This window comes from Bombilactobacillus bombi (assembly GCF_003522965.1).
Lineage (GTDB): Bacteria > Bacillota > Bacilli > Lactobacillales > Lactobacillaceae > Bombilactobacillus > Bombilactobacillus bombi.
In genome coordinates, this window is record NZ_CP031513.1 from 519,043 (window position 1) to 576,713 (window position 57,671).

Sequence of the window (57,671 nt, forward strand, 5' to 3'; positions counted from 1 at the left end):
CGGAAGAAAAATTATCGGCAATCGTCCTGAATCAGGTACTAAAATTATTCAAGAACTCGGTGAGCAGCAAATGAAAACAGGAGATTTAATTATTTATACCTCAGGTGATTCTGTTTTGCAAATTGCAGCTCATGAAGATGTAATTTCAGTACAAGAGTTATATAAAATCTGTGAATATACGCGTAGTTTAGTTAATGGTCCACAATATACAATTGGACGTGTTATTGCTCGGCCTTATATAGGTTCTGACAAAGATCATTTTACTCGAACAGCTAATCGGCACGACTTTTCTTTGGAGCCAATAGGAAAAACAGTACTTGATTATCTTGCAGACAGTAATATTCATACTGTTGGTATTGGAAAAATTAATGATATTTTTTCTGGAAATGGAATTATCGAAGGTTATCATAACGAAAGTAATATGGATGGTATGGATCATTTGGATCATGTTTTGCATGAAAGTTTTACAGGATTTTGTTTTATGAACTTGGTAGATTTTGATGCTATGTATGGCCATCGTCGTAATCCTATGGGCTTTGGTCAAGCGTTAATGGATTTTGATGAACGTTTAGGCAGTGTTTTAGATCAATTAAAAAATGATGATTTATTGATGATTACTGCAGATCATGGAAATGATCCAGGATTTCGCGGCACGGACCATACTCGTGAATATGTACCTTTACTTGTTTATTCACCAAGTATGAAACATCACGGATCTTTAGGAACTCGGCAGACATTTGCAGATATGGGAGCTATTATTTTAGATAATTTTAATGTTACAGGTAATTCTGTTGGGAAGAGCTTTTTAGCTGATTTGAATTAGCAAGAAAGGAGAAAAAGTTATGAAAATGATTAATATAATTGATGAAAAAAGAAATGGAACTGAATTAAATGATGACGAAATTCAGTTTTTTGTTGATGGTGTTGTAAACGATACCATCCCAGATTATCAAATTAGTGCATTACTAATGGCTATTTACTTTCAAGGTATGACCAAAAGCGAAAGATCAAGTTTGACTATGAAAATGATGCAATCTGGTGAGCATTTAGATTTAACTAGTATTCCAGGAATTAAAGTTGATAAACATTCTACTGGTGGTGTAGGTGATAAAGTGAGTTTGCCTTTGGCAGCCATGGTTGCAGCTACTGGAATACCGGTACCAATGATTTCAGGTAGAGGGTTAGGTCATACTGGAGGAACATTAGACAAACTAGAAGCCATTCCTGGTTATCAAGTCGAAATTAGTGAACAAGAATTTCTTAAACAAGTGTCTCAAGAAGGTTTAGCTATTATTGGTGCAACTAAAAACATCGCACCAGCTGATAAAAGAATTTATTCATTACGAGATGTAACAGATACTGTAGATTCGATTCCACTGATTGCTAGTTCTATTATGAGTAAAAAAATTGCTTCAGGAACTGACGCTTTAGTTATTGATGTCAAAACTGGTTCCGGGGCTTTTATGAAGACTTTAGATAAGTCCATAGAATTGGCACAAGCGTTGGTAGAAATAGGCAAAAGTATTGGTATGAAGTGTATTGCGGTAATTTCTGATATGAACCAACCTTTGGGTAACAAGATAGGTAATGCTTTAGAAATTGAAGAATCTATTGATTTGTTAAAAGGACAAGGCCCCGCTGATTTGATGAAGCCAAAGAGCTTTTGGAAGATACTATTACATCAGGGAAAGCTTTAGAACGATTTCGGGCGTTAATTAAAGCACAAAAAGGCGATACCAGAGTAATTGAAGACTATACAGTAATGCCACAAGCTAAATATCGGATTCCATTAATTGCTCAAAAATCTGGAGTTATTTCAGAAATAGAAGCAGATGAAGTTGGAATTGCTAGCATGATGCTAGGAGGCGGTCGCCAAAAAACTGATGATCAATTAGATTATGCAGTTGGGATTGAACTTCATAAAAAAATAGGTGATACAATCCATGAGGGAGAACCCATCTTAACTATTTATAGTGATCAGAAAAATGTTGATGAAGTAAAACAACTATTAACAAATAATATTAAAATTTTTGATCATGCAGAGAAGCTACAAATGATTTATCAGATTATTAAATAAATATAGGAGATCATTATGAGTACTCATATTAATGCTCAAGATGGAGATATAGCATCAACAGTTTTAATGCCTGGAGATCCGTTAAGAGCAAAATATATTGCAGAAAATTTTTTAGAGAATGCTGTATGTTATAATACAGTTAGAAATGCCTATGGCTATACTGGTTTATACCAAGGAAAACGAGTTTCAATACAAGCATCAGGAATGAGTATTCCTTCAATTTCTATTTATGCTACAGAATTAATTACAGAATTTCATGTTAAAAATTTAATTCGAGTTGGTACTTGTGGAGGAATGAGCCCGCAAATTCATGTACGTGATGTTGTTATCGCTCAAAGTGCTAGCACTGATTCTTCAATTATTAATAATACTTTTGGCAGTGGTATTTATTATGCACCAACAGCCGATTTTACAATGTTAATGAAAGCTTATCAGGCAGCTCAAAAATTAAATATCACAGTCAAAGTAGGTAATATTTTGTCTGAAGATCGTTTCTATAATGATGAAATGGATAGACAAAAGTTAATTGATTATGGTGTTTTAGGCACAGAAATGGAATCAGCAGCTTTATATTTATTAGCAGCAAAATATCAGGTTAAAGCTTTGGGAATATTGACTATCAGCAATCATTTGGTTACTGGTGAAGAAACAACTGCAAAAGAGCGCGAACGTTCTTTTAATGATATGATAAAGATTGCGTTAGATACAGCTCAAACAGCTTAAATAAAAAGGAGCCTCTCATGTATATTGCAATAAATATCTTAGGTTTATGTGTTTTTATCGGTGTAGCGTTTTTGTTTTCAAAGAAAAAACATGAAATTAATTGGCGATCAATTATTGTAATGATAGGATTAAATCTATTATTATCATGGTTTTTAACTGATTTTTCTATTGGTCGTGTAATTGTTAAGGGTGCAGCTGATGGATTTAATGCATTAGTACAAGTTGCTTATAAGGGTATTGAATTTGCTTTTCCTAGTATGGTTCACGTTAAGAATATGGATTTTGTTTTTAGCTCTTTAATGCCAATTTTAATGATTGTCCCAATGTTTGATATTTTAACCTATATTGGATTTTTACCATGGATTATTAAATGGATTGGTAAAGGTCTTGCTAAAATTACCGGGCAACCCAAGTTTGAATCATTTTTTGCAGTAGAAATGATGTTTTTGGGAAATACAGAAGCTTTAGCTGTATCTGGACTTCAATTAAAAACAATGAGTAAGGAAAGAGATTTAACTTTAGCTATGATGTCCATGTCTTGTGTAACAGCCTCTATTTTGGGAGCTTATACGCAAATGATGCCTGCGCAATTTATTTTAACGGCTATTCCTATTAATATTATTAACTCCATTATCGTTACTAATATTATAAATCCAGTGCATATCACTGAAGAAGAAGATGTCATTGCAAAGATGAGTGATGAAAAAAATGCTAAGGAGCCGTTCTTTTCATTTTTAGGAGATTCGATTTTAGGTGCAGGTAAATTAATTCTAATTATTACAGCCAATGTTATTGCTTTTGTAGCGTTAGCTGCCTTAATTGATAAAATCTTAGGAATTATACATCCATGGCTAAGTTTGGAACATCTCTTAGGTATTGTAATGTTTCCATTTGCATGGTTAATGGGATTGAATCCTCAAGATTCTTTCCAATTGGCCCAATATATGGGAACCAAGTTGGTTACAAATGAATTTGTAGTTATGGGACAAGTTACAAATACAGTTAAATCTTTAATACCTCATTACCAAGCTGTTTTAACAGTATTTTTAACATCATTCGCTAATTTCTCAACAGTAGGGATGATTATTGGAGCATTTAAAGGTTTAGTTGATCGTAAACGGAATGATTATGTATCTTCTAATGTTGGATTAATGTTAGTATCTGGGATTTTAGTTTCTCTACTTTCAGCTGGATTTGTAGGATTATTTGTCTGGTAAAATTTTATATAAGGCGTGGTTGTTTGTTACGTAGTTTGAAAAGTTATAAAGAGATTAGAACCCAGGTTTTAGCCGGAATAACTAGTTTTTTTGCGATTTCTTATATTATTATTGTCAATCCAATGATTTTAAAAGATGCTGGTATGCCTTTTGATCTGAGTGTTTTTGCTACGATTATTATCTCTATTATTGGCTGTTTAATTATGGCTATTTGGGGACAAGCACCTATTATCTTGACACCTGGTATGGGTGTGAATGCGTTCTTTACTTATACTTTAGTAGTATCTATGCATTTTTCTTGGCAAACGGCGATTGCGGTGTCTATAATTAGTAGTTTGTTTTATATAGTTATTGCTTTTTCAAAATTGAGTGACTTATTATCAAATGCAATTCCTCAAGTCATTAAAACTGGAATAACAGTGGGGATTGGAATGTTTTTGGTGGAGTTGGGTCTAGAAAAGGCAGGGTTAATAGTATCCGGTCATAATGGCTCGCTTTTAGCGTTGGGTTCTCTTCAAAATGCTGGTACTTTATTAGCATTATTTGGCTTGATTATCACTTTAGTCTTATTTCTAATGAAAATACCTGGGAATTTTATTATCGGTATTTTAGTCACGAGTATCGTTGGTTTTATTTTTCATATTAAAGGGCAAACAGCAACAGTACAGTTCTCAAAGATTAATTCTTTACCGCAGATTTTTGCGCAAGGCAATTTTGAAGCGATAGGCGATATAAAATTTTGGTTAGCAGTTTTTTCAATGACCATGATTTTAGTGTTTGAGTCGATGGGCTTATTAGAGGGAATTTTGCCAAATAAAAGTAAGTTTAAGCGTAGTTTTCAAAGTAGTGCTATAACAGCCTTTTTGTCAGGAATTATAGGCACTAGTCCCACAGTAGCTGCAGCAGAAAGTGCAGCTGGAATAGAAACTGGTGGACGGACAGGTTTAGTAGCATTAGTAGCTAGTGTTTTCTTTATGGCTTCTTTATTTTTAGTTGGATTTTTGAAATATGTACCTCAGGTAGCAATTGCGCCAGTGATAATTATTACGGGAGCCACGATGATGCAAAATTTAAAATTGATTAATTTTGAAGATTTTAGTGATTGGTTTCCAGCATTTTTAATTATTGTGCTCATTCCTTTAACTGGCAGTATTGCGACCGGATTATGTTTTGGTTTTATTAGTTATCCCATAACCAAAAGTGTAGTCCATCAAACTCAAGAAATATCAGTTACTATGTGGATTCTCAGTCTGATTTTCTTAATTAATTTAATATGTAGTACATTTTTAACATAAGTAGAAAGTTTTAGCTTATTGCTTTTTGAAAAAAGTCAAATTTTCTACATTTAGAATTCAATTATTTTAACATTAAAAATCACTGTCTTGTATGAGATAGTGATTTTTTATTAATTTAACCTAGCTCCAATCACCGCCACCGTTCCTCAATGCAGAAACCTTGTCTTGCTATGCTCGCCAAGTTTCAGACCCATTAAATGCCCCCCAGTAAAAAATCAAAATTGTAATTATAAATAAAATTTAGAACAAAAGATGAACAAAAGATTAGGATTGTAATTTCAGATAAAACGGTTATGTTATGATGATAATAATGTTATTGAAAACCACAATATTTTAAAAATAATTCATCGTACAAGTTACTATTTAGTATTGTCGACAATAACGTGTTAATCAGCAATAATATTGTGCTCATGCAATTAATATTATTTTTTATAGTCAATAATAGGTCAGTCTATGTAATAAAATTCTCTATACATTACAGCTTAAAGTTAATCAAAGTAATCTAGAAAAAAGTCTAAGTTAAATCTTAGACTTTTTTATTTTGATAGCATAAATTTCATTGAGCCTTATTAAATGATTACCAATTACTAAATTATCTTGATAATAACCAGCAATCTTGCCCTGAATAAACTGCGTCACGAAGAGATTTTTATCAATAATTGCGGGTTCAATAATGACCTCTAAATTTTTAGTTGCTGCTTCGTCATTTACTTTGGGCGTTTTAGATTAATATCTTTTTTATTAATTATAGAATTTACGATAATAGATTATAGTTTTTTTGTTTAAAGCTGTCTCTTTAATTAAAAAAATCTTAGTAATATTTTTTTAGGACTATTGAAATCTAATAAAAAATACTTTTTCATTTAGAAAATTCCTTATAAATACCACTTGAAAAATTAAATTTATTATTGACCTTTAATATTTTTTTAATGTATACTCTCTATATTCTTAATAAGGAGGCTATTACTATGAAAGCTATTGTAACTAAAACTGAAGAAAAAAAGATTTATGAAGATCAAACATTTCCATTATAAATTAGAGATAAAAAGATTAGTGCAAAGGTAAATACCTTCTTTGAGGATGGAGATAAGCATAAATTTTGGATATGAAAGAAGTTTGCAAAATAATAGAGTCGCTGAAATTCATGATGATAATTATTTCTGTTGTTCCTCCAGTTGCGGTAGTTACCATGAAAAATAAGTAATTAAAATTTTAAAGGCTACATGTTATCTCAACATGCGGCCTTAACTATAAGTATATAGTTCAATTAAAAATCAAATTATCTAAAATAATGCGGTATTTTTGTCATATTAATAATAGGTACTAATAATAAAGTGTTTTCAATAGGTCTAAATGCTGGATTAGCATTTACTGAAGCGTTAAATGGCGCTTTAGAGGAGTTTCAACAGAGCTATGAATCTATTTTGTTATATCAAAATAATCCTAGTAATAATGAAAAAGAACTCTATAAGAAAAATTTTTTAAATCAAACAGCTAAAGAGTTTATTCAAAAATTCTTATTTTTGGAAAAATTCTTTTAGATTATAAACTGCAAAAGAAACGTAATAATAATGATCTTAATTCTTTGAAAAAATTAATACGTAAGGTACCGATAAAATATTACGCTGTATCTATTCCTTCAATTAATAAAAAAACTGGAATAAAAATAGTAAAAGTTTTTTCTACAGATACCTTTCCACATATAAACACTCAAATAATTAATCCTAATAATAAGGGAAATCCAATTCTTTTTCCGTGAGGTGTGTACAATATGAAAATAATTTATAACTATGTCCAAACATTCAATAAAATTATTTGGTCTGAAAAAATTCCATTTATATATACGCTTTTTTTGCCAGCTGTATTTTATATTTTTTCAAATTTTCATTATCTTTCTTTTGGTAAAGTTTCGCTCTATAAACTATTATTATCTACAAGTAATTATTTTGCATATATGGTAGTTTCAGTTGCTATAAATGGTGTTTCATTACAGCTTATTAGTTTCAGAGAAAGTGGTTTTTTAAAAACCTTTACTATGATTTCTGGGGGAGAACGAAAATTTCCGGTTTATGGACTATTAATTAGTGAGTTTCTTTTTGGGTATATGTGCATATTCCTATTTGGTATGTTTATTTCTTTTTTTGATATTAAAAATATTATAAAAATTGTTTTAATATATACTTTAATTTATTTATTTACTGCTTTTCCTGTAATGTTTGTTAGTGTATTACTCGATATTTTTCCTTTGCGATTTAATACTAGTAGTGTACTTGCTAATTTAGGCCTTTTTTTAATGATTTGGCTATCTGCTGTTAGAAAAGATACGGGATCTTTTATAGGGGAACTTCTTTTTGGGATTAATCCAGCGGATTATGTTACCCAGGTTGCTTCTCTAATTATTAATTTTTTTCAATATCATAATTTTGTAAATATGTATCAGCTATTATCAGTGTTATCTTTATTTGTTATATATTGTATCGTTGGTTATATTGTAAGCTCAAAAATAAAAATAAATTCTTTATTAATGAGAAATTAAGGATGGTAGATAATATGGAAATTACTTTAAATAATGTTTCATTTAGCTACAATGAGCATTCTATTTTAAAAAACTGTGATGATGAGTTTACTTCTGGTAAAATTAATTATTTGATTGGATATAACGGTGCTGGTAAAAGTACTTTGTTTGATTTAATCAGTGGAATACAAAGGGTTTACGAAGGAGAAATTACAGGAAATACTAAAACTAATGAGATAATTTATCAAACTCAAAATCCTGTTTTTTTTGGATCTTTAACAGGAAAAGATTTAAAGAAATTTATTTTTGGAATTTCTGAAGGGCATAAAGAAATTGATGTTGAGAAATTGAGTACTAGATTTAAGAACTTATATTATGATTTAATGCCTAGAAGATTAGGAGATATGTCCGTTGGAGAAAAAAGATGGCTTTTAATATTTTTAGAAAGCTATCTAAATAAGAGTATATTTTTACTTGATGAACCGACTAGTGGAGTTGATCCTGTATCTACCAAGCAAATTAATGAGCAGTTGTTGGAATTAGCAAATGATCCTCAAAAGATTATTATTGTTACTACACATGACCTGAAACATATCGTAGGAGTTAATTGTTATATTCACTTGCTTAACAATAAAAAGATAAAGAGATTTAATTCTTACGAGTCTTTTGTTAAGATATCTTCTAAATTAGATCCAGAAGATGCATTTGCAATTTTGACTAAAAATGATTAAGGCTGTTCGGATAAATTATAGAATTTACGATAACAAATAAAAGGGCACTTACATTGCTTTTCGACAGCAATGCAGGGGCTTTTTTAATTATCGATATTTAACTGGTAGTGAAATTAAAAATATTACTGGGGTAGGATTAAGTGTTTTCCAAATTTGTGAAGATGGTGGTTACGAAGAAAAATACTTCATTCATTCTCAAAAATATCAAGATGCAGTTCAAGCTGTTAATATAGCTCTAAAATTAGATTTTCCAGCAAATAATACTATTCATTTTGTGGTAGATGTAGATATTCAAGATGGAGATATTGTAATAGTTTATGGAACACGCAACGTTTGTCTTCATGTTTTTAGACTGACAATCTGGGCTTTGGAATGCCACCAAAATGGTCATTTGACCAATTTATCGAATACATAATTGGCAATGTTGATATCGATCAAGTTGGTACTGTCTTAACTTACTATATTTACTGAGTTTGGATTTTAGAATAAAAAAATAAGCCTCATTTAAGAGGCTTATTTATTTGTTAGGTTACGATAATTATCGGTGATATGTTTAATTTCTGCTAGATGCGGGTTCAATAATGTTTGGTTCCACTTGCTTTTTTCAAAAATTAAATATTGATACTTATTATACATTTGCTTTTTAGTATGTGGTACACAAATGACAAAAATATAATAATGATCAGTATTGAGGAAACTTTCGTAACGTTTAAATGACGGGTGAAGAAGAGAAGCAGACTGTAGACTTTTAAAAATAGGATCCTTATTAATATTATAATTGTTATCTCCAGGTTTACTAGATAAATATAGTTCACCCTTATTTTGATTATAAAGACTTAATAGTTCAGGGTTTTTCTGCATGATATCAACAAAGAGTGCTTTTTTATCACTATCTGGAGATAAACTGACCCAGGCCGCATAATAGCCAGATTTAGTATGTCTTAAAAATCCCTTTCTAAAATCTCTTTTTAAGTTAAGGCTAACAATTAAAATTGCTATCACACAAATAATAGTATAAATTATCCAAAAAGTTCTTTGTTGATGCAAAAGCTTTGAAAAACCTGTAGAAAAAACAGTATAAAAATACAACAAGGCAAAAACTATTCCCCAAAATATTAAGAGCCGGCGATAAGTTTTAGGCTTGGCATATTTCCAAACGATATTTCTAATTTGTTTAAGTTCCTGTGTAGAGATATAAGAAAGTAACATTTAAATTATCCTTTAAGTAGTATATTTTATAATTATTAAATCTTATTAATTATAACAATATTCCTAGTAATTGAAATGATGATATAGGAGCTACTTTTTTATTTAAAAAGATCTGAATGGGAACCAGTTTCAATGAAACGTATAAATTCGCCGTCATATTTATAAATCAATAACCAATCTGGTTTAATATGTAAATCACGCTCTGGCTTTCTATTCACCAAAGGGTAATCGTTATAATGTGGCTCTAACGGTTTATCTTGTAACAATTTATAATAAACAGTTTCAAAATCCTCTTTTTTATAATGACCCCCTCGCAGTATCGCTTTATAGTGCTTTTTAAACTGGCGTTCAAAGGCAGGTTTATATACAAAATTAGTCATTTAACCAGTTCAAACCTTCCTCAGGATTATTAAATTCAAGATAATCTTGACTTTTCATAGCTGTTTTTAAACGTGAAGTAGGTTGAGACACCTCAAATGGGATTCCACCTGCTTCAATAGATTTTTTGGCAAATATACGAAATGCCTCACCAGGGGTTAAACCCACGCGTTTAAGGACGATTTCAAAGTCTTTTTTTTCTTTATCATCCATTCTAAAATGTACTTGGCTCTTCATAAGTATCACCTCTAATTTCATGGTACCAGTTGGTACCGAGAAAAAGCAAACATTTTACCTAAAATCAATATCATCTAATATTTCTTCTATACTAACTCTGAATACAATAAACCTTGGTTAAAAATATAACTTTTGTTATGTGTATACTATGTCTAATCTTAATATGTTTCATTTTAGAATGCTATTTATATTACTTGGCATGACTTAATCCACACGGCACTAGAACAACTTGGGAAAACAGCTTATCTCAAATAGCTTTATGAATTATTAGACGGTGCTGTGAAAGTCAAGAACAATAGTAATTGGCTGGCAACAATTAGTAGGGTACTGGAAACTACCCCTAATTAATTGAAGACAATATCCATTAAATAACTAGTTCCTGTAAGGAAAGGTGTAAAGTCAAAACAGGAAATTGAGATTGATTAGAAGATAAAACAAACAGCAGACCGGATTGCGATCGGATTTGCTGCGGCTGATCCACCTCCAACCAACTTGCAAATGAAGATTAATAAGAATATCTAATGCAGTAAGTAAATAATACATAACAAGATAAGAGGTATAGGAAAAGCATTAGCTTCAATAGTATAATTGCTGAAAATCTAAGTTAAATCTTAGACTTTTTTATTTTGATAGCATAAATTTCATTGAACTTTATTAAATGAGTACCAATTACTAAATTATCTTGATAATAACCAGCAATCTTGCCTTGAATAAACGGTGTCACTAAAAAATCTTTGTCAATAATTGCGGGTTCAATAATGACTTCTAAATTTTTAGTTACTGCTTCGTCAATTACTTCAACAATTTCCTTGGCAGCCATTTGTTCAGAATGTTGGCGTTGCCGTACTTCATGATCATGTTTGTGCAGCTGATTTAATTTGGAAGTGTGGTCACTTAAATAAAATCCCTGCCATTTTAACATGCCGCGATCTTGATATTCAGTTAAAAATTTTTGTACTAAACGTGAATCAAATTCAGAATTAGTCATAAGCATTCCCACCAGCATGTCCGCCGACTAAACCGTCACGGTTGATGGCAGTAGCACCAGGTAACAGGCTAGATAATTTAACAATAGATTTAAAACCATATTTTTGGCGAATTGCGTCAACAGTTTGGTCAATTTCTCGCTGCTTAAAAGTTTGGTTGTTCTGCTCAAAAAGGTTAAGCTGTAAATGATTGTCAGTAACTAATTGAGCGCAACTAACAGTTAAATTGCGAACACTTTCTCCTTGCCATTGATCATTAAATAGTTGAATTACAGTTTGGGCTAAAATTTTATTACTGTTGGTAGGGGTAATTTTGGTAGAATGGCCAAACCCTGAGCGTCCAGTTTGTTCTTTGGCCGCATAAGAAAAACCCACGTGCAAATGAATTTCAGAAGCTAATAGGTGGTGAGTGCGAATTCTGGCTCCAACTTGTTCAGCAATTTCGCGTAAGACAATCTCAATTTCTGAACGGGAATGATAATCACGCGGAAGTACTTGGGAGTTGCCGTAAGATTTTTCTGTGGGGTGATACTGCTGCCGAATTAATGCACGATCAATGCCCCAAGCAAAAGCAAATAATTGACTGCCTATTACGCCCATTTGTTCCTTTAACTGATAGGGATTGTAGTGGGCTAAATCATACATACTATTGATACCAAAACTATTTAATTTTTTGGCCGTTCTTTTTCCAATTGACCAGACGGCACTTAATTCAGTTATTGGCCATAATTTGTCAGCAATATCTTCGTAATGCCATTCTCCAATTAAGCTATGAGTATGCTTAGCTTCTAGATCCAGAGCCAACTTGGCCAATAAAGGATTATCCCCAATGCCCACAGTAACGTATAATCCTAATTCTTGTTTGATTTTTAGTTGAATTTTGCGGGCTACTTCGCGGGGACTATGACCAAAGAGTTTCCAACTATCGTTCATGTCAATGAGAGATTCGTCAATGGAGTAGGGGTGAATATCCTCTTCAGCGGCAAATTGTCGAAAAATTTCATTGATTGCTAAATTGTATTTGATATAAAGGTTCATGCGTGGCGGCACAATGATTAACCCTTTATCATGAGGCAAATCACGTCTGCGCGTCACATTACTAATACCAAATAACTTTTTGGCCATAGGACTGCTGGCCAGAACTAGACCACCATTGGTGTTTTGTGCTTCGGACATAACAACTAAAATAGATTTTAGAGGATTAAGACCAAGTTGAATCGATTCTACACTAGCATAAAAGGACTTATTATCAATCATAAAAGTGACTCGTCGCGGCTCATTGCTGTAATCGTACATAGGTAATCGCACCTTTAATTAAGTTTAAATTACACTTAATTATACGAACGTATGTTCGAAAAATCAAGGCCAATATTTTACTAATTGTCAGGTATACTGACTGTTTTGGTTAGATAAGGTGTATGTGGACCTGATGAATAATTAGAAAAGTTAACAGTTATGTTAGCAGTTTTATTGCCGTTGTCCGTTACACTACCAAAGTACCATGCTTCGTCATCCTGATTTTGAGTTGAAAAATTAAAAGTATGATTATTTGGAGCAGTTTCAGGAGAAGAATGCCAATAACTGATTTTATCTGTATTTTTAAATATAAAATAAGGTATATCGTTTTCTAGCAATTGTTTAGCCATTACTTCTGTAAGAATATAATTTGTATCTATTGCTTTTATCGTTTGACTACTATTTTGTTTATCTTTGTTCGTTTGATTGTTATTATTTGTTGAATTATTGGGATTCGTACCTTTAGAATTTTGATTATTTAAAATGGAACTTTGATTTTTGGAAACTTGGATAGACTCTCTTTTTTTATTTTCCTTTTTTTGAGATTTTGAGTATGGAGAATTGATAACTTTTTTTGAATTAGAAACGGAATTCTGATTAGTGTGCCTTAAGTTATTATTTGAAATAGGATTACTAATAATAAAAATAAATAACAAAAGTAGAATAATCAGAATAGAAATAAATAAATACTTTTTCTTACTTTTATAATATGTGTACTGCGAGCGTTTATGATTATCAGAAAAGTATCTTTTCAATTTAGTTAGTTCCTTCCTTCAATATACTTTTTCATTCTAGTAGATAGTTTAAAAATATAATTAGTTTTTTTAAATATATATAAATAATATTACATAAATAGTATTGACATGGAGCTAACTCCAGCCTTTATATTAAAATTTGTGGATATATATTAATTATATATTACATAAATTATAGGAGGCTCCTTAAATGACAGAAAATACTAGATTAGATATTGGAAAAAAGACACTTGCTAATGTTGACGGGCCAGCAGCTGATAACGTGATGAATTCTTTAAAGAATATTGCCCCTGATGTTGGTAAATATATATTCGAATTTGCTTTTGGAGATATTTACAATAGACCCAACTTAGATTTAAAACAAAGAGAAATGGTTACAATAACTAGTTTACTAACGCAGGGAGACACAGCGGCACAACTAAATGTGCATATAAATGCTTCATTAAATGTGGGCTGGAAGCAGGAAGAAATTATTGAAACGTTTATTCAATGTATTCCTTATGTTGGATTTCCAAAAGTTTTAAATGCTATCAATGTTGCAAAGGAAGTTTTTAAAGAGCGTGCATAATACTGAAATTCAGAACATTGATTTTTTATTCCATAAAATTATGGAAGCCAAGCACCTTGTTGCTTTTACTGGAGCTGGTGCTTCTACAGATTCTGGGATTCCTGATTTGGATGAAATCAATAGGATTTTAAAGAATGATGGTTTGTTCAGTTATGTTCATTTTCATATGGGAGTATTTGGATTGTTAAATCCTAATTTTGCAATAAATAATTCTTTGGAATTTTATAGACTGTATAGGAAAACTTTTTTTAAACCTTTTGCACAACCAAATTCAACACACAAGTTTCTTTATACTCTGGAAAAATCTGGAATTCTGAAAAGTTTGATAACAATGAATATAGACACATTACATCAAAAAGCTGGTTCCAAAAATGTGATTGAGTATTGGGGCAACATGAGATTAAACAGATGCAGTAAATGTAATAGAAAATATGATTGGAATTTACAAGCGTACGAAAGAAATCAAATCCCATTATGTACTTATTGTGGTTCAATTATAATTCCAGAGTTTGTTTTACGTAATTTATCAAGTTATAGAAGTGCAGTTAAAAAAGGTGAACAAGAAATTAAGTCTGCTGATGTTCTTATTATCATAGGAACTAAAAGAGATGCTTCTTCTTTTAAAACAAATGGAACTAAATTTGTAATTAATAATACTGATTCACAGATAAGTAATGAAAATATTATTTCGATAAATGGTAATTCAAATAGTGTTTTTAAAATATTTGAAAAGAAATTCAATAAAATGGTTGGAGGCTGATTTTTTTCAGCCTTTTTGTTGAATAAAATATATAATAAGTTAATTGAAAACTATTTCAGTATTATTTATGTTGCAACTTTGATTTATAAGTGTTGATTTTTTTATTTAGAAAATCTATATGTTTTTTGATTTCTAAGTTATCGTTCTCTAATCTTTTCTTTTGAGAATTTAAGAGTGATAATCTTTCATTAATTGTACTATCTCCTTTATATCTTAAAGCAGAGTATATTTTAATCTCTTTTAATGGCATTCCTGTTTGTTTTAGTCTTTTAATAAATTCAATCCACGAGATATCGTTATCACTATAAAGTCTAATGTTATTTTGATCTCTTTTAGGCTTTATAAGATTTTCTTTTTCGTAAAATCTCAACGTATCAATCGTTAAATTAATTTTTTTTGAAAATTCACCGATTCTATAATAATTTTTATTCATAGTTATTAGATCCTTTGTAATAAGTAAATAATTTATTAATCCTTGTAAATATATCATCTATTATATATGGCAGATTACAAGTTTAATCTGAATAAGCTCTAAAAACTTCAATAACATACACAACAAAAAGGACAAGTATACGTATCGTATGAATTAGAGAGAAAACAACTTTATCACCATAGAAACGATTAATATCATAGAACGATGCATGAATAAAGAGTTTTTATATTATTTTTTAAATTAAATACAATATATGATATAATAAGCTTATGAAAACACCAAAGTTTAAAAGTTATAAACGATTAAACGGTCATGATGAATTTGTTGAATTTTACCAGCAATTACCTATCAAAGATCGAAAAAAGTTAATTGCGTTAATAAAAGCGATTCAACAACAAGGATTATTAATAGCTGCTAAGATGGAATGGATTAAGAAATTAGACAGTAACTTATATGAAATTAGATCTAAAGTTGCTTCTAATATCCAACGTGGATTATATTTCCATGACGAAGAAGAACAATATATTATTACGCATGGTTTTACTAAGAATACCCAGAAAACACCGGCACGGGAGATAAAGCATGCTAAGAAACTTCGTGCAGAATACTATCAACGAAAGGAAGATGAAAAGAATGGCTAATAAAACTTATTTAACAGATATTGATGAACTTTTTGCTCAAGACTTACAAGATCCAGCATTTGCCAATGAAGTTAAAGCAGAGTTGAATAAATTAAATAGTGCTGTGGCAGTAAGGAATGAACGTGAAGCTTATGGGTGGACCCAGCATGATTTGGCGGAAAAGTCGGGCTTACCACAGTCAACGATTGCTAGAATAGAAAATGGAGCCAATACAAGCATGGATACAATTTCAAAGATTGCTAATGCGTTTGGTAAATCACTTCAAATTACTTTTTCCTAGGCACATCACAGTAAAAGGACTGACTTGCTTAAAATATAGTATAAATATTGATACTGGTTAAGTGATGAATGAAAAGGATATTAGACAAATAAGGAGAATACTAATGGGGCATAAGGTATTTGTTTCATATAAATATAAAGATGGTAATGTTGCTTCATTAGAAGGATATGATAAGGGAACTGTTAGAGATTATGTAGATTATCTTCAAGATAATAAATTTAGTGGTGATGATTTAAACAAAGCTGAAAATGATGAGGAGGATCTAATGAACAATTTGAAAAGTTCTTACTCTTTTTAGAGATATTGATTTTAAATATCTGTTCACGTTTTGGATTCAGGCAATGAAATTAAAGATCAGTATTAGATAATCTTGCCATTAATATTTATATATAGATATTATCTGTTGTGTTAGTTGTTTTTTATGATGGTATCTACAAAATAACATTACTCTAACCTCGTTTGAAACCCAGTTAGTGAACAAGCACGATTATGATTAATATCAGAAATATTATTCCAACTGTTCCAATTTGATTATGCAATCGTCTTAATAATTTAGTATTAACTGGAGAATCTGGTCGCATATTTTTATGTGCTTGGACGGTCACCAATCGGTAATAAAGTGGGGTACTAATTTGTTGCCAGCTTTTAATTCGAGGTTGCAAAGATAATAATAAATGTTGTTTACATTTGAGTTGGCCTGACAGAGGTTTCATTTCTTTAGTATTAGATGACTAAAGTGTAGCCTAGTCAGGCCTTTTTATTTAAGAATTATTAACTAGCACCATGCGTTAAATATTATTTAAATTCATTTCAGCAACAAAAAAGAATTCATTCATATACATATGTAAATATGTATTCAATTCACCTTTTACATTAGATGATAATATTATCTTATTTTGATAATTTAGCAGCGAAAATGGACGAACCTTTAGATAATGTAAATCCAAGTGACCTGTGTAATATAAGTAATTATCTTATATCACTATTTAATCAAACAAAACGATTTATAGAAGGAGAATATTATCTGACCCAATTCCAATAAGAAGTAGAGGAAAAAATTCAACAAAGAATCAATAAAAATTATTGCATAGAGAGAAAAGCATGCACAGGGAAAAATTTCCTTGTTTATACGATAGCAAAAAAATATATGGAACATGGCAAAAAAGTAACAATAGTATATGGAGAATATTTAACGATGTGCATAATGAATTAAATGCATTATGCTTTGATATTATTCCAATTAAATACTTAATTTACAAGTCAAACTCCATTTTGCAAAATTCTGATGTATTAATGATAGAAGAGGTGCAAAGAACGCAGTATTCACAAATTAAATTTTATATTGATAATTTCAGGGAACAAATAATATACTGTGGAGATAGACAACAATGTCTTAATAGTAGAAAGGGAGAAGAAGAAAGCAATAAACATATCTTTGAAAAATTAATATTTAGAAATTTTGAATATATAAAACTATCTGAAAAGATAAGAAATAATGCTGAAATATCTTCTTTTATAAAACACCTCTATAACTAAAATTATCAAGATAAGTTTGACACAAAAAATGATTTTGATCATAATTTCAAAAATATTTTTGTTGAATACTTGGATAATGTGGATCAAGCTCAGTCATTCGTAAAGGGATTATATGAGGATGACTGGAAAATACTTAATAGCACCCCATCAATATTTGAACTAGAACTATCCAATTACATACAAGACATACAAAACAAAGAGTTCATGAATACTTCACACGCAATTATAGGACAAGAATTTGATAAAGTGGGTACATTTATTGGGAAAAATTTAAAATATGATAAAAAGGTGAAATAATGAATTCTTACACTTATTACCCAGTTTTCAAAACATTATTTTAAAATTTAACAAGAATTAGAAAACAATTATATTTGATAATAATAGATAACGAAGAGATGTTTAAGAATAATCAATTTATAATTATATTTGCTATGACAAGTAGCGCAAAGGGAATCATAAGTGACAGAACTTGAAAAATATCCAACCTTGCGCAGCACACGAAGTGCTTGGGGTTGCATATTTTTTTGCGTGAGTGCTTAGAAAAAGTGCGTACAGCGCAATACCAAATAACAAAAGCGCTTATTAGTTTTTTTAATTTGCCAATAAGGTGGCACTAATAATTGTATTAAATCATTAAATGAGTATTGAATCAAAGTTTACGTTAATTCCCTCCTAAGGAATCTAACTTTAACCAAGTAATATTCATATCCACCAAGGTTTTTAGAATTAGTTCAAATTAAATTTACGATCTTCCAAGCATAAATAAATATTTATGCCAAGGATATAACATGTTTGGATAAAATTTTATTTTGTAATTCTTCTAACATTTGAGCATGATCATTAAATCCTAGTTCTTTAAATTGATCAATTATCTTATCGGTGTTTGATTTATATTCAGTAGCTTGTTTTATTAATTCAAGATAATATTTGCACATCATTCTATCATATGCTTTTCTAGGTGTACTACCAGATATTTGATAAAGTTCATTAATATAAAAGTGTACATTTGCATAATTGCCTCGTTCTAAAGCTAAAACAATGCAATTATTTAAAAAAATAGAAATATCATTTTGATAAATATCTATTTTACTAATAATCTTAGTTCTTTTTAAAAGTATTTTAAAAGTAGCTTGAATAAATTCGTCGCTAAAAATATATAAACAATTAGAGAAAATAGACATTTCAAAATGTCCCCACTGTTCTACGTGATTTAAATAGTTTTTTATAATTTCTTTATCTTCATCAACATCAAAAACTTCTTTATTATGTCTAGCATTTAAGAATAGTTTTAACTCAATTGATAGGCAGCAATAATAGAAATCTCTAGAATTTTTATACTTATTTTGATAATTTAAAATTCTTTTCCTTATTTCAGAATCTCGTTGTTTTACTAAGTTATCAAAGAAATATTTTGAAGTTATTTCTTTTTCTGTATTAGTACTATTGTTTAAATAGAATAAATATTCTTGGATAGAAACATTCATACGTTCCAAATATGAAAATAAAATACTTGTGGCAATATCAGTTTTATTATTTTCAAGCGAAGATAAGGTTGTACGACTAGAAATCCCATCTGCTAATTGTTTTTGTGTGAGACCACGTTCTTTCCGTAATTTTTTAATAAGTTGTCCGTGAGTCAAAATTTGTCCCTCCTTTATAATTGTGACGATTTGCTTTACATCATGATACTGCTTTAATTTTTGGCTGTAAAATTAAATTGTTTTATAAAATAAATTTAATTTTTGGAGGTCATGAATAATGAAAGCAAATTGTCCTAGTTGCGGTGCACTTTTAGTTTGTTTTATAGGTAGAAGTTTATCAGTAGCAGATTTATTAAATTTTATATTCGATAAGTTTGGCAATAATACAAATAATGAAATTATATTAAGCAAATGACACGGTATTGATATGGCGCTGGATGGTTCTTGAGTTAAAAGTTACAGGGCAGAGATGGTATTCTATTGTAATTGGTGGTGATGGCAAATTATAAGATGGAAGCATATGGGAAGTTTTACAAGTTATTTCTAGCAAGAATATCACTAATTTAGTATATGTTATTGATAGAAATAGGGCAAAAAATGATGATTATGTATCTCCTTATTATGATTTGCGGAACAGATTTCTTTCTTATGGTTTTCAAGTTGAAGAAATTAATGGTCTTGATTTTGATTAGATGAATACCGCGTTTTTAAATAAAAAGAATGATAAATGCTTAATAATTATTGCAAATACTATTAAAGGAAAGGGCACAAAGAGAATGGAAAGCAAATCCAATAGTCATTATGCAAAGATATCTTCTATTCAATCTAAAAAGTGGAAAAAGCAGGTGACATTTCAATATGAACAACATACTCTTAATTAATTCATCAAGTCGAGTAGTATCTAATTCAGAAATTTTAGCAAAAAAGGTTTTGAGTGGGATAGATTTTGATGAAGTTTTTTTGAAAGAAAATGATGTGAAAAATATCCAAGATCATAGATTTGATAAAACCTGGCCAAAACAGGTGGACGATTACTATGAAATTTGTAATAAATTAAAAAATGCAAAATTAATAATATTTTCAACACCAATATATTGGTATGGAATTTCTTCCATACTTAAAGATTTTATTGATCGTTGGTCAGAAAGTTTAAAAGTGGATAATGAGTTTAGATATAAAATGACTAATAAAGATATTGCGTTAGTCATGGTTGGAGGTGATCATCCTCGCATCAAAGGATCTAATATTATTGAACAATTTAATTATATTTGTGATTTTTTAAATATGAATTTTATTTTTTCACTTATTGGAGAAGCTGATTCCCCTGGTTCTATTGTCAAGGATTCAATAGCATTAATAGATGCAAAAAATAGATGTAGTCAGATTAAAAAAATAATTAAAGGAGATTTTGCTATTGACAATGTCCAGTAGAGAGGCTTTTCGTGATGAGTTAATTAAGAAAGCCTTAATAGATAAAAAAATAATTGACATTGAAGCTGATCTTGAAGGACAAAATAATAAATTTAAAAAGTATAATTCTGATCACTATTTTAATCTCGAAATTGCTGAATCAGATAGTATTGATATCTGTACAGGTCTAGCAAAAGTGGATTAAAGCTGTTTTTTAGCACCTTAGCACCTTTTGTTGCTTTACGAACTGCTGAAAATTGGTACTACTTATCAAAGTTTAGAAGATTTGGCAATTATACGTTCTATGTCAGACATTAATATTGCGTGTCCATATGGTGAACTGGAAACTAGACAAGTTCTTGATGAAGCTTTATGCACTTCTGAACCTTGGTATATTAGGATTAGGTAGAGACAATAAATATTCAGATTTTGTTAAGACAAAAGAGGTTATTAATCTTATGAAAGAGAAGTAAAATCATGATAAATATTTCCAAATTATTGATAAAGCCAGAATTTCGTAATTTCTTTTTTGCTGATATTATTTCAGGATTTGGAGTAGGTTTGACAACTGTTGGTGCAAATTGGTATGTATTACAATCTACGCAATCTAATAAATTAGTAGGAATGTATTTAACTATTAATGTATTGGCTGGTTTTCTAATGTCGCCATTAGCAGGTATTTTAACAGATAAATTTTCCAGAAAAAATGTGATTTTATGGACTTTTCTTGGCAGAGTACTTCCTATGATTCTTATTGCTATTATAATTAATAGTTATGGATTTTCTATGTTATCAATGTACGGTTTAGCTATTTTAACAGGGGCTGGTTGGATTACATATATGGCAGCTTCAAGAAGCTATATACAATCAATACTGCCCAATAAGTTACTAGGAACTGCAAACTCTTTTATTGAAGTATCACTACAGGTTGGAATGTTTTCTGCTGGAGCAATATCAGGGATTATTTTAAAGTATACAGGTTTCTTAGTTATTTTAATTATAAATATCATAATGTTTATAATTGCTTCACTTTTGATTTTCTTAATAAAAGAGAATGATACTGTATCTAACGAAAGTAGACAAAACAGTACAAATTTTATTACTGGAATTAAATATATTCTGAATCATAAAATGATTCTTAGTATTGGTATTATTTCAATATTGCCATTGATTGTAACGCAATTATTTAATGTATCTTCGCCAGATTATGTTTCTACTATTTTGAAAACTAGTAGTGTTATATATGGTTTTGTCGATATGGGATATGGAATAGGCGGATTAGTTGCAGGATTAGTAACGGGCTTATTAATAAATAAATATATTAAAAGAAATATTATAGTATCTTTCTTCATTCTTGCAGCTATAGCATTATTAAGCCTATATTTTACTCATGTTGTTTTTTTAACAATTATTTGTACATTTGCTTTAGGATTAAGTAATTCATCTTTAAGAGTTGTAATAAATACTATACTGATGGAGCAAGTTGAAAAACAGTTTATGGGTCGTGACATCTATTTGGAATGGCATAGCTCAATTAGTTGAGGTTTTTGCATCTACATTTATAGGTTTTGCGAATGATTCTCTTGGAGCAAATGTAGGTTTTTTATGGATGTCAATTATTATGATAATAGGAGCAGTTTGGAGCTTATTGATACTGAGAAAAGTTAATATTTAATGGAGGCAAGATAGCTATGAATAAAAAAGTACTCATCGTAGAACCTAGTTTTTATGGAGTATCTTTTGTAAAATCGGCAAAGAAAATGGGTTGTAAAGTTATTTGTGTAGTTAGTAGTTTAGCAAATCCAAAGAAGTATGGATATAATGGTTATTATGATGATCTTATTCTAGCAGATATTAGAAGTAGCAGTAGCATATTAAAAGCTATTGGAGAAAGTGAGTATGATAACTTTGATGCAATTATTCCTGCAACTGATTATGCAATTGCCGTAACCGCAAAAGTTGCTCAAAAATTAAAAATGTATGGAAATTCATATTTTGCGGCAAAATGTGCTAGGAATAAAGATTTGGCCCGAAAACAATTCTTGAAAGAAAACGTGCCGTCAGCAAATTTTGCAGTCGTAAAGACTTTGAAAGAGGCGCAAGAAGCCAGCCAATTAATTGGTTATCCCTTAATATTAAAACCAACAAATACGGCTAGTAGTATTGATGTATTTTATATTCAAAATAATGAAGAATTAAAAAGAAAATTTAATCAAATTACAAAATTAAAAAAAAGTTATATGGATTTTAAGGTACGTAATGAATATATATTAGAAGAGTATTTAGATGGACCAGAGTTCAGTGTGGAATTATTTTTAAATAATGATTCAATTGAATTTGCTGAAGTTACCGAAAAACATACAACTGAACCACCCTATTTCGTTGAATTAATGCATATTTTTCCTACTACCATAGAAATCCAGCATAAGAAAGAAATTATTGAAACAGCTTATCAAGCAGCTCGTTCTCTAGATTTTCATAGTGGACCTACTCATATAGAGGTAAAATTAACCAGTAGCGGTCCTAAAATTGTTGAAGTTAATGGTAGACCAGGCGGAGATCATATTACTTCTGACTTAATTTATGATTCATATGGAATTAATATATTTCAAAAAACAATTGATCTATATTTAAATAATCAGGTAAGTATTACACCATCTTATAATGGTGCTGCTGCAATTAACTTTTTGTTTTCTAATAATAGTGGAAAATTTAATTCTATACAGGGAATAAATTATATTAAATCGAGTCCATATTTCAAGAAATTAGAGATAGATGCAATTCCTGGACAAGTTATTTCAAAACCAACAAATTCTGATGATAGGATTGGATATTATATTCTGAGCGGTAAAAATGGAGAACAATTAAAAAATGAGATATCTGAACTTAACAAAAAGATTAAAATTATTATTGATTAATTATTTAATTACTTGATATAACCAATTATAAATAGATTTAGTAGCTAGTTTAAGTTCATGAGCAATCATTTCTAGTAACTAGCTTGGACGTAAATAGTTTAAAATTGTTTGCTTTAGTTTGGCATTCAATTTAGTTTTCCGCCCACATCTTTCCAGCTTATATTCAGCGTTTGCCTGTGCCACCTCAACTTGATAAGGTTGACAGCGAGACAATTCATAAGAAATCGTAGGCAGCAATCGTTTTAACCGCGTAGTCATTTGGGCATTGTCCAGTCCTAGTTCACAAAAAGTTTTGATTTTAATTCGTTCGGATTAATTTTACAATCTACCATATAGTAATTATCGTCAAAAATATATTAGTAGCTTTTGACAGTTATTATTTTTTGATGTTATAGTTTGTTGAACAAACAGAAAGTATTGGAAGACTGGGAGTGAGCATATTTCGGATATCAATTTGCAGGTTTCCCTCACAGGAGGTCATTATTTCCAACGTACATTAACAGATACAGTTGCTTAATTAATATTGGACAAAGTTACTAATTAAAATGATTTAAGCTTCAAGTGTTAGTTATCTTGGTGAATAGAAAGGATTTGGTGATTTTATGAGAAATTTGCATTATTCTTTGCCTACTGGAAATTTGAGAGTTGCATTGGCACAAATGCAATCGATTGATGGTGATATTCAGCGCAATGTAGAACGTGCGGTTGAAATGATTGAACAGGCAGCTGAAAAGAAAACCAAATTAATCGTTTTTCCAGAAAAGTATTTGACCGGTTATGTGCCAGAGCTAATAGCAGCTGACAAAGAAAAATATACTCTTTCAGATAATGATGAGCGTTTATTGCCGTTATATGCTGCTTGTAAAAAGAATCATATAATTGCCATCGTTGGTGCACCAACTCGTGCCAATGGGAATATTTATATCTCTTCTATAGTTATTTCATCTAAAGGCGAAGAAAAGATTCGATATCATAAAATGACTCTTTTCCAAAGTGAGAAGAAGCTTTATACCGGAGATATTAACATGGTAATTTTGAGTTTAGGTGATTGGAAATTAGGATTGGGAATTTGTTATGATGCAGGTTTTTCGGAACACGCAAGATTGTTAGCACAGGCAGGCTGCCATGCATACCTGGTTAGCTCATTATTCAGCAAAGGTAACGGCTATAATGAAGCTAAGATTTGGTTTCCTGCTCGCGCGCTAGATAATACAATGTTTGTTACGATGACTAATTATGTGGGGAAAACAGGTGATTGGCAAACATGTGGAGCTAGTGGTATTTGGAATCCTATGGGACATTTAATTGCTGGTGCTTCCGAGACAGAGCCAAATTTAATTATTGCAGATTTATGCCCAAATGATATTAAAGAGGCGCGACTTGGAGAACAAATGCTGTCAGATTCTAGTTACTATCATGTTAGTGGTTTCAAGATTGTCACTGTTGAAATGGAGTAGGTAAATTGTTGGTTGAAGATAAAATATTGTTGCTATTTTTTTTAAACCATGGGCAATGCAATGTTAAGGAATGCTGCACAACACACCTGTTTTATTTATGATTTATGCGCTGGTTGTCGCTCCAGTTATTGAAGAGTTGCTTTTTTGAGGATATTTGATAAATGTGATATTTTCTCACACTAGTTATCTTGGCATTATTTGTAGTGCGGTAATCTTTGGAGTAGTGCATATCTCGACCGATCCTATTTATTTCTTCTCTAAATTTATCTTGGTAATATTACTAGGAATAATCTATGAGAAAACAAAAAATATTAAAGCTAGTATAATAGTTCATTTATTGCAAGTATTGCTGGTATTTCTTTAATTACTGCTGGTATGGGAATTATGACAACTATGACAGCTAATATTGCTGAAAGAACTCAAGAAATTGGCATAAGACGTTCTCTAGGAGCTTCTAAACAAGATATTACAGAACAATTTTTATTAGAAGGGATTATCCTCACTTTATCTGGTGGCGTAATTTCAATTATACTGGCATTGATAATCCAACGGCTTGTCTCTATGATTAAAATAAATTTAATTATTATTTATACTAATAATATTGTTGCTGTAATTATTATAGTCTTGATAATCGGGACGCTGTTTAGTTGGATTCCTGCTAAAAAAGCTTCAAAAAATAATATTTTAGACTTAATTCGATAGATTCTATAGAAATATAATGAGCAAAATAATATCTATGTAAGGAGTAGTTTCAATGAATATTGCATTATGCTTACAAAAATTAAAAGAAACCAAACACAAACACAAAAATATTAAAAGTAAAAATAGCTGTATAAGTATGGCTTGTTCTTTTAGACAATTTCATAGTAATTATAGTATTCTATGTAAGTGAAGTTATTAATTATTATATTTGTGCGGTTGGTAATCAATTAATATAATAGACTTTAACAAGACTTAACTAAAATAATTTGTGCACCAAATAACCATTTGTGAATAATCTTAAATTAATAAATATTTTTTGATCTTACTAAATAATTTTATTATAAACGTAATATGATTTAGGGGCTATTTATTATAAATAGCTCCTTTTTTTATTTAAAAAGATCTGAATGGGAACCAGTGTCAATGAAACGTATAAATTCGCCGTCATATTTATAAATCAATAACCAATCTGGTTTAATATGTAAATCACGCTCTGGCTTTCTATTCACCAAAGGGTGATCGGTATAATGTGGTTCTAACGGTTCATCTTGTAACAACTTATAATAAACAGTTTTAAAATCCTCTTTTTTATAGTGACCACCTCGCAGTATCGTTTTATAATGCTTTTTAAACTGGCATTCAAAGGCAAGTTTATATACAAAATCAGTCATTTAACCAGTTCAAACCTTCCTCAGGATTATTAAATTCAAGATAATCTTGACTTTTCATAGGTGTATCTGATCCTAATTTACGAAGTTTGTTGACTAACTTGGTAGTTGTTGAGTTAATGAGTTACGTTGCTCAAAGCGAACGTGAAAAAATTAGACAGTGGCAACTGAAGGTATTGGAATAGCTAAGAAAAAAGGAGTTTATATAGGCACACAACAAGAATATTCAGCACATGCTGCCAATCCACAAAAACTAGCAATTTATCATGCTGTTGTGCGAGATCTTAAAGAGCAGAAATCCGTTTTATCAATTAGTAAGAAATATGGCTTAGCACGAGCGACAGTTTATCGAATTAAATCTAATATCTAACAATTATTTCTTAAAATCTAATAAAATAAAAAGGTGTGAGAGCATGGCTCTTACATTAAAACTTTAGTTGCTAATTCCTTGCGCCTCACGTTGGTCGTTACAAGTAGTTAAGAAAAATCCCCAGCCAGTAATATTCTTATATTCATTGAATAATAATTCGAAATTTAGTACAATATTAAGTACAAGGAAGCAAAACTATGACTTTAGCACTAAATCAAAGTGATTTTCGCGCACATTTAAAAAATATTTAGATCAAGTTAATGATGAAGATGAAACTGTATATGTTACAAGATCCAATCAACGTTCCGTAGCAGTAAAAATGGATTGGCTAGAACGAGCTTTGAAGGCGAAAGAAGGATCGTTAGAATATGCAATCGCTCGAAATCAATTAATTAAAAGTCAGGTTTTACCTGACGATAAGATTGTGGAATCAAACGATAGTTATTGAAATCAATTTTAAGAGATGAAAAGACTAAAATTTAAACCCAGAAAAACTTTTAATGCAGATTTAAAGAGATTAGCAAGTTTAGATCACACAATCATTGACGAAGTTCGAGCTAAAAAATTAGAGGTTACAAATGAATATAAAAGAAAATATTATATCTAAGATATTAAAACAAATTAAAAAAACAGAATTATGGAATAGTAAAGAAGAATTTAATATGTCATCTAAAAAAAATATAAGTTATGACTCAATAAATGGAAATTTAATAATTTATATTTATAACAACAAAAAAACATACCAATAAGTTACGAAGCCTTAAGATATTTTGAAATTATTACAATGATTATAAATAAAAGTAATATAAATCACGAAACAAATATATGTTGGAATAAAGATAGCGTAGACTACATTCAATTAATAATAAATAAAGAAAATTATAAAAAACTAGAAGAACTATCTAAAGGAGCATTCAACTAATTATTAATAAAATTAATAATCACGTTCTAAAGCACGTTTACGCGCCATTAGACGTCTTTTAATTAAATCTGGAGAGGAACTAGTACTCTTTTCCTGAACAATGTCCTGCTTAATTACAGAGGCTAATTGAGTTGTTTGTTGCTGATTAGCTTGATCAATTTTAGAAAGCAATAACTCATTTATATTCATTGAATAATAATTTGAAATATTGTACAATGTTAAGTACAAAAAAGGGGGGTAATACTATGACTTTGGCACTAACTCAAAGTGATTTTCGAGCACATTTAAAAAAATATTTAGATCAAGTTAATGATGAAGATGAAACTGTATATGTTACAAGATCCAATCAACGTTCTGTAGCGGTAATTTCCCAAGAAAAAATGGATTGGATGGAACGAGCTTTGAAGGCTAAAGAAGGATCTTTAGAATATGCAGTCGCTCGAGATCAATTAATTAAAAGTCAGGTCTTACCTGACGATAAGATTGTGGAATCTAACGATAGTTATTGGAATCAATTTTAAGAGATGAAAAGACTAAAATTTAAACCCAGAAAAACTTTTAATGCAGATTTAAAGAGATTAGCCAGTTTAGATCACACAATAATTGACGAAGTTCGAGAGGCAATTGATTTGTTAATCGAACAAAGAGAATTACCGCCAGAATTTAAAGACCACAAACTGAACCGACAGATGTCAGAATACAATGAGTTTCATTTACGAGATACACCTAAAAACAACGTTCCCAATGATATCAACGATGTATTAGTTGTTTATAGAATTGATGAAGATGAATTAGTTTTAATTGGTGTTAGAGTAGGCTAACATGACCGTTTATTTCCAGGACAAAATGGTTCTAAAAAATATCGTAAAAATTTGAAATAAGTTATTGGTAAATAAAAAGCCATTCCTATCATGATTAAGAATGATAGGAATGGCTTTTTTATATAATTAGATGACAACTATTTTGATTATCCTAATGCTAACTAATGCTCATCTAACCAGTAAGCAAAGAGTTTTAAAACTACTTGAACAATTATTGGAACGATAATCAAGTATTTGTTTATTAAGGCGTCTATAAGGATCTTAATAAAAAACTTAAAGACAGATATTGCAGAGTATTGATATGAATTAATAAAGAGTATAAGGAAACCCGATATCATGTCGCTTTGCGACCTGCTACATTGGCTGTGCCAATGCGGTTTCTTAGCTCTTCAATTCGATATCAAAATTTGTTGTTTTAATCCCTAATCATGGACAGCTCCATCTAAATGGATTTGCTTTTAAATCAACGTTTTGTTGCTATCCATATATAATGACAATCCGGAATGATGGATAGCACTTTTTGTCCTTAAAAATGAAAGCAGGTAACTTAGGATGGATTTATATGTTAGAAATATTGAACCAGAAATTATGGCAAGTATTCGTTTGAATTTGAAAGATATAAAGAAAAAAGTTATTCCAATGAGTCAAAGTGAATATGTTAATCAGCTTTTAAAACAGGCATTAACTTCTAACTTTTACGAGTATAAGAAAGATATTTTTGATCAAACTATTGGAACCTTAACTGATAAATTTGAAGAATTTATCGAATCTAATAACGAGCTATTAAAGTTATTTGCAGGAATTGAAGAGGAGGATCTTGAAGATGAACAAGGTAAGTAAAAATAATTTAGTTGACCGCCATATTTTTTTATCGACAAGTAATTTGAGCTTTTTAGACGAGTATATTGCTAGTCATGTTACGGTCAATAATTATTCTGAAGCCATGCGAGAAATTTTATATGCAGCAGATATTAACGACAAAAAAGAAAAAGCTAAATTAAATGCGATTGGTAAAGATACTTCAATTATCTTAGAGATGTTAAAAAATAATGATGAAGAGAAATATTTAGAAGCTAAAAAGCAGGTAGAAACAGAAATCCAAAGACAAGTAACTAGAGAATCAAACTCAACAAGTTCTAAATCTGACAAGAAATCTTCTACAAGTACTTCTTCTTCAACTTCTAAATTAGATTTATCTTTTTTAGGATTGTATAATAGCTTATAATTGTCTTGTATTTGTTAATAGGTTAAGTATATAAATACAAATAAGTCACAAACAAGAACAAGGTAAAAAAGGATCTGTAGCAGAGTACTATTCTAAACCTTCAATGGCTAAAGGCTATGGAACAGTCTTCACTTCAGTAGTCAGAAAGGCCAACTTCCAGTTGTACAAGCTGTAGGTGTTGTTTGTATATATTTTTCCTAACAGTTATAACATGAAGTTTTTTTAGAAATTATGGTTTCAAAAAGTGGTCCGATTCCAGTATATGACCATGGTATCAGTGTCTCTTTTATAGCTTTATTACACCCATCTTAATATTTTTAATAGATTTATAAGTTTCTATTTTTTTATTTATTTCTACAAACTCAATATTACTATTTATATCTTTAATTGATTCTTTAGTAGAAGTGATTTTTGGTTTACCTATATCTTTCTCTTTAAATAATAATTGACGATTTAAATTAGACAATTCAAAGGGATTTCCATTAGTTGGTCCAAATATCCATATATTTCCGTATCGGTTAATTTATGATACAATTTTTTTAATTTAATATTTATTTCTTTAATAGTATTTTTTCCATTACATAAATATAATAAATTCTAAATTATATGATCACTATCTTCTATCTCTATAAAAGTTCTCGGAGTTCCTCCGATAGTAATGCTTCCTTTTATAGGTACGACTAGTATGTGATTTTTCACTTTTGGCCTCATAATACACCTTGCTTAAGATTAAAAATAAATAAATTTATAAAATTAATTATTAAATATTATTAATATATGGTATTGTAATTATATCGAAAGTTTTTGGAGTTGATTTCATGAAACTTATTGTTATTAAAAAAGACAGTGAGCGGGCCTCATCAATCTTTGAATATAATTAATTTACTAGAAAAAGTTAGGTTATCCTGACTTTTTTTAATATACTTGGAGGATATTAAATGAAGCAAATAATAAACTTTTCTAGCGATGCTATAGGATTTGAAAATCTTAGTTTTTTATAATTTTGTTAAGAATAATAATTTTAATTTTTCTAAATTAGATTATCAGCATAAAAATTTTGAGCATTTACGTTATTTCTATCTTGATTTAAAAAGAAATATGGAAACAAGAAACATTTATTGCATAGATCAGTTTTAGTTTATAATTGCACGATGATTACAGAAGCCCAGAGAAAGTATGATGATAGTTTGAAATATTTCTATACTCTCTTAACTTTAGATCCGTATTTCCCTGATTATTGGTGCATAAATCAAAATTAGATTATAAAATGGATAAAATAGATACATCGTTTGAATCCATTAATCGTGCTATTTATTTAAATCCTTAAGAAGACTCACTTTATAGATTAAAATCTAAAATAGGAAATTACAAAAAAGCTCTAGAAAATATGAAAATAGCATTATCTATTAATACTATTTCTGAAGAGAGTTATGTTCAGTATTCTGCGCTATTGATATATCTCAAAAATTATGAAGAAGTAAAGAAATTAATTGATATAGTCGATATTTCAAAGAATGATGAGCTAACAGTTAATATTTCTACAGCTTTAAGTAATTTTAATGATACTAATTATGCTAATAAAATACTTGATAATTTTTCGGGTTCTAAAGTGTCTAGCTTAATATATGGAAATAAATCTGTTATTTTATATAATTTGGCACATTATAAATAGTCTTTAGATTATATTAATAAATCATTAGAATTAGACCCTAATAATAATGATTATATTTTCAATAAACTGATTTTATTAAAAGAAAAATATCCTGATAGATTAGAAGAATATTTTGATGCAATAAAATCAAAGATTCCTAATATTAAAAATTTAGATGAATTAAATAATCTATAGAACGGAATATATACTATGAAAAGCTATTTAATATTATTTAAGGGTAACAAAAATTTTAGGCTACTAGTAATGGCTAAATTTTTATCGGATTTAGGCTCTCAAATACAAAGGTTTGGGTTACCTTGGTTAGTCTATAAATATACTAGTTCAGGAAGCTTGATGGCTTTTAATTTCACTTTAACCTTACTACCTGGATTATTATTCGGATTTATAGGTGGTCAAACTTCTGATAATATTAATAAAAGAAAAATTTTATTGTTTGGTGATTTATTGTCTTGTTTTGTAACGGTAGTACTATATTTTTTGAGTTATTTTAATTTTAATATGAATACTTCAGTTATATACGTGTTCATATTAACTTTTCTTTTATCATCTATTTCATCTTTTTATAGTCCTGCTTTTACTTCTATTATTCCTAATATAGTTAGTAAAAAAGATATTGTTGAGGCTAATAGTATTTTTAGTGTTTTTGATTCTATTGCTAGCTTAATTGGACCAGTAATAGCTACTTTAGTTATTAGTTTGTTAGGCGCCTGGATTACATTACTGTTTAACTCTCTTTCTTTTGCTATTTCAGCAATTCTAATATGGATAATGAAAGTTGATAATGTAATAAATAATATATCAATAGAAAGATATCATTTCAGAATTAATTTTCCTTATGTATCTAGAATTTTGAATGAATTTTCATGGTTAAAATTTTTTATTTATATTATGGGAATTTTTTATATAGCATTAGGATGTGTAGGAAGTCTTTTACAATACTATTTTATTAATAATCTACATTTAAAGGGTATTGCTTTAGGCAGTACATTTGTTCTATTTGAATTTTTTCCTGTATTGGGAGCAAGCTTTTGTGTAATTTACTTTATAAGAAAATTAAAATATAGATTAGTTATTACAATAAGTGTTGCTATTTTTTCATTAAGTCTCGTTGGAATGGGTATTACTAATAATTATTTAATAGTTGTTATATCAGGTATTGTCCAAAATTTTTTTGGAACAATTGCTCTAATTAGTTGGTCTTCAATAAGGCAAGAAAGAATACCTAAGGGCAAATTAGGAATTGTATCAGGGATAGGTGTAACATTGCAAGCTTGTCTTGAACCTGTAGGAGGAATTATTTCATCTATATTACTAAGTATGACTAACGTCCAAATTATATTGATATGTTCTGGGTTAATATGCTTTTTCTTTGCTATCTTTATTTATGCATTTTCATTAAGAGACTTGATTGAATAAATAATATTCTAAATTAGAATATAAATAATCAATAAATTAAAAAAATAGATATAGAAATCATCTTTTGAATTCTATATTTATTTTTTAGATATAGAATTTGCAAATTATAAATTTACAATTTAGCAGACAAATACTCTAATTTTGAAAGTCTAACTATCCATTTATCTATTAAACTGTTTTTTCAAAAAGAATATCACTAAGTTGTAAGTATTATATTACGATTTGTAAGATCTGTGCTGGTTTGTACTGCTAATTAAGCAGATCATTGAAATTAATACTTAACTTCAATATAGCTGTTTCTATCTTTATAAACTTCTACTTCATACATATATTTATGCCTTCAATAATCTAGGAACTAAAGCTGATGAGTAACTTAGGTATACTTTTGTGAGACATAGATATTTGATTATTTACAAATATTGATGAATGTTTATTATCTTTTTAATGTTAAATAAATAAGCCTCCTAAATGGAGGCTTATTTATTTGCTAGGTTACGATAATTATCGGTGATATGTTTAATTTCTGCTAAATGTGGATTCAATGCTAATTGGTTCCACTTACTTTTTTCAAAAATCAAATATTGATACTTATTATACATTTGCTTTTTAGTATGTGGTACACAAATGACAAAAATATAATAATGATCAGTATTGAGGAAACTTTCGTAACGTTTAAATGACGGGTGAATGAGAAAGGGATTCGATTGCAGATTTTTAAAAATGGGATCCTTATTGATGTTGTAATTGTTATCACCTGGTTTACTGGATAAATGTAGTTCACCCTTATTTTGATTATAAAGACTTAATAGTTCAGAATTTTTCTTCATGATATCAACAAAGAGTGCTTTTTTATCACTATCTGGAGATAAACTGATCCAGGCCGCATAATAGCCAGATTTAGTATGTCTTAAAAACCCTTTTTTAAAGTCTTTCTTCAAAGTAAAACCACTCAGTATAACTGTTACCACAAAAACAATATTATAAATTATCCAAAAAGTTCTTTGTTGATGCAGTAATTTCGAAAATCCCATAGAAAAAATAGTATGAAAATACAACAAGGCAAAAACTATTCCCCAAAATATTAAGAGCCGGCGATAAGTTTTAGGCTTGGCATATTTCCAAACGATATTTCTAATTTGTTTAAGTTCCTGTGTAGAGATATAAGAAAGTAACATTTAAATTATCCTTTAAGTAGTAGATTATGGAGACTTATTAAGTATAACAGTAATTTCAATTTCTGGAGATAATAGATTGTTTGCTTAGCTAATCGACTTCCGTTATTTCTAAATGTATTGATTTGTAAATATCGCATGTAGCAAACATTAACATTGTAAATATCAATCTACAACAACTTATAAAATAGCTGATTTTGTTTGAATATAAGTTGATAACTTTCTATAAAACTTATTATATGTTTGTAAGAACTTTTTACCGTCAGCTACGAAATTTGAAATATTAGTTAATTTTAAGTATAAGAATTATTATTTAATATTTAAAACTAGTTTCTTCCTATTTATATAGTGCCAGAATTTTTTAACTAAAGTTTATTGTATCTGGAGACAGTATAGAAGACATGTTAGATAATATTGATTTTTGAGAAAGTATTTGCACGCCAATTTAAAAAGCATTATAAAGTGATATTTAAAGGTGGTGACTACAAAATTTTTCAATTATTTACCAGATGAACCGTTAGAACTATATCATAACAATTACCCTTAGTTAATTGAAATTTATATATTAAACCAGAATGGACATTTATTTATGCGTTTCATGGACACTAGTTCATATTTAGAGCTTTTTAATCTGGATCTATTTATAATAATTAGCACCTAAATTGTATTTAAAAGTAATTAACTATCTAATTCATATAGAATATAATGAGGTTCTATTACTAACTAATTGTTTTGTGCATATATTCAAATCAATATATATAAAGTTAAAGTACAATTATTAATTTATTATTGATAGTTTTAAATAATATTTTTACCTATGTAAACTAATTGAGATAGGACTGCGCTTGTTGGTTGCGTAGATGCTCAGATAATGTGCGTGCTTTTTATCTGATTATTATTAATAATTAAAATTAATTTAGAAGGAGAGATTCTAAATGATTTTAGGACAAAGAATTAAAGAAGAACGAGAAAAAAGGGGGTGGACTCAAAATGACCTAGCTGAGTTATTAAATGTTAGTCGCCAATCTGTTTCTAAATGGGAAATTGGGACTGCTTATCCAGATATTGAGCGGCTTATTCAAATCAGTGATTTGTTTCGAGTGAGCTTAGATAGCTTGATTAAAAGAGATGAAAAGTTTCAAAAGAAAATAAAGGTTCAAAATCCTCAAGTTGGGATGACTTTCTGGGATTTTCTTAGTAAACGCTGGTGGATTATTTTTGTTGTTGCTTGGTGTTTGGCCTGGTTATTGCCAGTCATTGTTCATGCATTCAAGTAGTTGATATCTAGAAATAAGGAGCTGAATTAATGTCAGAGTATATTTTATCTACCAAATCATTAACCAAAAAATTTAAAAATAATGTTGTTTTAAATCAAATAGATTTAGAAATTCCCAAAGGTAAGATTTATGGTTTACTTGGAATTAATGGTGCTGGTAAGTCTACTATTATGAAAATTATTACAGGAATTATTCCTCAATATGAGGGATCTATCTTTTTTAATGGTCAGCCTTGGCAGCGTACTATTTTAAAAAAAATTGGTGCTTTGATTGAGTATCCTAGTGCGTATAGCAATTTATCCGCTTATGATAATATGAAAATTGTCGCCTTAGAGGAAGGTATTAATATAACACAAATTGATCAAAGTTTAACTCAATTAAAAATCAATGGAACAGGTAATAAAAAAGTTAAAGATTTTTCTTTGGGAATGAAACAGCGTTTAGGCATTGCTATGGCAATGCTCAAAAATCCTGATTTATTAATATTAGATGAACCATTCAATGGACTCGATCCTTATGGTATTAAAGAATTGAAAATATATTTACAATCGTTATCTCATATAGGTAAAACTATTATGATTTCTAGTCATATTTTGCCTGAATTACAAGATTTTGCTGAATATATTGGTATTATCAACAATGGTTTATTAGTTTATCAACAACAAATTACTAACACTGAAAATTTGAATCAAATATTTTTCGAGAAAACTCAAGGAAGGTAGTAACTCATGCAAACAGCTCTAAAAGTAGAAATCATTAAAACTAAATCTAGTAATTATTTGAAGATAGCATTAATTCTTCCCTTAATTTTCTTAATTTTTACCCTTATGACGCTTCTTTCATCGCAAAATCCGACCGGTCTCTCGGATGGAATAAGTATTATTCAAACAAATATTTTTAACCTTTGGAGTTTGATTTTACTACCTTTTTGCATAGTTATGATTATTAATAGTGATTATCAGCAAGAAAATAGAGCTTTAGGTTGGCAACAAGTAGAAGCAAATAATTGGCCATTACAGCCACTTTATTGGTCTAAAACTTTTAAGTATTGGTTGTTGTTATTTTTATCACATCTGACTTTAGTTTTAGTAGTTGTTATTAGTAATTTATTAACTACTAAAGTTTCTGTCAATGCGGGTTTATTATTAGCCACTTCTTTAGTACTTTGGCTTGGCAGTTTGCCTTTGATTGTAATTAATATGCATCTTTTACGTTATTTGAATGCAATTATCGTTAGTATTCTTAATTTAGCACTGTCAATGGGAAGCGCTATTTATAATATTTCTTTATCTCATTATTTCTGGATAGATCCTTGGTCTTATGCCTCTCGAACAATTGCTTTGCTGCGTATTCAACCGAATGGTACATCTTTTTCTCCTGGTAGTTTTTTTGCTAATGATGTCAGCTTTATTTATTTGATTCTTTTGTCTGTGTCTGTATGGCTTCTTTTTAACTATTTTTTATCTTTTATTATTGTTCGAAAGAGGCAAGGAGGCAATGAACTTGTTTAAATCTAACCTTTACAAGATAAGACATCAGCCACTGTTGTTTGGTATTTTAATTATGTCTATAGGATATGCTGCATATTTTATTTTTAAAATCAAAACTCAACCTACTGCACAAGATTTTTGGTTTAAAACTAGTGTTGTATATCTTAATTGCCTAGAACCATTTTTTCTAAGTTTAATCGCGGCTGTACAAAGAAAATTTGAAGATAAAGCATCTAATTTAAATCGCATTTTATCGTTTCCTCGTAGAACAAGTTGGCTCCTTAGCTGGGCTGGACAAACATATCTCTTATGGTTACTTAATTTATTTGTTATTAATTTGCTCTTTTTGGTCTTTACACATCTTTCAGGTAAATATTATGTTTGCTTTTGGCTGAGTCTTGCTATTTTAGGCATTATTTGGATACCCATAATTGAATTTTTTAGTATTCTACATGGTTATATGGCTGGTTTAGTGACTGGTTTTATTTCTATACCTTTTACCGTATACTATGGCACCAGTCAATTAGGAGCTTCTACATGGCGATTATTACCTTGGGTATATCACGTTAAAATTTATTTGATTCCAACTACACAGCTAGTTAATTTTCTCTTGATTGTGGTTATAATCACATTATTAGAGCAGATATTAGTAAATTGGCGCTTTAACCATTGGGTTGGAAATTAAGGGGGTGTTAGTTATGACAAAAAATCTTAGAAATATTTGTATAATTACTTCTTGGCTAGCGCTGATCATAGTTATTATTTTATATGCGTGCCAAACTCGAACAGTTAACATAAATATGTGGCTATTTCTAATAATTATTCCTACCTTAATATATTTGCCATTATTCTTTAATACTTCAAATAATTCAATTAAATATTTTAAAAGATTAATGATTGTGATATCTTATGTAATCTTTCTTTTAGCAATTGTAACTATGTCCTTAAATGCATCTTATCCTTTTTTAATACGAATAATAATTATTATCTTGAGCTTATTAGCTATTTTTTGTGAAAGTATATTTTGGATTAAAAATAATGAAACAATCTAAAGAAAAAATATATAATAGTCAACTTCGTATCATATCAAAGTAATAGTAATTAAGAAGTAATACAAACTCAAATCGGATAAAAGATAATCATTCCATAAAAGTGTAAAAACAGTTGTGGAATGATTTTTTTGTTGTCAACAATTTGGAGAAAATCACAATAAAAAAGCCCAGGTTGATACCTTAGATTCACATAGGAAGGGTGATTTAGCCAATGCTTTAAATAATTTAATAAATGTTGATCTTGGTTATATTAAATTGGGACAAAGGTTAGATACTTTTTCTGATGGAGAGCTACCGCGCGTTAAATTAGCTAAGATTTTATTGCAAAATCAAACTAACATTTTAGTTCTAGACGAACCAACTAGCGGGTTGCACGAGATAAATGTTCAAAGTCTAATTGATTTACTAAAAGAATTGATCAGAAAAAGAGGTTTAAGCATCATTGTTATCGCACATAATCTTAGAGTAATGGGGCAAGCATGCAAAGCAAGTGGCGTGGCATCCTATAGGTAAGTAAATTAATTACTGGTGCTTCTAGTATGAAGTCGAATTTTACGCTCAAATGACATTAAAGAGGCGAGAATTTGAGAACAAATGTTAGTGGTCCAAAGATTGTCACTATTGAAATACATGTGATATTTTGATTTAAAAAATACTTATATTTTATTTCTATAAAAATTCAAAATAATAAAACTGATTATGGATAAAAGTACTAGGATGATTAATCCTATATGAATATATTTTGTAAAATAACTAAAAATTAACGAGGATAATCCATATCCAATTCCACAAATAATAGTATAAATGGCAAAAAATTGTGGGGAAGTTAAATGCCCCCTAACATTCGATATATTCAAATCCAATAGAGGCATATTTAACAATTCACCCAGTGAAAGGAAAAAAATACCCAGCCATACTAAAAACGTTAGTGATGATGACATTAAAATTAAAAAGAATCCTAATCCAATTGATAAAAAGCCTAATCCTATTACTAAAATGTTCTTTCTAAAATTTTCTGTTATTCCTAATCTTTGCAATGAACGATTAACAATTCCTTGAAGCAAAACTAAAATCAAAGAATTAAAACCAAATAAGTAGCCCAAGATATTGCTCAAATGTAAAGTGGTTTTTACATATAATGGAAGAATAAAATACAATTGCCCATAGATAAACCACATTAAAAAAGAAATGAATAATAGTAATTTGAATTTATGATTGTTCCAGATTTCTTTTAAAATTTGTGAGATATTAACTCGGGAATAATTATTATAGTTAATAGATGATTTGAAAAATAATTGTGTATTTAAAAAGGCTAATAAATAAAAAATTCCAGATATAAAGAGTGGTAGAGTAGTAAAACGCTTTATTAAATAATTTGCAATAATAGGACCAGCTATTGCTGTCACATTAGCAATCCATATCTGAAGGGTATAACTAGAAAATTTTTTATTATTTTCAATTACATGATTACTAATATAAGTTTGGATACTCAATAAATTAAGGGATATACCAATACCAGTAATGAAAATCAAAAAAGAAATAGTGACTGTAGAGCCATGCAATATAAAAATTGAAAAAAGACCGATTGCTGCCAACAAAGTGCCAAATGAAATAATCCTTTTCTCATAAATAAAACATTTTGGAAAAATCAAGGATATGGCACCTCCACCCTTGGTTGCAAAGCTAAATAAAGCAACTAATATCCCTACAATATGTGGCTGCAACCCGATATTTAAAAGTATTATACTCAATAACGGTACAAACAAATAATAACCTATACCCGTAAACAAACGATTATATGATAAAATGGATAAATTCTTTTTAATATTCTTTCTTTTATCTGACTTCAAACTAATAACTCCGCTTTCAGATCAAAACTAATATCGTTAACAACATCATTAGCAATATTATCGGCCTTTTCCATACTAGTACCAGTAGAAAAATATTCAAATAAAGTATTCTTGTTAGATTTTAGGGGTAATATAACATCACCCTCTTTTACTGACATACTAAATGAATGAATACTTTTATTCTTCTTAATTTTATTCAAACCAGTAATATGAGAGATTTTCCCCCAATTACTGGATACAACATAACGAGATGCGCAATAATTCAAATATTCATTTGGAATGTTTATGGTGGTATTATCACCAAGCATAGTACTAAGGACATATTTTATAGGACTAATGTTCAAACTGGATTCAATCATTTCTGGAATGAGGCCACCACCCAATCTAGGGTTAATATCAACATATTCAATATAATTATCAGCACCTAGAATAAATTCAATATGCAGAGCACAATTTTTAAATCCCAATAAATTAATTACCTTTGATGTTTTATTTTTAACACTTGTAATATTTGATATCTCGTCATTAGCAGGGAAATTGGCTCCTACTTCTACGAAATATGGTGCTCCACTAAGTTTACGATTAGTAATGCCGAAGTAATTATTTACACCATTAATATTTAAACATTCTATACTATAAAGTAGTCCTGGAACATAAGTTTCTACTATCATTTCTTTTTTTGAAATTAAGCCACGTCCAAATCCATGAAAATTTTGCCAAGAGTTGAAGGCCATTTTTAATTCATCTAAATTATCACAATATTGTACAGACACACTAGCAGAACCATCAATTGGTTTAATTATGCAGGGAAAACCAATCTTTTCGGGTACATTTTGTAGATCCTCTAAATTAGAAATAAGAAGAGATTTAACATTAGTAAGATGTTCGTTTTGAAGAAGACTGCGCCACGTAAACTTATTACGAGCCTTACAAATAGGAACATAATTGTTATTTGAAATTCCTAATTGCTTTCCAATGTATGCAGCCAACTCTACATACAATTCACTAAAGCTCATAACTAAATCTAATTTTGTTTTAAAAAATCTATCTTTTAAAAAATTGACACATTGCTCTCGTGAATTCATACTGGTTGAAAATTCTAAAACATGGTTTGCCTTATTTAAGGGATTACCCTCTGGAGTATCATAAAATTTTTTATTAGAAGTGAGGACATAACTTGTAATATTATTATTTTTACAATATTCTAATGCTTTAGCTCCAGAGCTCTCCATTCCGGGATTTATTTCAACAAATAAAATTGTTTTACTCATTTTATTACTCCTTATTATCATATTAATAAAAGTATCATCAACGCATTAAACAACGATCATTCTCTTAATAAATCAATAGAAACTAAATTTTCTAATAATATATAAATATAACCATCTTCTACACTTGTATTAAATTTCACAAAATTGATACTTGATATTTTTATAAACAAGTTTGAAGTATTGTAAAAAGCAATGTGGGACTATAATTCAAATCAAAACTAATTTTAATTTGAATTAGTTTTTTTTAGTTTTATCTCATTTTTTCTAATTCACTAAATTATACGTCCAATAAATTAAAGATGCAATTTTTTTAAATACATAATAATAAAGGTTCACCAGATTAGCTAAATTACAGCAAAAAAGTTAGACACTTGGGAACTTCTTAAACTGCATAAACAAAATATTAAAAAAGCAAAAACCATTTTAACTTAATTTTGGTTTTTGCTTTGTTGTTTTAACTAAGCTTTTAGAAATTTCAAGATATAATAAATAAACCTACTTGCTCGCTAGTTTTTTATGACGTTAAGTCTTGTTTTCGATAGGTATTAAGAAAACGATTCATTAAGCTAAAAAATATTTCCTTGGGCGCATTATAATAATAATTGCTCTTGCGTGACATGCTGGATGTTAAAAAACAACTCTTAGATTCTGAGTTAATACAATATTGCTACCTATAATTTGAATGAATAATGGCCTTACTGTCTGCCGACAGCTGGACTGGATTAAATCTAAGGTCTCAATTAATTGTTGCTTATTGGCTGAATTAGATACTACCATTACAATAATTTCACCTTTGGCTTCATCAATTAATGTTAAAATATGGAACTATTGGTGGGAGAACACTTGTTAGGTCCAGAATTATTGATTTTATTAAAGATGGTTTTTAGTTTCTTTTGAAAATAGTTATGTAGAGCGAAGCTTCTCTAAGGCAGCTATGGAGAGACAACTTTCAAGTGACGACTTTTCAAATATTATTACAAGTTACCATAGAACTAATAGTTTTGTACAAATGTCTGAGAATAGATATAATTGGGTGAGAAACGAGCATTTTTATTTAAATGGTTACGATACTTACTATGTAGTAGTTATGCTACTAATTACTATACAAATAACTGTACAATAAATATAACTCTCTCTGATTTATTAAAAAAGGTGAGAACATTAGTGATAAACAGTTTTTCGACACTATTTTTTTAAATAAGGATTTTGTTGAAATGAGTATGAGTACTTACCAAAAACTGTAAATCTTATTTAGAAGAAAGTGGTGTGTTGTAGTGAAAAGAGTGTTGGTATACAATTTATTTTCGAATGTCATGTTTGAAATTGTTGTCTGGATGATATATTTAAAAAGTCAAGGTTGGTCTATAGGTGAAATTGCAATTTTAGAAGGAATGTTCACAATTTCACAATTTGCTTTTGAATTACCCTCTGGTGTTATTTCTGATAAGTTAGGGCACAAATTAACATTAGTGCTTGGTGAAATTAGTTGTTTTATCTATTTATTTGGATATTTCTTTCCGCATATTCATTTAGTTATATATATTTCTTTTATATTATTTGCACTCGGTTTATCTCTTATTTCGGGGACTGATGTTTCTATATTATATGACGCAATTCCTGTAAAAGAAAAAAGTAAATATATTAAGTATTCAGGTATCTTTAATTCTATCGGGATTTTAGGTGTAGCGTTTGGTAATGCTGTTGGAGGGTGGCTAGCAAAGATATCCTGGACAACTCTATTTATTATAGCTATAATTTTCAGATTTTGTGCGATTGTTGCTGCTATGAGCATTAACGAAGATAATTTGGAAAGTGTAGACGAATTACAGATGAAACAAAGTATTTTAAAAAAGATGTATCATTTTCTAAAGAATAGTAAAGAATATCAAAGACTACTTTTAGTGATTTGCTTTTCAGATGCAGCGGTGACTATATCATATCAATATGGGTCATTATTACTTTCTACAATTCATGTTCCCACAGAATTAGTATCGACTATTTTTGGTACTATATCTCTTTTAGGGGCTCTGGTATCATATTCTATTTATAAGATAGTTAAAAAAATTGATGAAAATAAAATAACTTTGTGTCTGATTGAATTAAGTATGCTGCTAGCTTTACTTTTTATTACAAAAAATAAGATAGTTATAATTTTCGGATTGATTATTATAAATGTTTCCTTCGAAATGTGGAATGTAATTTTAGAAAATAAAATTCAGAAAATTGTTTTAGAAGGTATACGTGCCACTTCTATATCGACAATTAATCTTTTTACTTCACTTTTATTAACGATTGGTTCTTTTTTAATAAGTGCTATGTCTAAGAAAATATCCTTGGAATTAACTATTGGTATATTAAGTGGATTTGGGTTATTTGTTTCAGGGTTCATTTTTATTTTCTATATGAGAAAAACGGAGGAAAAATAATATACAAAATTCAAAATAACAATTATAATAGCAATTTTGCGTTATTTTATGATGAATATTTAACAGGACGTGCAAGAAGATCAGCAAATAAAATTTTAAAAATCACAAAGAACTTAGAAGGAACTAATTCTGTCATTGACTTTGTATGTGGAACAAGAACTTTATTAGAAATATTTGACAAAAAAGGATGGAAAACAGCTGGAGTAAATTTATCGAAACAAATGTTAAGTATAGCTAAAAGTAAACTACAAAGTACGGATTTATTTTTGAGTGATGTAACTCTTTTTAAGAGTAAAGATAAATATGATATGGTGGTTTGTACTGCAGACGATTTCAAAGACCTTTTTTCTTTAGCATTTATTCTAAAATGTACTTTGCTATTCATAAATATCACCTCTAATTTTGTGGTACCACAAAAAACAATCGATTTACCTAAAATTAATATCATCGTTAAAAATCTATATAATATTTTTTGATATGTTCTAGCTAATTTAATTCTGGATTATTGAAAAGCACTTGCACATTTATTTTATTGCTGTTATAGTGTTGTAGTACAGGCGGCACGGATGACAGAAATACAATATGAATGATAAGAGGTGGCAACTATGCCAACAAATATTTTAAAAATTAATAATTTAAGTAAATATTTTGGGAAACGTCAAGTTTTACACCAGGTATCTTTCTCAATAAAGAAGGGGCATATCACGGGGTTAATTGGCGCTAATGGTGCTGGCAAAACAACGATTATGAAATCTATTTTAGGAATTACTGAATTTACAGGTACAATTCAGTTAAATCAAGAGCATATCGCAGTTAATAAACATCTGCTGCTGCAAAATGTAGGAGCTTTAATCGAATATCCAGGACTTTATCCATTTTTAACGGGACGTGAACAATTACAGCTCTTTGCTACAGGAGATAATCAGCACCAAAAAGTAGAAGATATAATTGAAAAACTTAATATCAAATCCTTTGCTGACAGTAAAGCCAAAAATTACTCGTTAGGTATGAAACAAAAATTAGGCATAGCTTTGGCGCTAGTTAATCACCCCCAACTAGCTATTTTAGATGAACCAATGAACGGGTTAGATCCGCAAGCAACCAAAGAATTGCGAGATTTAATTGTTACTGAAAAAAATAATGGTACTTCTTTTTTAGTCTCGAGTCATATTCTAAGTGAACTACAAAAATTAGCTGAAGATGTCGTTGTTATTGATAAAGGACGGGTTATTAAAGATACAACAATGACACAATTATTACTGGCTAATCAGCAGTATATCTTAATAGATACTGATAATAATAAGTTAGCCCAGCAATTGTTAACTGCAGCAGGTTATCAATGTACTGAAACAAAAGAGCACTTACAAATTAGCAAAACACCTCAAGTTTCAATTGGAATAATACTTAAATTATTGTTTGAACATAATATTGAGATTAATGATTTTCAACAAAAAGCAGGTGACCTAGAAGAATCTCTCTTAGGAATTCTGAATAATGAATCTGACTTAAGAAAGGAGGCTTAATAATGATTACTTTGATTAAACAAGAAAGTTACAAATTACTGAAACGTCCGAGTACTAAATTTTTTGTTCTATTTATGATTATTTTCCAAGCAATTATCGGTTTTTATGCGAAGAACTATCCAAAAAATATTGCTCCTAAAGAAGCCTTTATGGATAATTTTTATGCTTCTGTGTTGATTGCGATTTTTTTAATTTCTTTAGGCAGCACGATTATTACTAATGAAGTGCAGTATGGAACTTTAAAGACTTTGTTATATCGGAAATATTCCTATAATCAAATTTTAATTAGTAAATGGATTACGTTATTTTTGTATGCGGTTAGTTTGTATATTATTAGTATTTTTAGTTCATGGTTAATTAAAATAAGTTTCTTAGGTCGACAATTTCAATTAACAGATCATATAAATAAGACCCAATATGTATGGCAATCTTGGCAAGCAACTAATATTAGTGAATTTTTGACATTAGTATTTTTAATGAGTTTCGTATTATTATTGGCAACAATGTTTAATAACTCGACTCCTGCAATTATCGTGGGAATAATGGTTTATTTTGCGGCTTCTATTTTTAGTCAGTTAATGTATATGTTATTAGATAAAATCCAATGGTTAAAGTGGTCACCCATAAATATGATGAATTTAGGAGCGCAATTAGACAATAATCATTTGGAAAGATTAACTCATTTAAATTTATCGACCCTTACTAGTGGTTATCTACTATATATGATTATCTTTTTATTATTAGGAGTAGTTATTTTTCGGAAAAGAAATAGTTAAAATGAATAGCTAGAGTTACTTAAAAAAGCTCTATTCGAGTATCACTTCTCATGTAAACCACTTAAAGGAAGTGGCAAATTAGTTAAATAAATGTGTTGTCCTGTAACTTGCAAAAGTTATAATAGGACATTTTTTTGTTTCTGAGTGATTTAGTTCCAAATAGCAACGTCAACAAGAGTTTTTTAAAACTTATGACAGTCTTATAACCAAAAGACAATTACTTATAAAATTTATTCTAGATTAGGCTCGAGGTTCAGTAAGCCTTAACTGTCAGGTAACTGGCGGGTGACTGTCGTGTACAAACTTTAACTTTAAATCTATGATAAGAATATGAATAAAACTTTAATCCCAGAATTAAGAAGGAAAAAGAGTTGGACTCAAGAATATCTTGCTGACAAGTGCGGTCTCAGTGTGAGAACTATCCAAAGATTAGAATCGGGAGAGGACGTTAGTACAGAAACATTAAGATTAGTTGCTGAGGCTTTGGCTGTCAAGGTGGGAGATTTATTTGAATCAATTCAAGATAGAACAAAAGAAGATGAGGTTGAACAGATTAATAAGGAACAAGTTTTACAATTAAAGCAAAGAAACGCCAAAAGAAGATTGATTAAGACAATAGCTATATGGATATTTATTTCAGGAATGATAGTAATTGGATATGCTATTTCTTCTTTTCCTAACAATAATTTATTGCAAATTATTGCGATTCCCATTTGGTTAATTGCTTGGCCAGTTGGTTTTGCAATTTTGAAAGCTTTAGATACTATCTGGTTAACCAATAAGTTAGATAAAAAATATCCAATTACTAGGGGCTTGGATGGTTATCATATAAGGAAATAGTAAGTTATAAAGTTGGTAGTGACACATAGGCTGGATGAGGGAAAGGAAAAGAAATGTTAGAGGTAAATAATCTTAATGTAGATATTGGAAGAAAAAAAATAATTAAAAATATAACTTTTCAAGTTAAAACAGGAGCAATTGTAGGCCTAATCGGTCCTAATGGAGCTGGTAAAACAACCATTATGAAAACCATACTGGGATTGACTAAGTTTACTGGCCAAATTAGTATGGATAACCATCCTATTACAGAAGGCAATCATAAGATTCTGTCTGAAGTTGGAGCCCTCATTGAGAATCCAGCCATTTATCCATTTCTCACAGGACTCCAAAACTTGAAATTATATTCCCATGATAAAAATAATATGCAGCAAATAGTTATTCAATTAGGTCTAGAAAAATATATTGAAGATCTGGCCAAAAATTACTCATTAGGTATGAAACAAAAATTAGGTATTGCGATAGCCTTATTGAATCAACCAAAACTGGTTATTCTAGATGAACCAATGAATGGATTAGATATAGAAGCGACTATTTTAGTTAGAAAATTAATCCAGCAATATGCCCGCTCAGGAACTTCTTTTTTAATTTCCAGTCATATTTTAGGTGAACTTCAAAAAATTATGAGTGAAGCAATTATTATTAATGAAGGAAAACTAGTGATTAATCGAGCGATGAGTAGATTTCAACGTATAAATCACCAGCATTACCAGATTTTAAGTGAAAACCAAAAAATAGCAAGTGATCTATTAGCTAAAAATAATATTCAAATAAAGAAAAGTGGCAACTATCTGTGTATTGATGCAAAGGATGTTTTTTTAGCAGAAGATTTACTTTATAAAAATAATTTGCGATTATTGGAATTATTACCTAAAAAAATAGATTTTGAACAGGTAGTTGTATCTTTATTAAAAAATCAGGAAAGAGATATTTATGAAGAATAGTTTGAGGCAGGAGTTTTATAAATTCAATTATCAAAAAACACCAATATATGGGTTTTTAGCTTTACTAGTCTTAATGATATATACACTTTTATCTGGAAACGTTAATAAAAGTATGATTACTCAGGCTTTTGGAGCTGGTCAATGGTTATCCATCATTATGATAACCATTAGTTCCACATTTTTAACTATGGAATATAAGAATAATACTATGATTACATTACTATATAAAAGCTCAAGTAAGTTGCAGGTTTATCTTTCTAAAATTTTAGTAATGATTATTTACAGTATATTTTTGTTGGTTATAAGTTTTGTATTCACTTTAATTTTGAAAGCGATATCCACAGGTGATAAATTTTCATGGATCGAACTATATGGTCAGAATACTTTATTTAGTGGCTTAATACTGACGTTAATTGGCACATTTATCTATTTGTTGTTTACAATAAGTTTGGCATTTCTCTTAATTACTTTATTTAAAAATAATGCTGCTGTTATATGTTTAGGTTTGGTTATTGCGTTTTTAGGGGCGTCTTTATCAAGTGTTATTATGGATAATTTTCCTCGTTTAATCCCTTTGATAAAATGGAACCCATTAAATATGATATATGTTATGAACCAATTGAATAAAACCCCAATTTTTTCTAATATTTCACATCTTAGTAATTGGCAACTGATCAACGGAAATATAGTTTATATATTGATTTTTAATTTGTTAGGGTACTTATTATTTAAGCGGAGCCGTGTTTAAAGGAGGAAGTCAAAAGATGAAATCTACTTTATATGGCGAATTTTATAAACTGGTTCATAAAAAAATCACCTGGTTTGCACCATTCTTAATCCTTATATCTATGATTGCAATGGGACTTGCTACTGGAAAAACGCAGCCCAAATTACTAGTTATGACCTGTTTTGCTTCTAGTGAGCCAATTTTATTAACTTTGGTGATTGTTGCTTCAAGCACTTTTTCAATGGAAATTCAAAACAATGCTATTTTAACGCTTCTGTATAAATCACCTAGTAAATTGGCTATTTATTTATCTAAATTATTAGTCATTATAATTTATAATTTGATTTTACATTGTTTAGCAATGATTATTACGGGTATTTTAGCAGTGAGTCCGATTATAAAACCAATTATTTGGACAGCAATTTATCAACACCAACAATCATTAATAGTAAATATGTTGTCAACAACGGGCATTGATTTAATTACATCAACATTTATTATTAGTTTGATTTTTTTAACTTCTATTTTAGTGAACTCGAATGCTTTAGTAGTAACTTTGAATATTATAATTATTTTTATCGGCACATATGCTTCTTCGAGCCTTTTATTAATAGGTTATCGATTTTCAAGAGTATTAAGATGGAATCCTCTCAATATGATCAACTTAACTCAGCAATATTATAATGCAGCAATGATCCAAGTTACTAAATTAAGTATCAGTCAGCTTTCACTCGCTACTATCTTATATTTTTTACTTTTCTTTATAATTGGGTATTTAATATTTCGCAAAAAAAGATTTTAGGGTAAATCTTGTAAGCAAAATCATCATACTAATGGATGAGTTTCAACTAAATAAATAAAGCATACTTCATTAAGCATGCTTTATTTATTATGGCCACTACAATTAAGAGGCTGTGAATCCGTTTTAAAGATTTACAACTAAAAAAGTCACGGTTGTAAATCCTGTTTAGCACTTTCTAAGGCGTTAATAGCAGCTTTATAAGTAGCAATCCCATAATCTAGGGTGATTTTTTGTCTTTTATTCATACCTTTTGATTGCCAATCTTGATAACTATCTTGTAGATGTTGTAATAACTCTTGTTTATGTTTTAATTCTTGCTGAATTAAATGAGTGATTTCTTTATCAGATAATTCTGTACCTAAGTATAGGCGCATTAAACAATCAGATTTGTAAATATCTTGTGCTATTGGTGATTTAAGATATTGAGCAAATTCTTTTTTGCCACTATCAGTAATAGTATAAACGTTCTTATTAGGTTTATCTGTTTGGTAAACGCGGGTTTTTTGAATTTTTCCTTCTTTTTCTAAATTTCTTAAAGTGGGATAAATCATACCAATGCTAGCATCAAAGAAATAGGCTAATTGATCTTCAACAATTTCTTTGATTTCATAGCCACTACGACTTTTAGTATTTAATAAACCTAAAACTACATCGCGTCCTTTCATTTTTAACCTCCATAATAAATATATAGTCAATATTAACATAATTAATATTAATTCTTAAATTTTTATTGACAGTCTATATTTATTTAATTATTATTAACGTTGTTAATAATAATTAAATAAATAGGAAGTGGGAAACCTAATGTCTCGAAAAAATATTTTAATAATTTGTGCTAACTGTGTTGGCATTTTTCTTTGTATGTTAGATACAACTGTAATGAACATTGCGTTGCCGGCTATTCAAAAGGGATTATCAGTTTCGCTAAATAATTTACAATGGGCTATTAATGTTTATACGATTATATTTGCAACTTTAACTATTCCTTTAAGTCGATTGGCTGATCGTTTTGGAATAAATCGGTTTTATTTAAGTGGTATGTTTATCTTTCTAATTGGTTCTATTTTATCTGGAATAGCTACCAATTTATCGACTTTAATAGTCGGAAGAGCAGTACAAAGTATTGGTGCAGCAATTGTTTTTCCACTATCAATGACTATTGGGATTTCTAGTGTTTCACTGATTCAAAGAACAACCGTTATCGCTGCTTTGGGTGTTACACAAGGACTTGCTGCCGCTTTAGGACCAACAATTGGAGGAATTATTACTCAATTTTTATCTTGGCGGGCAATTTTCTTAGTTAATTTTCCATTGCTGATACTAGCCATAATTTTGGCTTTTTATTCGCTTGATTTTAAAGAAAATTATATTCAAACCAAGATTGATTATTTAGGATCATTATTAAGTATGGTAACCTTATTTTCATTAACTTTAGCCTTAGTTAAAGGCCGTGAATGGCATTGGAATAGTGCTTTAATTATGGGGTTATTAGCAATTAGTACAATTTCTTTAATACTTTTTATTATTACAGAAAAAACAAGTGCTAATCCTATGTTACCTTTAGAATTATTTCGTGATCGTCAATTTACTGGTTCAGCTGTCGCAATTGTACTTAGCAATTTATTTTTAGTAGCAGTGACCGTTATTTTGCCTACTTATTTTACTCATATTCAAAATAGGACTGAACTACAAGCTGCTTTATTGATAACACCTATATCAGCTATGATTTTTATTTTTTCACCGCTTGCGGCTGTTTTAGTAAATAAAAATGGTCCGCGAATTGTTATTGCCATAGGCTTTTTATTAATGGGGATTGCTTATGTATTGTTTACTAAAATTGATATGACTTCTTTGCCAGCTATAATCACAGCTGATATTTTTTTGGGAATCGGCTATGGAATAATTGCTGGTCCAATCACGGTTTTAGCCGCATCTAATTTTACAGGAACTCTATTGGCAGCATCTCAAAGCTTAGCTGGTGTTTTTCGACAAATCGGCATTGTCTTAGCAGTTGCTATTTTTGTCAGCGGTCTATACGGAAATCTTGCTCAAGCACAAAAAAATTCTATTAAATACTCCCAACAACAGATTGCAACACTTCAGGTGTCTGCTTTACAACGGCGAAAAATTGAAAAACACACTATTATTAATATCAAAAAGCAACAAATTAATACTACAACTACTAAAAATCATTTTTCTTCAGCAGTAAAGAGGGAGTTAATCCAAAGTAACTATCAAAAAATTGTAATGCCTAATCAACAACTACCGCAATCAGTTAAATTAAAAATTTTGCAGAAAATAACAGAGAAAGTAAATCAAAAAATAAAGCAATTAAATCAGGAGATTAATCAGTGTATAGTTAAAATTAAAAATTATTCTTTGCAGCAATATCATCATGCATTTATTGAGTTATATATGTTAACTATTCCTTTTGTCTTTAGTTCAATGATGGTGAGCATATTGTTTATGCGTAAAAAAGATTATTTAACAACTATGCAACAAAAACATAATTAGTAAATTTATCAGAATATCTGAAAAGGTTAACTGACTCATAGAAGTAAATTTCATAGTTAATACAATTTAAAAACGACAAGCTTTCAATAAATACTGAAAACTTGCCGTTTTTAAATTGATGTAATGTTTGATTAATCTGGATCAGCCAAAGATTTTCCTGATTGTATAGCTTTGAACTCAGCAAAAGCAGTGTCAATCGTGTCATATTCTGTCTGAGTTAAAGTTACATTCATTGCTTGTGCATTAGCGGCTACTTGTGTTGGCTTTTTAGCTCCTGGAATAACTACAGTGATATAAGGATTCATAATATACCATGCTAAAACACATTGGGCAACAGTCGCCTGATGGGTCTTGGCAATTGGACGAATTTTTTCAATAGCTTTCAAAACCTTGCTATAGCGCGGTTGTTGAAAATCAGCCATTTGACTGCGAATATCAGTTTCAGGAAAGTGAACATCTTGATTATATTTGCCAGTTAGTAATCCTGATGCCAATGGGAAATAGGGCACAAAACTAATCTTGTTTTCCTTGAGATAAGTCAGTAAATCTGCTTCACGATCTTGATGTAAAAGGCTGAACTCATCCTCAACGACATCAACATAACCATCTGCATTAGCTTCTTTAACCTGATCTAAACTAAAGTTAGAAACCCCAATCGCCCGAATTTTTCCTTGCTCACGCAATCTTTGTAAAGCACCCACAGCTTCAGCTTTGGGAGTGGTCTTATCTGGAAAATGGATATAATAAATATCTAAATAATCAGTTTGTAATCTTTTTAAACTAGCTTCTACTTGTGCTGTTAAAAATTTCGGATCGTTATTAATCTCTTGTTCGCCACTAGAAAAATCATGTGCTCCTTTAGTTGCAATGACGATTTTAGAACGGTCGAAGTCTTTGATGGCTTGACCAATTAACTCTTCAGAATGTCCCAAACCATAAACATAAGCTGTATCTAATAAAGTGATTCCACTTTCTAAACCAGTCTTAACAATATTTAAATCGTTTTCATCTTTTAAATTAGGAAAAAGATTATAACCGCCAACAGCATTAGTTCCTAAACCTAACGGAGTTGCAGTTACATCTGTTTTACCAATCGTAACATTTTGTACCATGATATACCTCCTTGTAATCGGTTTACTTCTGACTTAATTATAGCCAAAAAATCTATAATTGTATATTAGCATTATAGTTGCAAAATATAACGACTCTTAACCTGAAAATTTAGGGAAGAGTCGTTATTTAAACTGGAGTTATATATTTTTGTTGTCATCCATTCTGTGATTTAGGAATGATAATGTTCTGTTTAGGAAATTTTGGTATTAATTTATTCACTAATATTGAACAATGATTAGTGAGGTGAGTAAATATCATGCAGAGAATTTTTAAATTATATCTTAAACGTGAAGGAATAGGCAAAATAGGAACATATTTAGCGATTATTTTGTTATCAGCAACCTTAATTACTCTAATAATTGTGCAAGGATTAGCTAAAGATGAAAAACTTGGTGAAATATTACCTATGATTTTTCAAGGATCTCCAAAAGTTCAAGGGATAGTAAATTTTTATATTTTTGAAATTTTGTTTATTCGCGCAGGAGTAATGCTTCTTCAAGGATTTTTAGCATTGCAAATTATTGCTTCTACTTTTGTTAATCGTCAAATTGTTCAACTAGCTGCTGCCCCAATGACCCGTGCAAAAATTTATTATGGAATGATTGCAGTTATTGGATTTATAACTGGGATAATTTTGATGTTTACTCATGGTGTGGGATTATTATTAATTTGTTGGTATTTACATGTATTTAAGTTTAATGGTTTTATTTTATTGCTAATTAAAGATTGGTTTTTGGATATTTTGTTTATTAGTGCTAGTTTGTTTTCGTGTGCAATTGCCATGATTATTAAAAAAGCTGGGTACATTATTAGTACTTCAATTGGTCTAATTATTATTCTTTGTAATATGGCCGTCGCTAGTTACTCATCAGAAAGTAATTATTTGTTATTTATTGTTTTAGTAATTACCACTATTATAAGCTGTTTGGGAAATCTATTGGCACAACAATACTTTAATAAACAAGATATTTAAATATAGTTTGAAAGGAATTTCTACATGGAAAAATGTCCTGTACTTTTAGCAATGAATAATGTAACTAAATCTTTCAACGACAATATTATTTTGAAAGATATTAATTTAAATTTTGATAGCGGCAAAATATATGGTTTGTTGGGTCCTAATGGCGTAGGAAAAACAACTTTAATGAAAACGATTGTGGGACTTAATGTTATTGACAGAGGAAGTATTGTCTTCCACACAATTGATATTACCAACGGTAACCATGAACAAATGCGCTCTCAAATTGGCAGTTTGATTGAATATCCCATTTTTCCATCCACATATACTGTAAAACAAGTGCTGTTAGAGCAATTATTTTTGATGAATATTAAGATAGATCGAGCATACTTGATTAAAATTATTGACTTACTGGATTTGACCTCACAGTCTAATATAAAAGTTAAAAATTTGTCATTAGGTTGGAAGCAACGCTTAGGAATAGCTAGAGCAGTAGCTAATTATCCTAAATTATTATTACTGGATGAACCTTTTAATGGCTTAGATTTAATTGCTGTTCAAAAAGTAACCAAATTAATCCAATATTTAGCCAAGCAAGGTGTTTGCATTATCATTTCCAGCCATAATCTTGAAGAACTAGCCAATATTGCTGATCAGTTATTGTTAATTAAACATAGCCAAATTAAATTAATTTCTCAAAAGCAAATTGATAATAATATCAAAAACTATTATTATCATCAATTTTCAGATTGGGAGACGAAACATTGAAAATAAAAACTAATTCTTCAATTATGATGAAATTATTGTTTGGAATTACTTTGATAGTTAATTTGCTGGCACCACTAAGCAATATTGCATTTGCTTTTTCAATTAAAATCTTAATTGATGCGGGTTTAGCCCAAAATTTAGAGCGACTAACAGCAGCTTTACAATTAAGTGGAGTAGTTATTTGTGGTTTTGTAATAATAAATTATTTTGCCAAGTGGTTAACTAATATTTATGCTCAAAACAAGATTAACTATTATCGGACTTTCTTAATAAATTCAATATTCGAACTAAATTATCAAGAATTTTCCAATATTAAAAGTAGCGATTATCAACATATTTTGTTGAACGAAACTAATCAAATTCAACAAGATTATCTTCAGGGAAGATTTAATATTTATCGTAACATAGCCTTAATTATTTATTCTTTATTGGGAATGTTTATAGGAAATTTCATCTTAGCAGTGTTAGTTTTAATAGCAACTGCTATTCCAATACTTATTAGTAGTTTAACTGCTAAGAAGGGTACTTATCATAAGCAACAACTGCTTAAACAAGAAAAAACTTATTCCAATACAATCAAAGAAATCATTGGTGGTTACTTAACAATTAAAAATTATCAAGCAGAATCTGCAATAAAGCAGCGTTATAAACAACAATTAGACAATTATAGTAAAGCGCAGTCCAAATTAAAAAATATTGAAAATCAAACAGACACAATCTCAGAATTATCAGGGTTAATTGTTTTTTTAGTAGCTTTTGGCGGGGGCATGATTATGACTGCTAAGGGTTATACGACTATTGGTAGTGTCACAGCAATCGTGCAGCTGGTCAACTTTGTTGTCATGCCAATTAATGAATTAGGCATATTATTCACACGTTTTAGAGGAGCTTATGACATCAATCGGGAACTGACCAAATTGTTTACTCACAATAAAGCGCCAGTTAATTATATACAAAATAAAAACTTTACTAATAAAATTAGTTTAAATCAGATATCCTTTCATTACCCCAAAAATAAAACTCTCATTTTGTCCAACCTCACTGTAGATTTTAACAAGGGGAAAAAATACGCCATTATTGGTAGTTCTGGTGGGGGCAAAACGACTATATTTAAATTACTCTTAAAATTCTACACTCCCAATAAGGGGGAAATTTTAGTGGACGATACGCCCTTGAATGAGCTACCAATTTCCTGGTGGTACCAACAGATAGCTGTTGTAGATCAAGAAGTTTTTATTTTTAACAATACTCTTGCGTATAATGTGACAATTGGCAGACATTTTGCTCAAGAAAAGATTATTCAAGCGCTGCAGCAAGCCGGTTTGGCTAATTTTTTGAAGCAGATTAATTATAATCTCAATTATCAATGTGGAGAAAATGGGGCTAATTTATCAGGCGGGCAGCAACAAAGACTATGTTTAGCAAGGGCATTTTTACAAGCCAAATCAATTATTTTATTGGATGAAGCAACATCTGCACTTGACTACAAAGCTAGTGATATTATTGAAAACACTTTATTGCATGATACCAATCTTACTTTAATTGCCATTACGCACCAAACTAAAATTTCTCCTCTTTATGACCAAATACTAAAGCTAGAAAATCAACAATTAATTCCTGTGCTAGATACTAATTAACTTATCTTCTATAATATAATGGTTACAACTATTGTGGGGGCAAATGTGGATAAAATAATTATAACGGGAATCCAATTTTTAATATTACAAGTATTTAATCTAATCGCTATTTGGCACTCGTTAACTCGATTAAATAAATTACGTTGGAGTTTAATAATTCCCGTTTTGACATTTTTCGGAGCTGTTTTTTCATGGTTTTCACCTATTTTAAGTGGTATTTTATTTACAGCTATTTTGGTAGGTTTAAATTATTTAAGCCTTTCTGAACGAACAATTAGAATTTTATATCCTCTCTTAGGACTACTAGTAAGTCTTATTGTTTTTTTATTAATCAATACTATTTTTAATTCACAAATGAAGCTATTACATGTTATGGCTTTTCTAATAGGTAATGGAGTGGCACTCATTATTCAAAATAAAGCTATGCAACGTTTAGCAGATATTATTTTTCAACAAAGGTTAAAGCGTCTGATTTTTATTAATTATCTAATAATAATTATCATTTTATTAATTTCAACTGTTAGCTTTGGCAGCAATTCTTCTAATCCAATATTAGAAGCAGAATTCATAGCAATTTTATTATTGACCATCTTGGCGTTATTAGTTCATTTCTTCGATACTGTTCAAAAAATTCGTCAAGAAAATGCTATGCGGCAAATTCAGCAAATTGAAAATTACGCTCAAGTACTAGAACATAGTTATACCGAGCTTCGTAAGTTTAAGCATGATTATTTAAATGTTCTTTCTGCTTCTTTAATTTTTATTAAAAATAAAAATTTTGAAGGGTTAGAGCAATATTATGATGAAGCACTTAAAATCATTGATACCTCTTTTGCCTATGATGATTTACGAATTAATGATCTACAAAATATTAGTTTACTTCCCTTAAAAGGATTATTATCTTATAAGATAATTGCAGCATATCAAAATAATATCAAAATTCACTTTGAATGTATTGAATCGGTTCAAATTACTACTATTTCTCCAGTTCGAGTTGTAGAAATTGTTGAAATTATACTAGATCAAGCCATTGAATATGTTAAAAATAATCAAGGAAAGGTTGATATTTTAGTTACGACTTCGGCAGCTGAATATCTATCCTTATTAATTCGTTATCCTTTGACTCACGATGATTTGATTGCTAATCAAACTAATAATTTATTTAAAACAATACTTAATACTCATTCAGTATATGAACACCAAACTCTACAAGCAATTATTGCAGCAGAAAATAATCTGGAATTATTGAATAAAGTAGCAGAAGGTTTTTTAGTACAAGAACTAATAATTAAGGAGTAACCATGGATATTTTAATCTGTGAAGATAATATTGAACAATTATATGAAATAAAAAGAATTATCCAAAATCTTCAAAAGATAAGTAATTTAAAATTAAATTTAAGAATAGCCAGTACTAGAGCTGAAGATTTAGTACAGGTAATTCATACTCGCGGTTATCAACCGGGAGCTTTGTTTATTTTGGATATTGGTTTAGACAAAAGTGTTATAAATGGTTTTGAAATAGCCCAATTGATTAGAAAACTCGATATATGGTCAGCAATTGTTTTTGTAACAACACATTCAGAAATGGCTTATTTAACTTTTACATATAAAGTAGCAGCTTTAGATTATATTCTCAAAGATAATCTTAATAACTTTCAACAAAAAATTATTGAATGTGTTAACTTGGCTTACCAACGACAAAAAATAGCTTGTAAGGAGCAAACTATTGCCAAAAAATATTTAACCTTTAAAGTGGGGCCTAAGCTCATTCGAATCTTTGAGGATGACTTTATCTATGCAGAAACTTCTCCTAACAAACATCGAATTATTATT

65 protein-coding genes and 5 pseudogenes (2 of these 70 only partly in view) are annotated in these 57,671 nt (G+C 29.5%); 52 read left to right on the plus strand and 18 right to left on the minus strand.

Going from position 1 to position 57,671, the window contains the following annotated elements:
• The 9 genes and pseudogenes from DS830_RS02740 to DS830_RS02780 all read left to right on the plus strand — a co-directional run.
• Positions 1-823 carry the 3' portion of a phosphopentomutase gene (locus tag DS830_RS02740; protein WP_205526796.1) on the plus strand. It extends 368 nt beyond the left edge of the window, so the window shows 823 of its 1,191 coding nt (coding positions 369-1,191); its start codon lies off the left edge, out of view; the stop codon is at positions 821-823.
• A gap of 19 nt (positions 824-842) precedes the next feature.
• Positions 843-2,077: pseudogene (locus DS830_RS02745) on the plus strand (thymidine phosphorylase).
• Positions 2,078-2,092: 15 nt separating this feature from the next.
• Complete coding sequence (deoD, locus tag DS830_RS02750) at positions 2,093-2,800, plus strand: purine-nucleoside phosphorylase (RefSeq protein ID WP_118908149.1); 708 nt, start codon at positions 2,093-2,095, stop codon at positions 2,798-2,800.
• Positions 2,801-2,817: 17 nt separating this feature from the next.
• Complete coding sequence (locus DS830_RS02755) at positions 2,818-4,017, plus strand: NupC/NupG family nucleoside CNT transporter (RefSeq protein ID WP_118908150.1); 1,200 nt, start codon at positions 2,818-2,820, stop codon at positions 4,015-4,017.
• 23 nt (positions 4,018-4,040) lie between these two features.
• Entirely contained in the window at positions 4,041-5,312 is a 1,272-nt protein-coding gene (locus DS830_RS02760) for an NCS2 family permease (RefSeq protein WP_240366826.1), read from the plus strand.
• A gap of 1,334 nt (positions 5,313-6,646) precedes the next feature.
• The gene (locus DS830_RS02765; RefSeq protein ID WP_118908152.1) at positions 6,647-6,853 is read left to right on the plus strand and encodes a hypothetical protein; all 207 of its coding nucleotides are present in this window, start codon (positions 6,647-6,649) and stop codon (positions 6,851-6,853) included.
• Between the two features lie 230 nt (positions 6,854-7,083).
• Positions 7,084-7,848: a hypothetical protein gene (locus DS830_RS02770; protein WP_118908153.1), complete on the plus strand. Its 765-nt coding sequence runs from the start codon at positions 7,084-7,086 to the stop codon at positions 7,846-7,848.
• A 14-nt stretch (positions 7,849-7,862) separates the two neighbouring features.
• Positions 7,863-8,558 carry an ATP-binding cassette domain-containing protein gene (locus tag DS830_RS02775; protein WP_162887482.1) on the plus strand — a complete coding sequence of 232 codons (696 nt, stop codon included), beginning with the start codon at positions 7,863-7,865 and terminating at the stop codon, positions 8,556-8,558.
• A 52-nt stretch (positions 8,559-8,610) separates the two neighbouring features.
• The gene (locus DS830_RS02780) at positions 8,611-8,973 is read left to right on the plus strand and encodes a glycoside hydrolase domain-containing protein (RefSeq protein WP_240366842.1); all 363 of its coding nucleotides are present in this window, start codon (positions 8,611-8,613) and stop codon (positions 8,971-8,973) included.
• A gap of 98 nt (positions 8,974-9,071) precedes the next feature.
• Here the strand turns inward: DS830_RS02780 and DS830_RS02785 are convergent, their stop codons facing one another.
• The 6 genes from DS830_RS02785 to DS830_RS02810 form a co-directional block, all read right to left on the minus strand.
• Complete coding sequence (locus DS830_RS02785) at positions 9,072-9,767, minus strand: hypothetical protein (RefSeq protein WP_118908155.1); 696 nt, start codon at positions 9,765-9,767, stop codon at positions 9,072-9,074.
• 98 nt (positions 9,768-9,865) lie between these two features.
• Positions 9,866-10,147 (minus strand): type II toxin-antitoxin system YafQ family toxin, encoded by a 282-nt coding sequence (locus tag DS830_RS02790; protein WP_118908156.1) that lies wholly within the window; start codon positions 10,145-10,147, stop codon positions 9,866-9,868.
• Positions 10,140-10,382 (minus strand): type II toxin-antitoxin system RelB/DinJ family antitoxin, encoded by a 243-nt coding sequence (locus tag DS830_RS02795; RefSeq protein ID WP_118908157.1) that lies wholly within the window; start codon positions 10,380-10,382, stop codon positions 10,140-10,142. Before DS830_RS02795 ends, DS830_RS02790 begins: the two co-directional genes overlap by 8 nt.
• Before the next feature lie 604 nt (positions 10,383-10,986).
• Entirely contained in the window at positions 10,987-11,370 is a 384-nt protein-coding gene (locus tag DS830_RS02800) for a hypothetical protein (RefSeq protein ID WP_118908158.1), read from the minus strand.
• Positions 11,363-12,664, minus strand: coding sequence for a Y-family DNA polymerase (locus DS830_RS02805; RefSeq protein WP_118908159.1), 1,302 nt, complete (start codon positions 12,662-12,664; stop codon positions 11,363-11,365). The genes DS830_RS02800 and DS830_RS02805 overlap by 8 nt, the downstream gene beginning before the upstream one ends.
• An 80-nt stretch (positions 12,665-12,744) precedes the next feature.
• Complete coding sequence (locus DS830_RS02810) at positions 12,745-13,320, minus strand: hypothetical protein (protein ID WP_205526797.1); 576 nt, start codon at positions 13,318-13,320, stop codon at positions 12,745-12,747.
• Positions 13,321-13,609: 289 nt separating this feature from the next.
• Here DS830_RS02810 and DS830_RS02815 point away from each other — a divergent pair, with 289 nt between their 5' ends.
• Positions 13,610-13,987 carry a carboxymuconolactone decarboxylase family protein gene (locus DS830_RS02815; protein WP_118908161.1) on the plus strand — a complete coding sequence of 126 codons (378 nt, stop codon included), beginning with the start codon at positions 13,610-13,612 and terminating at the stop codon, positions 13,985-13,987.
• A gap of 40 nt (positions 13,988-14,027) precedes the next feature.
• Entirely contained in the window at positions 14,028-14,747 is a 720-nt protein-coding gene (locus tag DS830_RS02820) for an SIR2 family NAD-dependent protein deacylase (RefSeq protein WP_240366828.1), read from the plus strand.
• A gap of 61 nt (positions 14,748-14,808) precedes the next feature.
• On the opposite strand, the gene DS830_RS02825 is transcribed toward DS830_RS02820, so the two are convergent.
• Positions 14,809-15,180, minus strand: a complete 372-nt coding sequence (locus DS830_RS02825; protein WP_118908162.1) for a MerR family transcriptional regulator — start codon at positions 15,178-15,180, stop codon at positions 14,809-14,811.
• 269 nt (positions 15,181-15,449) lie between these two features.
• Between DS830_RS02825 and DS830_RS02830 the strand changes: the two genes are divergently transcribed.
• The 5 genes from DS830_RS02830 to DS830_RS08940 all read left to right on the plus strand — a co-directional run bounded on the left by DS830_RS02830 (position 15,450) and on the right by DS830_RS08940 (position 17,934).
• Positions 15,450-15,821 carry a type II toxin-antitoxin system RelE/ParE family toxin gene (locus DS830_RS02830; protein WP_118908163.1) on the plus strand — a complete coding sequence of 124 codons (372 nt, stop codon included), beginning with the start codon at positions 15,450-15,452 and terminating at the stop codon, positions 15,819-15,821.
• Positions 15,814-16,101 (plus strand): helix-turn-helix domain-containing protein, encoded by a 288-nt coding sequence (locus DS830_RS02835; RefSeq protein ID WP_118908164.1) that lies wholly within the window; start codon positions 15,814-15,816, stop codon positions 16,099-16,101. Before DS830_RS02830 ends, DS830_RS02835 begins: the two co-directional genes overlap by 8 nt.
• Positions 16,102-16,204: 103 nt before the next feature.
• Positions 16,205-16,399 carry a hypothetical protein gene (locus tag DS830_RS02840; RefSeq protein WP_118908165.1) on the plus strand — a complete coding sequence of 65 codons (195 nt, stop codon included), beginning with the start codon at positions 16,205-16,207 and terminating at the stop codon, positions 16,397-16,399.
• A 785-nt stretch (positions 16,400-17,184) separates the two neighbouring features.
• Positions 17,185-17,637, plus strand: a complete 453-nt coding sequence (locus tag DS830_RS02845) for a hypothetical protein (protein ID WP_205526798.1) — start codon at positions 17,185-17,187, stop codon at positions 17,635-17,637.
• Positions 17,638-17,706: 69 nt separating this feature from the next.
• Entirely contained in the window at positions 17,707-17,934 is a 228-nt protein-coding gene (locus DS830_RS08940) for a hypothetical protein (RefSeq protein ID WP_205526799.1), read from the plus strand.
• A gap of 473 nt (positions 17,935-18,407) precedes the next feature.
• Here the strand turns inward: DS830_RS08940 and DS830_RS02855 are convergent, their stop codons facing one another.
• Positions 18,408-19,277, minus strand: coding sequence for a helix-turn-helix domain-containing protein (locus DS830_RS02855; RefSeq protein WP_118908168.1), 870 nt, complete (start codon positions 19,275-19,277; stop codon positions 18,408-18,410).
• Positions 19,278-19,976: 699 nt separating this feature from the next.
• On the opposite strand from DS830_RS02855, the gene DS830_RS02865 reads away from it, so the two are divergent.
• The 4 genes from DS830_RS02865 (at position 19,977) to DS830_RS02880 (ending at position 23,446) form a co-directional block, all read left to right on the plus strand.
• On the plus strand, positions 19,977-20,549 hold the full coding sequence (locus DS830_RS02865) for a flavodoxin family protein (RefSeq protein WP_118908170.1): 573 nt from the start codon (positions 19,977-19,979) through the stop codon (positions 20,547-20,549).
• Positions 20,539-20,733: a hypothetical protein gene (locus DS830_RS02870; RefSeq protein ID WP_162887483.1), complete on the plus strand. Its 195-nt coding sequence runs from the start codon at positions 20,539-20,541 to the stop codon at positions 20,731-20,733. Before DS830_RS02865 ends, DS830_RS02870 begins: the two co-directional genes overlap by 11 nt.
• A 293-nt stretch (positions 20,734-21,026) precedes the next feature.
• Entirely contained in the window at positions 21,027-22,070 is a 1,044-nt protein-coding gene (locus tag DS830_RS02875) for an MFS transporter (RefSeq protein WP_205526800.1), read from the plus strand.
• Between the two features lie 149 nt (positions 22,071-22,219).
• Complete coding sequence (locus tag DS830_RS02880) at positions 22,220-23,446, plus strand: ATP-grasp domain-containing protein (protein WP_118908172.1); 1,227 nt, start codon at positions 22,220-22,222, stop codon at positions 23,444-23,446.
• A gap of 12 nt (positions 23,447-23,458) precedes the next feature.
• Here the strand turns inward: DS830_RS02880 and DS830_RS02885 are convergent.
• Positions 23,459-23,749, minus strand: a pseudogene (locus DS830_RS02885) (IS30 family transposase); the annotation flags it as partial.
• 299 nt (positions 23,750-24,048) lie between these two features.
• Here DS830_RS02885 and DS830_RS02890 point away from each other — a divergent pair.
• From DS830_RS02890 to DS830_RS02900, 3 genes are all read left to right on the plus strand, one after another.
• Entirely contained in the window at positions 24,049-24,903 is an 855-nt protein-coding gene (locus DS830_RS02890; protein WP_118908173.1) for a carbon-nitrogen hydrolase family protein, read from the plus strand.
• 154 nt (positions 24,904-25,057) lie between these two features.
• Positions 25,058-25,267, plus strand: a complete 210-nt coding sequence (locus DS830_RS09025; RefSeq protein ID WP_118908174.1) for a CPBP family intramembrane glutamic endopeptidase — start codon at positions 25,058-25,060, stop codon at positions 25,265-25,267.
• Positions 25,258-25,605, plus strand: a complete 348-nt coding sequence (locus DS830_RS02900) for an ABC transporter permease (protein ID WP_338024781.1) — start codon at positions 25,258-25,260, stop codon at positions 25,603-25,605. Before DS830_RS09025 ends, DS830_RS02900 begins: the two co-directional genes overlap by 10 nt.
• 389 nt (positions 25,606-25,994) lie before the next feature.
• Here the strand turns inward: DS830_RS02900 and DS830_RS02905 are convergent, their stop codons facing one another.
• Positions 25,995-26,276, minus strand: a complete 282-nt coding sequence (locus DS830_RS02905; protein WP_118908176.1) for a type II toxin-antitoxin system YafQ family toxin — start codon at positions 26,274-26,276, stop codon at positions 25,995-25,997.
• 157 nt (positions 26,277-26,433) lie between these two features.
• Here DS830_RS02905 and DS830_RS02910 point away from each other — a divergent pair, with 157 nt between their 5' ends.
• The 4 genes and pseudogenes from DS830_RS02910 to DS830_RS08840 all read left to right on the plus strand — a co-directional run bounded on the left by DS830_RS02910 (position 26,434) and on the right by DS830_RS08840 (position 27,392).
• A complete protein-coding gene (locus tag DS830_RS02910) occupies positions 26,434-26,643 on the plus strand; it encodes a hypothetical protein (RefSeq protein ID WP_118908177.1) in 210 nt (69 codons plus the stop codon).
• Positions 26,644-26,840: 197 nt separating this feature from the next.
• Positions 26,841-27,091 (plus strand): annotated as a pseudogene (locus DS830_RS02915) (type II toxin-antitoxin system Phd/YefM family antitoxin).
• 15 nt (positions 27,092-27,106) lie between these two features.
• Positions 27,107-27,202, plus strand: a pseudogene (locus DS830_RS08960) (type II toxin-antitoxin system YafQ family toxin); the annotation flags it as partial.
• 19 nt (positions 27,203-27,221) lie between these two features.
• Positions 27,222-27,392 carry a hypothetical protein gene (locus tag DS830_RS08840; protein ID WP_162887456.1) on the plus strand — a complete coding sequence of 57 codons (171 nt, stop codon included), beginning with the start codon at positions 27,222-27,224 and terminating at the stop codon, positions 27,390-27,392.
• A gap of 185 nt (positions 27,393-27,577) precedes the next feature.
• Here DS830_RS08840 and DS830_RS08845 read toward each other — a convergent pair whose 3' ends face one another.
• Positions 27,578-27,754: a hypothetical protein gene (locus DS830_RS08845; RefSeq protein WP_205526801.1), complete on the minus strand. Its 177-nt coding sequence runs from the start codon at positions 27,752-27,754 to the stop codon at positions 27,578-27,580.
• 56 nt (positions 27,755-27,810) lie between these two features.
• On the opposite strand from DS830_RS08845, the gene DS830_RS02925 reads away from it, so the two are divergent.
• Positions 27,811-28,086, plus strand: coding sequence for a type II toxin-antitoxin system Phd/YefM family antitoxin (locus DS830_RS02925; RefSeq protein WP_118908178.1), 276 nt, complete (start codon positions 27,811-27,813; stop codon positions 28,084-28,086).
• Positions 28,087-28,089: 3 nt separating this feature from the next.
• Positions 28,090-28,386: a type II toxin-antitoxin system YafQ family toxin gene (locus DS830_RS02930; protein WP_118908179.1), complete on the plus strand. Its 297-nt coding sequence runs from the start codon at positions 28,090-28,092 to the stop codon at positions 28,384-28,386.
• Positions 28,387-28,547: 161 nt separating this feature from the next.
• Here DS830_RS02930 and DS830_RS09030 read toward each other — a convergent pair whose 3' ends face one another.
• The gene (locus DS830_RS09030; RefSeq protein ID WP_118908180.1) at positions 28,548-28,724 is read right to left on the minus strand and encodes a type I toxin-antitoxin system Fst family toxin; all 177 of its coding nucleotides are present in this window, start codon (positions 28,722-28,724) and stop codon (positions 28,548-28,550) included.
• Between the two features lie 250 nt (positions 28,725-28,974).
• Here DS830_RS09030 and DS830_RS02940 point away from each other — a divergent pair, with 250 nt between their 5' ends.
• Both DS830_RS02940 and DS830_RS02945 read left to right on the plus strand, forming a co-directional pair.
• Positions 28,975-29,226 carry a hypothetical protein gene (locus DS830_RS02940; RefSeq protein ID WP_205526802.1) on the plus strand — a complete coding sequence of 84 codons (252 nt, stop codon included), beginning with the start codon at positions 28,975-28,977 and terminating at the stop codon, positions 29,224-29,226.
• Complete coding sequence (locus DS830_RS02945; RefSeq protein WP_118908182.1) at positions 29,210-29,611, plus strand: hypothetical protein; 402 nt, start codon at positions 29,210-29,212, stop codon at positions 29,609-29,611. The genes DS830_RS02940 and DS830_RS02945 overlap by 17 nt, the downstream gene beginning before the upstream one ends.
• A gap of 286 nt (positions 29,612-29,897) precedes the next feature.
• Here the strand turns inward: DS830_RS02945 and DS830_RS02950 are convergent, their stop codons facing one another.
• Positions 29,898-30,077, minus strand: coding sequence for a ThiF family adenylyltransferase (locus DS830_RS02950; RefSeq protein ID WP_205526803.1), 180 nt, complete (start codon positions 30,075-30,077; stop codon positions 29,898-29,900).
• A gap of 921 nt (positions 30,078-30,998) precedes the next feature.
• Here DS830_RS02950 and DS830_RS02955 point away from each other — a divergent pair.
• Positions 30,999-31,283, plus strand: a complete 285-nt coding sequence (locus DS830_RS02955) for a hypothetical protein (RefSeq protein ID WP_118908184.1) — start codon at positions 30,999-31,001, stop codon at positions 31,281-31,283.
• 189 nt (positions 31,284-31,472) lie between these two features.
• The gene (locus DS830_RS02960; RefSeq protein ID WP_118908185.1) at positions 31,473-32,699 is read left to right on the plus strand and encodes an MFS transporter; all 1,227 of its coding nucleotides are present in this window, start codon (positions 31,473-31,475) and stop codon (positions 32,697-32,699) included.
• A gap of 476 nt (positions 32,700-33,175) precedes the next feature.
• Here DS830_RS02960 and DS830_RS02965 read toward each other — a convergent pair whose 3' ends face one another.
• Entirely contained in the window at positions 33,176-33,874 is a 699-nt protein-coding gene (locus DS830_RS02965) for a hypothetical protein (RefSeq protein ID WP_118908186.1), read from the minus strand.
• A 932-nt stretch (positions 33,875-34,806) separates the two neighbouring features.
• Between DS830_RS02965 and DS830_RS02970 the strand changes: the two genes are divergently transcribed.
• From DS830_RS02970 to DS830_RS09035, 5 genes and pseudogenes are all read left to right on the plus strand, one after another.
• Positions 34,807-35,148, plus strand: coding sequence for a helix-turn-helix domain-containing protein (locus DS830_RS02970; RefSeq protein ID WP_118908187.1), 342 nt, complete (start codon positions 34,807-34,809; stop codon positions 35,146-35,148).
• 29 nt (positions 35,149-35,177) lie between these two features.
• Positions 35,178-35,870, plus strand: a complete 693-nt coding sequence (locus tag DS830_RS02975) for an ATP-binding cassette domain-containing protein (protein WP_118908188.1) — start codon at positions 35,178-35,180, stop codon at positions 35,868-35,870.
• 6 nt (positions 35,871-35,876) lie between these two features.
• Positions 35,877-36,659, plus strand: a complete 783-nt coding sequence (locus DS830_RS02980) for a lantibiotic immunity ABC transporter MutE/EpiE family permease subunit (RefSeq protein ID WP_118908189.1) — start codon at positions 35,877-35,879, stop codon at positions 36,657-36,659.
• Positions 36,652-37,323, plus strand: coding sequence for an ABC-2 family transporter permease (locus tag DS830_RS02985; RefSeq protein WP_118908190.1), 672 nt, complete (start codon positions 36,652-36,654; stop codon positions 37,321-37,323). The genes DS830_RS02980 and DS830_RS02985 overlap by 8 nt, the downstream gene beginning before the upstream one ends.
• A 532-nt stretch (positions 37,324-37,855) precedes the next feature.
• A pseudogene (locus tag DS830_RS09035) lies at positions 37,856-38,203 on the plus strand (ATP-binding cassette domain-containing protein); the annotation flags it as partial.
• Between the two features lie 143 nt (positions 38,204-38,346).
• Here DS830_RS09035 and DS830_RS03000 read toward each other — a convergent pair.
• Complete coding sequence (locus DS830_RS03000) at positions 38,347-39,540, minus strand: MFS transporter (protein ID WP_162887488.1); 1,194 nt, start codon at positions 39,538-39,540, stop codon at positions 38,347-38,349.
• Positions 39,537-40,811: an ATP-grasp domain-containing protein gene (locus tag DS830_RS03005; RefSeq protein ID WP_162887489.1), complete on the minus strand. Its 1,275-nt coding sequence runs from the start codon at positions 40,809-40,811 to the stop codon at positions 39,537-39,539. Before DS830_RS03005 ends, DS830_RS03000 begins: the two co-directional genes overlap by 4 nt.
• A gap of 1,283 nt (positions 40,812-42,094) precedes the next feature.
• On the opposite strand from DS830_RS03005, the gene DS830_RS03010 reads away from it, so the two are divergent.
• The 8 genes from DS830_RS03010 (at position 42,095) to DS830_RS03045 (ending at position 48,846) form a co-directional block, all read left to right on the plus strand.
• Entirely contained in the window at positions 42,095-43,237 is a 1,143-nt protein-coding gene (locus DS830_RS03010; RefSeq protein ID WP_338024782.1) for an MFS transporter, read from the plus strand.
• A gap of 101 nt (positions 43,238-43,338) precedes the next feature.
• Positions 43,339-43,713 carry a methyltransferase domain-containing protein gene (locus tag DS830_RS09040; protein ID WP_420836987.1) on the plus strand — a complete coding sequence of 125 codons (375 nt, stop codon included), beginning with the start codon at positions 43,339-43,341 and terminating at the stop codon, positions 43,711-43,713.
• Positions 43,714-43,854: 141 nt separating this feature from the next.
• Positions 43,855-44,760 carry an ABC transporter ATP-binding protein gene (locus tag DS830_RS03020; RefSeq protein WP_118909089.1) on the plus strand — a complete coding sequence of 302 codons (906 nt, stop codon included), beginning with the start codon at positions 43,855-43,857 and terminating at the stop codon, positions 44,758-44,760.
• 2 nt (positions 44,761-44,762) lie between these two features.
• Positions 44,763-45,536: an ABC transporter permease gene (locus tag DS830_RS03025; protein ID WP_118908197.1), complete on the plus strand. Its 774-nt coding sequence runs from the start codon at positions 44,763-44,765 to the stop codon at positions 45,534-45,536.
• Positions 45,537-45,866: 330 nt separating this feature from the next.
• Complete coding sequence (locus DS830_RS03030) at positions 45,867-46,376, plus strand: helix-turn-helix domain-containing protein (RefSeq protein ID WP_118908198.1); 510 nt, start codon at positions 45,867-45,869, stop codon at positions 46,374-46,376.
• 53 nt (positions 46,377-46,429) lie between these two features.
• Positions 46,430-47,317, plus strand: coding sequence for an ABC transporter ATP-binding protein (locus tag DS830_RS03035; RefSeq protein ID WP_118908199.1), 888 nt, complete (start codon positions 46,430-46,432; stop codon positions 47,315-47,317).
• Entirely contained in the window at positions 47,307-48,065 is a 759-nt protein-coding gene (locus tag DS830_RS03040; RefSeq protein WP_118908200.1) for an ABC transporter permease, read from the plus strand. The genes DS830_RS03035 and DS830_RS03040 overlap by 11 nt, the downstream gene beginning before the upstream one ends.
• Positions 48,066-48,081: 16 nt before the next feature.
• Positions 48,082-48,846 carry an ABC transporter permease gene (locus DS830_RS03045; RefSeq protein ID WP_118908201.1) on the plus strand — a complete coding sequence of 255 codons (765 nt, stop codon included), beginning with the start codon at positions 48,082-48,084 and terminating at the stop codon, positions 48,844-48,846.
• A gap of 146 nt (positions 48,847-48,992) precedes the next feature.
• Here the strand turns inward: DS830_RS03045 and DS830_RS03050 are convergent, their stop codons facing one another.
• Positions 48,993-49,511 (minus strand): PadR family transcriptional regulator, encoded by a 519-nt coding sequence (locus DS830_RS03050; protein ID WP_118901673.1) that lies wholly within the window; start codon positions 49,509-49,511, stop codon positions 48,993-48,995.
• Between the two features lie 139 nt (positions 49,512-49,650).
• Here DS830_RS03050 and DS830_RS03055 point away from each other — a divergent pair, with 139 nt between their 5' ends.
• Positions 49,651-51,360, plus strand: a complete 1,710-nt coding sequence (locus tag DS830_RS03055) for an MFS transporter (protein ID WP_118908202.1) — start codon at positions 49,651-49,653, stop codon at positions 51,358-51,360.
• Between the two features lie 131 nt (positions 51,361-51,491).
• Here DS830_RS03055 and DS830_RS03060 read toward each other — a convergent pair whose 3' ends face one another.
• A complete protein-coding gene (locus tag DS830_RS03060) occupies positions 51,492-52,472 on the minus strand; it encodes an aldo/keto reductase (protein ID WP_162887490.1) in 981 nt (326 codons plus the stop codon).
• 257 nt (positions 52,473-52,729) lie between these two features.
• On the opposite strand from DS830_RS03060, the gene DS830_RS03065 reads away from it, so the two are divergent.
• The 5 genes in view from DS830_RS03065 to DS830_RS03085 are tightly spaced (at most 51 nt apart) and all read left to right on the plus strand, a layout consistent with a single transcriptional unit that may run on beyond the window.
• Entirely contained in the window at positions 52,730-53,446 is a 717-nt protein-coding gene (locus DS830_RS03065; RefSeq protein ID WP_118908204.1) for a hypothetical protein, read from the plus strand.
• A gap of 51 nt (positions 53,447-53,497) precedes the next feature.
• Positions 53,498-54,199: an ABC transporter ATP-binding protein gene (locus DS830_RS03070; protein WP_205526805.1), complete on the plus strand. Its 702-nt coding sequence runs from the start codon at positions 53,498-53,500 to the stop codon at positions 54,197-54,199.
• A complete protein-coding gene (locus tag DS830_RS03075; protein WP_240366830.1) occupies positions 54,196-55,836 on the plus strand; it encodes an ABC transporter ATP-binding protein in 1,641 nt (546 codons plus the stop codon). Before DS830_RS03070 ends, DS830_RS03075 begins: the two co-directional genes overlap by 4 nt.
• Before the next feature lie 45 nt (positions 55,837-55,881).
• Positions 55,882-57,135 (plus strand): hypothetical protein, encoded by a 1,254-nt coding sequence (locus tag DS830_RS03080; protein ID WP_118908206.1) that lies wholly within the window; start codon positions 55,882-55,884, stop codon positions 57,133-57,135.
• A gap of 2 nt (positions 57,136-57,137) precedes the next feature.
• A protein-coding gene (locus DS830_RS03085; protein WP_118901689.1) for a LytR/AlgR family response regulator transcription factor crosses the window boundary here: on the plus strand, positions 57,138-57,671 show its 5' portion. Its footprint extends 228 nt past the window's final position; only the first 534 of its 762 coding nucleotides appear in the window; its start codon is at positions 57,138-57,140; the stop codon falls past the right edge of the window.

What these genes read in the sequence shown, in the direction of transcription:
- deoD (WP_118908149.1), top strand. Translation starts at nt 2,093, where the DNA reads ATGAGTACTCATATTAATGCTCAAGATGGAGATATAGCATCAACAGTT.
- DS830_RS02755 (WP_118908150.1), top strand. Translation starts at nt 2,818, where the DNA reads ATGTATATTGCAATAAATATCTTAGGTTTATGTGTTTTTATCGGTGTA.
- DS830_RS02770 (WP_118908153.1), top strand. Translation starts at nt 7,084, where the DNA reads ATGAAAATAATTTATAACTATGTCCAAACATTCAATAAAATTATTTGG.
- DS830_RS02775 (WP_162887482.1), top strand. Translation starts at nt 7,863, where the DNA reads ATGGAAATTACTTTAAATAATGTTTCATTTAGCTACAATGAGCATTCT.
- DS830_RS02785 (WP_118908155.1), bottom strand. Translation starts at nt 9,767, where the DNA reads ATGTTACTTTCTTATATCTCTACACAGGAACTTAAACAAATTAGAAAT.
- DS830_RS02790 (WP_118908156.1), bottom strand. Translation starts at nt 10,147, where the DNA reads ATGACTAATTTTGTATATAAACCTGCCTTTGAACGCCAGTTTAAAAAG.
- DS830_RS02795 (WP_118908157.1), bottom strand. Translation starts at nt 10,382, where the DNA reads ATGAAGAGCCAAGTACATTTTAGAATGGATGATAAAGAAAAAAAAGAC.
- DS830_RS02800 (WP_118908158.1), bottom strand. Translation starts at nt 11,370, where the DNA reads ATGACTAATTCTGAATTTGATTCACGTTTAGTACAAAAATTTTTAACT.
- DS830_RS02805 (WP_118908159.1), bottom strand. Translation starts at nt 12,664, where the DNA reads ATGTACGATTACAGCAATGAGCCGCGACGAGTCACTTTTATGATTGAT.
- DS830_RS02815 (WP_118908161.1), top strand. Translation starts at nt 13,610, where the DNA reads ATGACAGAAAATACTAGATTAGATATTGGAAAAAAGACACTTGCTAAT.
- DS830_RS02820 (WP_240366828.1), top strand. Translation starts at nt 14,028, where the DNA reads ATGGAAGCCAAGCACCTTGTTGCTTTTACTGGAGCTGGTGCTTCTACA.
- DS830_RS02825 (WP_118908162.1), bottom strand. Translation starts at nt 15,180, where the DNA reads ATGAATAAAAATTATTATAGAATCGGTGAATTTTCAAAAAAAATTAAT.
- DS830_RS02830 (WP_118908163.1), top strand. Translation starts at nt 15,450, where the DNA reads ATGAAAACACCAAAGTTTAAAAGTTATAAACGATTAAACGGTCATGAT.
- DS830_RS02835 (WP_118908164.1), top strand. Translation starts at nt 15,814, where the DNA reads ATGGCTAATAAAACTTATTTAACAGATATTGATGAACTTTTTGCTCAA.
- DS830_RS02840 (WP_118908165.1), top strand. Translation starts at nt 16,205, where the DNA reads ATGGGGCATAAGGTATTTGTTTCATATAAATATAAAGATGGTAATGTT.
- DS830_RS02865 (WP_118908170.1), top strand. Translation starts at nt 19,977, where the DNA reads ATGAACAACATACTCTTAATTAATTCATCAAGTCGAGTAGTATCTAAT.
- DS830_RS02870 (WP_162887483.1), top strand. Translation starts at nt 20,539, where the DNA reads ATGTCCAGTAGAGAGGCTTTTCGTGATGAGTTAATTAAGAAAGCCTTA.
- DS830_RS02880 (WP_118908172.1), top strand. Translation starts at nt 22,220, where the DNA reads ATGAATAAAAAAGTACTCATCGTAGAACCTAGTTTTTATGGAGTATCT.
- DS830_RS02890 (WP_118908173.1), top strand. Translation starts at nt 24,049, where the DNA reads ATGAGAAATTTGCATTATTCTTTGCCTACTGGAAATTTGAGAGTTGCA.
- DS830_RS02905 (WP_118908176.1), bottom strand. Translation starts at nt 26,276, where the DNA reads ATGACTGATTTTGTATATAAACTTGCCTTTGAATGCCAGTTTAAAAAG.
- DS830_RS08840 (WP_162887456.1), top strand. Translation starts at nt 27,222, where the DNA reads ATGAATATAAAAGAAAATATTATATCTAAGATATTAAAACAAATTAAA.
- DS830_RS08845 (WP_205526801.1), bottom strand. Translation starts at nt 27,754, where the DNA reads ATGAATATAAATGAGTTATTGCTTTCTAAAATTGATCAAGCTAATCAG.
- DS830_RS02925 (WP_118908178.1), top strand. Translation starts at nt 27,811, where the DNA reads ATGACTTTGGCACTAACTCAAAGTGATTTTCGAGCACATTTAAAAAAA.
- DS830_RS02930 (WP_118908179.1), top strand. Translation starts at nt 28,090, where the DNA reads ATGAAAAGACTAAAATTTAAACCCAGAAAAACTTTTAATGCAGATTTA.
- DS830_RS09030 (WP_118908180.1), bottom strand. Translation starts at nt 28,724, where the DNA reads ATGATATCGGGTTTCCTTATACTCTTTATTAATTCATATCAATACTCT.
- DS830_RS02940 (WP_205526802.1), top strand. Translation starts at nt 28,975, where the DNA reads ATGGCAAGTATTCGTTTGAATTTGAAAGATATAAAGAAAAAAGTTATT.
- DS830_RS02945 (WP_118908182.1), top strand. Translation starts at nt 29,210, where the DNA reads ATGAACAAGGTAAGTAAAAATAATTTAGTTGACCGCCATATTTTTTTA.
- DS830_RS02955 (WP_118908184.1), top strand. Translation starts at nt 30,999, where the DNA reads ATGAAAATAGCATTATCTATTAATACTATTTCTGAAGAGAGTTATGTT.
- DS830_RS02960 (WP_118908185.1), top strand. Translation starts at nt 31,473, where the DNA reads ATGAAAAGCTATTTAATATTATTTAAGGGTAACAAAAATTTTAGGCTA.
- DS830_RS02965 (WP_118908186.1), bottom strand. Translation starts at nt 33,874, where the DNA reads ATGTTACTTTCTTATATCTCTACACAGGAACTTAAACAAATTAGAAAT.
- DS830_RS02970 (WP_118908187.1), top strand. Translation starts at nt 34,807, where the DNA reads ATGATTTTAGGACAAAGAATTAAAGAAGAACGAGAAAAAAGGGGGTGG.
- DS830_RS02975 (WP_118908188.1), top strand. Translation starts at nt 35,178, where the DNA reads ATGTCAGAGTATATTTTATCTACCAAATCATTAACCAAAAAATTTAAA.
- DS830_RS02980 (WP_118908189.1), top strand. Translation starts at nt 35,877, where the DNA reads ATGCAAACAGCTCTAAAAGTAGAAATCATTAAAACTAAATCTAGTAAT.
- DS830_RS03005 (WP_162887489.1), bottom strand. Translation starts at nt 40,811, where the DNA reads ATGAGTAAAACAATTTTATTTGTTGAAATAAATCCCGGAATGGAGAGC.
- DS830_RS03025 (WP_118908197.1), top strand. Translation starts at nt 44,763, where the DNA reads ATGATTACTTTGATTAAACAAGAAAGTTACAAATTACTGAAACGTCCG.
- DS830_RS03030 (WP_118908198.1), top strand. Translation starts at nt 45,867, where the DNA reads ATGAATAAAACTTTAATCCCAGAATTAAGAAGGAAAAAGAGTTGGACT.
- DS830_RS03035 (WP_118908199.1), top strand. Translation starts at nt 46,430, where the DNA reads ATGTTAGAGGTAAATAATCTTAATGTAGATATTGGAAGAAAAAAAATA.
- DS830_RS03040 (WP_118908200.1), top strand. Translation starts at nt 47,307, where the DNA reads ATGAAGAATAGTTTGAGGCAGGAGTTTTATAAATTCAATTATCAAAAA.
- DS830_RS03045 (WP_118908201.1), top strand. Translation starts at nt 48,082, where the DNA reads ATGAAATCTACTTTATATGGCGAATTTTATAAACTGGTTCATAAAAAA.
- DS830_RS03050 (WP_118901673.1), bottom strand. Translation starts at nt 49,511, where the DNA reads ATGAAAGGACGCGATGTAGTTTTAGGTTTATTAAATACTAAAAGTCGT.
- DS830_RS03055 (WP_118908202.1), top strand. Translation starts at nt 49,651, where the DNA reads ATGTCTCGAAAAAATATTTTAATAATTTGTGCTAACTGTGTTGGCATT.
- DS830_RS03060 (WP_162887490.1), bottom strand. Translation starts at nt 52,472, where the DNA reads ATGGTACAAAATGTTACGATTGGTAAAACAGATGTAACTGCAACTCCG.
- DS830_RS03065 (WP_118908204.1), top strand. Translation starts at nt 52,730, where the DNA reads ATGCAGAGAATTTTTAAATTATATCTTAAACGTGAAGGAATAGGCAAA.
- DS830_RS03070 (WP_205526805.1), top strand. Translation starts at nt 53,498, where the DNA reads ATGAATAATGTAACTAAATCTTTCAACGACAATATTATTTTGAAAGAT.